General features: G+C 41.1%; 57 protein-coding genes, 1 pseudogene and 2 other annotated features (2 of these 60 cut by a window edge). Of the genes and pseudogenes, 2 read left to right on the top strand and 56 right to left on the bottom strand.

Going from position 1 to position 57,671, the window contains the following annotated elements; genetic code table 11:
- The 24 genes from P8P68_RS01655 to ybeY form a co-directional block, all read right to left on the bottom strand.
- Window positions 1-327, bottom strand: partial view of a metal-sulfur cluster assembly factor gene (locus P8P68_RS01655; RefSeq protein ID WP_000331922.1) — the 5' portion only. Its footprint begins 3 nt before the window's first position; the window shows 327 of its 330 coding nt (coding positions 1-327); it begins with the start codon at window positions 325-327; the stop codon falls past the left edge of the window.
- Between the two features lie 14 nt (window positions 328-341).
- Window positions 342-1,451: an RNA polymerase sigma factor RpoD gene (rpoD, locus tag P8P68_RS01650; protein WP_000201890.1), complete on the bottom strand. Its 1,110-nt coding sequence runs from the start codon at window positions 1,449-1,451 to the stop codon at window positions 342-344.
- A 2-nt stretch (window positions 1,452-1,453) separates the two neighbouring features.
- Complete coding sequence (dnaG, locus tag P8P68_RS01645) at window positions 1,454-3,214, bottom strand: DNA primase (RefSeq protein WP_278276041.1); 1,761 nt, start codon at window positions 3,212-3,214, stop codon at window positions 1,454-1,456.
- Window positions 3,215-3,410: 196 nt separating this feature from the next.
- Window positions 3,411-4,169 (bottom strand): ABC transporter ATP-binding protein, encoded by a 759-nt coding sequence (locus P8P68_RS01640; protein ID WP_000125424.1) that lies wholly within the window; start codon window positions 4,167-4,169, stop codon window positions 3,411-3,413.
- Window positions 4,166-5,032, bottom strand: a complete 867-nt coding sequence (locus tag P8P68_RS01635) for an ABC transporter permease (protein ID WP_000637254.1) — start codon at window positions 5,030-5,032, stop codon at window positions 4,166-4,168. Before P8P68_RS01635 ends, P8P68_RS01640 begins: the two co-directional genes overlap by 4 nt.
- 65 nt (window positions 5,033-5,097) lie before the next feature.
- On the bottom strand, window positions 5,098-6,093 hold the full coding sequence (trpX, locus tag P8P68_RS01630) for a tryptophan ABC transporter substrate-binding protein (RefSeq protein ID WP_278276040.1): 996 nt from the start codon (window positions 6,091-6,093) through the stop codon (window positions 5,098-5,100).
- Between the two features lie 117 nt (window positions 6,094-6,210).
- Window positions 6,211-6,426, bottom strand: a binding site (T-box leader).
- Window positions 6,427-6,522: 96 nt separating this feature from the next.
- The gene (gene ppc / locus P8P68_RS01625; RefSeq protein ID WP_278276039.1) at window positions 6,523-9,219 is read right to left on the bottom strand and encodes a phosphoenolpyruvate carboxylase; all 2,697 of its coding nucleotides are present in this window, start codon (window positions 9,217-9,219) and stop codon (window positions 6,523-6,525) included.
- A gap of 23 nt (window positions 9,220-9,242) precedes the next feature.
- Window positions 9,243-10,466: an FtsW/RodA/SpoVE family cell cycle protein gene (locus P8P68_RS01620; RefSeq protein WP_125825847.1), complete on the bottom strand. Its 1,224-nt coding sequence runs from the start codon at window positions 10,464-10,466 to the stop codon at window positions 9,243-9,245.
- A 188-nt stretch (window positions 10,467-10,654) separates the two neighbouring features.
- On the bottom strand, window positions 10,655-11,596 hold the full coding sequence (gene prsA / locus P8P68_RS01615) for a peptidylprolyl isomerase PrsA (protein ID WP_000728082.1): 942 nt from the start codon (window positions 11,594-11,596) through the stop codon (window positions 10,655-10,657).
- Window positions 11,597-11,663: 67 nt separating this feature from the next.
- The gene (locus tag P8P68_RS01610) at window positions 11,664-12,377 is read right to left on the bottom strand and encodes an O-methyltransferase (RefSeq protein ID WP_278276038.1); all 714 of its coding nucleotides are present in this window, start codon (window positions 12,375-12,377) and stop codon (window positions 11,664-11,666) included.
- Window position 12,378: 1 nt separating this feature from the next.
- Window positions 12,379-14,181, bottom strand: coding sequence for an oligoendopeptidase F (gene pepF, locus P8P68_RS01605; protein WP_278276036.1), 1,803 nt, complete (start codon window positions 14,179-14,181; stop codon window positions 12,379-12,381).
- Window positions 14,182-14,199: 18 nt separating this feature from the next.
- On the bottom strand, window positions 14,200-15,156 hold the full coding sequence (locus tag P8P68_RS01600) for a competence protein CoiA family protein (RefSeq protein WP_278276035.1): 957 nt from the start codon (window positions 15,154-15,156) through the stop codon (window positions 14,200-14,202).
- A 76-nt stretch (window positions 15,157-15,232) separates the two neighbouring features.
- Complete coding sequence (locus tag P8P68_RS01595) at window positions 15,233-16,381, bottom strand: hypothetical protein (protein WP_278276034.1); 1,149 nt, start codon at window positions 16,379-16,381, stop codon at window positions 15,233-15,235.
- A gap of 174 nt (window positions 16,382-16,555) precedes the next feature.
- Window positions 16,556-17,416 (bottom strand): SAM-dependent methyltransferase TehB, encoded by an 861-nt coding sequence (tehB, locus tag P8P68_RS01590; RefSeq protein WP_278276033.1) that lies wholly within the window; start codon window positions 17,414-17,416, stop codon window positions 16,556-16,558.
- A gap of 14 nt (window positions 17,417-17,430) precedes the next feature.
- Complete coding sequence (gene smpB / locus P8P68_RS01585; RefSeq protein WP_001051743.1) at window positions 17,431-17,898, bottom strand: SsrA-binding protein SmpB; 468 nt, start codon at window positions 17,896-17,898, stop codon at window positions 17,431-17,433.
- Complete coding sequence (rnr, locus tag P8P68_RS01580) at window positions 17,861-20,215, bottom strand: ribonuclease R (RefSeq protein ID WP_278276032.1); 2,355 nt, start codon at window positions 20,213-20,215, stop codon at window positions 17,861-17,863. The genes smpB and rnr overlap by 38 nt, the downstream gene beginning before the upstream one ends.
- Before the next feature lie 249 nt (window positions 20,216-20,464).
- Window positions 20,465-20,698, bottom strand: a complete 234-nt coding sequence (gene secG, locus P8P68_RS01575; protein WP_000282517.1) for a preprotein translocase subunit SecG — start codon at window positions 20,696-20,698, stop codon at window positions 20,465-20,467.
- A gap of 39 nt (window positions 20,699-20,737) precedes the next feature.
- Window positions 20,738-20,887, bottom strand: coding sequence for a 50S ribosomal protein L33 (gene rpmG, locus P8P68_RS01570; protein WP_001809104.1), 150 nt, complete (start codon window positions 20,885-20,887; stop codon window positions 20,738-20,740).
- Window positions 20,887-22,086 (bottom strand): multidrug efflux MFS transporter, encoded by a 1,200-nt coding sequence (locus P8P68_RS01565; protein ID WP_216728414.1) that lies wholly within the window; start codon window positions 22,084-22,086, stop codon window positions 20,887-20,889. Before P8P68_RS01565 ends, rpmG begins: the two co-directional genes overlap by 1 nt.
- Window positions 22,073-22,678, bottom strand: a complete 606-nt coding sequence (gene coaE, locus P8P68_RS01560) for a dephospho-CoA kinase (RefSeq protein WP_216728415.1) — start codon at window positions 22,676-22,678, stop codon at window positions 22,073-22,075. The genes P8P68_RS01565 and coaE overlap by 14 nt, the downstream gene beginning before the upstream one ends.
- Window positions 22,678-23,502: a DNA-formamidopyrimidine glycosylase gene (mutM, locus tag P8P68_RS01555; RefSeq protein WP_216728416.1), complete on the bottom strand. Its 825-nt coding sequence runs from the start codon at window positions 23,500-23,502 to the stop codon at window positions 22,678-22,680. Before mutM ends, coaE begins: the two co-directional genes overlap by 1 nt.
- A 48-nt stretch (window positions 23,503-23,550) precedes the next feature.
- Window positions 23,551-24,450: a GTPase Era gene (gene era / locus P8P68_RS01550; protein WP_000143275.1), complete on the bottom strand. Its 900-nt coding sequence runs from the start codon at window positions 24,448-24,450 to the stop codon at window positions 23,551-23,553.
- A 16-nt stretch (window positions 24,451-24,466) separates the two neighbouring features.
- Window positions 24,467-24,862 (bottom strand): diacylglycerol kinase, encoded by a 396-nt coding sequence (locus P8P68_RS01545; protein ID WP_000378181.1) that lies wholly within the window; start codon window positions 24,860-24,862, stop codon window positions 24,467-24,469.
- Window positions 24,843-25,340 (bottom strand): rRNA maturation RNase YbeY, encoded by a 498-nt coding sequence (gene ybeY, locus P8P68_RS01540; RefSeq protein ID WP_000275169.1) that lies wholly within the window; start codon window positions 25,338-25,340, stop codon window positions 24,843-24,845. The genes P8P68_RS01545 and ybeY overlap by 20 nt, the downstream gene beginning before the upstream one ends.
- A 104-nt stretch (window positions 25,341-25,444) precedes the next feature.
- Here ybeY and pavA point away from each other — a divergent pair, with 104 nt between their 5' ends.
- Window positions 25,445-27,100: an Rqc2 family fibronectin-binding protein PavA gene (pavA, locus tag P8P68_RS01535; protein WP_278276031.1), complete on the top strand. Its 1,656-nt coding sequence runs from the start codon at window positions 25,445-25,447 to the stop codon at window positions 27,098-27,100.
- Between the two features lie 32 nt (window positions 27,101-27,132).
- Here pavA and deoD read toward each other — a convergent pair whose 3' ends face one another.
- From deoD to P8P68_RS01495, 8 genes are all read right to left on the bottom strand, one after another.
- The gene (gene deoD / locus P8P68_RS01530) at window positions 27,133-27,843 is read right to left on the bottom strand and encodes a purine-nucleoside phosphorylase (protein WP_000022092.1); all 711 of its coding nucleotides are present in this window, start codon (window positions 27,841-27,843) and stop codon (window positions 27,133-27,135) included.
- Between the two features lie 353 nt (window positions 27,844-28,196).
- Window positions 28,197-29,006 carry a purine-nucleoside phosphorylase gene (locus P8P68_RS01525; RefSeq protein WP_049485269.1) on the bottom strand — a complete coding sequence of 270 codons (810 nt, stop codon included), beginning with the start codon at window positions 29,004-29,006 and terminating at the stop codon, window positions 28,197-28,199.
- Window positions 29,003-29,563, bottom strand: a complete 561-nt coding sequence (locus P8P68_RS01520; RefSeq protein WP_278276030.1) for a DUF1697 domain-containing protein — start codon at window positions 29,561-29,563, stop codon at window positions 29,003-29,005. Before P8P68_RS01520 ends, P8P68_RS01525 begins: the two co-directional genes overlap by 4 nt.
- A 1-nt stretch (window position 29,564) precedes the next feature.
- Entirely contained in the window at window positions 29,565-30,776 is a 1,212-nt protein-coding gene (locus tag P8P68_RS01515; RefSeq protein ID WP_169445971.1) for a phosphopentomutase, read from the bottom strand.
- 23 nt (window positions 30,777-30,799) lie between these two features.
- Window positions 30,800-31,483, bottom strand: coding sequence for a ribose-5-phosphate isomerase RpiA (gene rpiA / locus P8P68_RS01510; RefSeq protein WP_049505712.1), 684 nt, complete (start codon window positions 31,481-31,483; stop codon window positions 30,800-30,802).
- Window positions 31,484-31,588: 105 nt separating this feature from the next.
- Entirely contained in the window at window positions 31,589-32,518 is a 930-nt protein-coding gene (locus P8P68_RS01505) for a peptidase U32 family protein (RefSeq protein ID WP_125827729.1), read from the bottom strand.
- Window positions 32,519-32,645: 127 nt separating this feature from the next.
- The gene (locus P8P68_RS01500) at window positions 32,646-33,326 is read right to left on the bottom strand and encodes an ABC transporter ATP-binding protein (protein WP_278276029.1); all 681 of its coding nucleotides are present in this window, start codon (window positions 33,324-33,326) and stop codon (window positions 32,646-32,648) included.
- Window positions 33,327-33,339: 13 nt separating this feature from the next.
- Window positions 33,340-34,395, bottom strand: a complete 1,056-nt coding sequence (locus tag P8P68_RS01495) for an ABC transporter permease (RefSeq protein WP_000280281.1) — start codon at window positions 34,393-34,395, stop codon at window positions 33,340-33,342.
- A 384-nt stretch (window positions 34,396-34,779) separates the two neighbouring features.
- Between P8P68_RS01495 and P8P68_RS01490 the strand changes: the two genes are divergently transcribed.
- Entirely contained in the window at window positions 34,780-35,064 is a 285-nt protein-coding gene (locus P8P68_RS01490; RefSeq protein WP_001276161.1) for a DUF3270 domain-containing protein, read from the top strand.
- Window positions 35,065-35,128: 64 nt separating this feature from the next.
- On the opposite strand, the gene P8P68_RS01485 is transcribed toward P8P68_RS01490, so the two are convergent.
- From P8P68_RS01485 to P8P68_RS01370, 24 genes and pseudogenes are all read right to left on the bottom strand, one after another.
- Entirely contained in the window at window positions 35,129-36,466 is a 1,338-nt protein-coding gene (locus tag P8P68_RS01485; protein ID WP_000482350.1) for a HAMP domain-containing sensor histidine kinase, read from the bottom strand.
- Window positions 36,456-37,130: a two-component system response regulator CiaR gene (gene ciaR, locus P8P68_RS01480; RefSeq protein WP_000590635.1), complete on the bottom strand. Its 675-nt coding sequence runs from the start codon at window positions 37,128-37,130 to the stop codon at window positions 36,456-36,458. Before ciaR ends, P8P68_RS01485 begins: the two co-directional genes overlap by 11 nt.
- A gap of 130 nt (window positions 37,131-37,260) precedes the next feature.
- Window positions 37,261-37,715, bottom strand: a pseudogene (locus tag P8P68_RS01475) (hypothetical protein).
- A gap of 157 nt (window positions 37,716-37,872) precedes the next feature.
- Entirely contained in the window at window positions 37,873-38,676 is an 804-nt protein-coding gene (locus tag P8P68_RS01470; RefSeq protein WP_000502735.1) for an SDR family NAD(P)-dependent oxidoreductase, read from the bottom strand.
- A gap of 14 nt (window positions 38,677-38,690) precedes the next feature.
- A complete protein-coding gene (locus tag P8P68_RS01465; RefSeq protein ID WP_009013481.1) occupies window positions 38,691-39,017 on the bottom strand; it encodes a multidrug efflux SMR transporter in 327 nt (108 codons plus the stop codon).
- A gap of 50 nt (window positions 39,018-39,067) precedes the next feature.
- The gene (locus P8P68_RS01460) at window positions 39,068-39,352 is read right to left on the bottom strand and encodes a helix-turn-helix transcriptional regulator (RefSeq protein ID WP_008283941.1); all 285 of its coding nucleotides are present in this window, start codon (window positions 39,350-39,352) and stop codon (window positions 39,068-39,070) included.
- A gap of 181 nt (window positions 39,353-39,533) precedes the next feature.
- The gene (locus P8P68_RS01455; protein WP_001149142.1) at window positions 39,534-42,074 is read right to left on the bottom strand and encodes a M1 family metallopeptidase; all 2,541 of its coding nucleotides are present in this window, start codon (window positions 42,072-42,074) and stop codon (window positions 39,534-39,536) included.
- Between the two features lie 120 nt (window positions 42,075-42,194).
- Complete coding sequence (locus tag P8P68_RS01450; protein WP_000188825.1) at window positions 42,195-42,635, bottom strand: ASCH domain-containing protein; 441 nt, start codon at window positions 42,633-42,635, stop codon at window positions 42,195-42,197.
- Window positions 42,632-43,480, bottom strand: coding sequence for a putative PEP-binding protein (locus tag P8P68_RS01445; protein ID WP_008276044.1), 849 nt, complete (start codon window positions 43,478-43,480; stop codon window positions 42,632-42,634). The genes P8P68_RS01450 and P8P68_RS01445 overlap by 4 nt, the downstream gene beginning before the upstream one ends.
- A 41-nt stretch (window positions 43,481-43,521) precedes the next feature.
- On the bottom strand, window positions 43,522-44,250 hold the full coding sequence (locus P8P68_RS01440) for a GNAT family N-acetyltransferase (protein ID WP_000418697.1): 729 nt from the start codon (window positions 44,248-44,250) through the stop codon (window positions 43,522-43,524).
- 7 nt (window positions 44,251-44,257) lie between these two features.
- The gene (locus tag P8P68_RS01435; protein WP_000403326.1) at window positions 44,258-44,737 is read right to left on the bottom strand and encodes an NUDIX hydrolase; all 480 of its coding nucleotides are present in this window, start codon (window positions 44,735-44,737) and stop codon (window positions 44,258-44,260) included.
- A 10-nt stretch (window positions 44,738-44,747) separates the two neighbouring features.
- Entirely contained in the window at window positions 44,748-45,446 is a 699-nt protein-coding gene (locus P8P68_RS01430; protein WP_278276028.1) for a 3-oxoacyl-ACP reductase, read from the bottom strand.
- The gene (locus P8P68_RS01425) at window positions 45,439-45,675 is read right to left on the bottom strand and encodes a DUF2829 domain-containing protein (RefSeq protein WP_000141924.1); all 237 of its coding nucleotides are present in this window, start codon (window positions 45,673-45,675) and stop codon (window positions 45,439-45,441) included. Before P8P68_RS01425 ends, P8P68_RS01430 begins: the two co-directional genes overlap by 8 nt.
- 113 nt (window positions 45,676-45,788) lie before the next feature.
- On the bottom strand, window positions 45,789-46,604 hold the full coding sequence (locus P8P68_RS01420) for a hypothetical protein (protein WP_000749426.1): 816 nt from the start codon (window positions 46,602-46,604) through the stop codon (window positions 45,789-45,791).
- 149 nt (window positions 46,605-46,753) lie between these two features.
- Window positions 46,754-49,006: a glucosaminidase domain-containing protein gene (locus P8P68_RS01415; RefSeq protein ID WP_254765256.1), complete on the bottom strand. Its 2,253-nt coding sequence runs from the start codon at window positions 49,004-49,006 to the stop codon at window positions 46,754-46,756.
- Between the two features lie 110 nt (window positions 49,007-49,116).
- Window positions 49,117-50,103: a dihydroorotate dehydrogenase gene (locus P8P68_RS01410; protein ID WP_161800715.1), complete on the bottom strand. Its 987-nt coding sequence runs from the start codon at window positions 50,101-50,103 to the stop codon at window positions 49,117-49,119.
- Window positions 50,066-50,866: a dihydroorotate dehydrogenase electron transfer subunit gene (locus tag P8P68_RS01405; protein ID WP_001070074.1), complete on the bottom strand. Its 801-nt coding sequence runs from the start codon at window positions 50,864-50,866 to the stop codon at window positions 50,066-50,068. The genes P8P68_RS01410 and P8P68_RS01405 overlap by 38 nt, the downstream gene beginning before the upstream one ends.
- Window positions 50,867-51,113: 247 nt before the next feature.
- Window positions 51,114-51,494, bottom strand: coding sequence for a VOC family protein (locus P8P68_RS01400; RefSeq protein ID WP_000157150.1), 381 nt, complete (start codon window positions 51,492-51,494; stop codon window positions 51,114-51,116).
- 97 nt (window positions 51,495-51,591) lie between these two features.
- Entirely contained in the window at window positions 51,592-54,363 is a 2,772-nt protein-coding gene (locus P8P68_RS01395) for a J domain-containing protein (protein WP_278276027.1), read from the bottom strand.
- Window positions 54,364-54,376: 13 nt separating this feature from the next.
- Window positions 54,377-56,041, bottom strand: a complete 1,665-nt coding sequence (locus P8P68_RS01390; RefSeq protein WP_278276026.1) for a molecular chaperone HscC — start codon at window positions 56,039-56,041, stop codon at window positions 54,377-54,379.
- 175 nt (window positions 56,042-56,216) lie between these two features.
- Entirely contained in the window at window positions 56,217-56,576 is a 360-nt protein-coding gene (gene rplT, locus P8P68_RS01385) for a 50S ribosomal protein L20 (protein ID WP_000124830.1), read from the bottom strand.
- Between the two features lie 51 nt (window positions 56,577-56,627).
- Window positions 56,628-56,828: a 50S ribosomal protein L35 gene (gene rpmI, locus P8P68_RS01380; protein ID WP_001125942.1), complete on the bottom strand. Its 201-nt coding sequence runs from the start codon at window positions 56,826-56,828 to the stop codon at window positions 56,628-56,630.
- Between the two features lie 32 nt (window positions 56,829-56,860).
- Entirely contained in the window at window positions 56,861-57,391 is a 531-nt protein-coding gene (infC, locus tag P8P68_RS01375) for a translation initiation factor IF-3 (RefSeq protein ID WP_000848185.1), read from the bottom strand.
- A gap of 15 nt (window positions 57,392-57,406) precedes the next feature.
- Window positions 57,407-57,538 (bottom strand) — a sequence feature (ribosomal protein L20 leader region).
- A gap of 72 nt (window positions 57,539-57,610) precedes the next feature.
- On the bottom strand, window positions 57,611-57,671 hold the end of the coding sequence (locus P8P68_RS01370) for a DNA internalization-related competence protein ComEC/Rec2 (protein WP_000084755.1). Its footprint extends 2,180 nt past the window's final position; the window shows 61 of its 2,241 coding nt (coding positions 2,181-2,241); its start codon lies off the right edge, out of view; its stop codon occupies window positions 57,611-57,613.

Below are 57,671 nucleotides of genomic sequence, written 5' to 3'. Positions count from 1 at the left end.
TTTAATTCCTAGGGCGATACGTGCGTATCGGCTCATTTTCTCAACCGTCCAAGCTGGATACCAGACCAATTTAACTTCGGTATTAGTTACCTCAGGCACATCTGTCATCGCATCATGTATCTGGTCTGTCAAAAGGTCAGCCAGTGGGCAGCCCATAGTTGTCAAGGTCATATCAATTTCAGTGTGACCTGTTTCACCATCAAAACGAATTTCATAAATCAAACCTAGGTTGACAATATCAATCCCCAACTCAGGGTCGATGACTTCTTCCAAGGCATTTAAAATGCGTGTTTTGATCATTTCAATTTGCTCTTCTGTATAAGCCATGTTATTCCTCACTATTAGTCTTCAATAAAATCACGAAGCGGTTTGCTGCGACTTGGTTGACGCAATTTTCTCAAAGCCTTGGCCTCAATCTGACGGATACGCTCACGAGTCACGTTAAAGACTTTCCCAACATCTTCAAGAGTACGCATTTTCCCATCATCTAACCCGAAGCGCAAGCGCAAGACGTTTTCTTCACGGTCTGTAAGAGTATCCAAGACTTCATCCAACTGCTCACGCAAAACGATACGAGTTGTGTAGTCTACTGGATTTTCAATCACTTCGTCTTCGATAAAGTCCCCAAGATGGCTATCGTCCTCTTCACCAATCGGTGTTTCAAGTGATACTGGTTCTTGGGCGATTTTCAAGATTTCGCGGACCTTGTCAGGTGTCATATCCATACGCTCAGCGATTTGTTCAGGAGTTGGATCTTGTCCCAATTCTTGAAGGAGATTACGCTGTTCACGAACAAGCTTGTTAATGGTTTCAACCATGTGGACAGGGATACGAATAGTGCGGGCCTGGTCAGCAATGGCACGGGTAATCGCCTGACGAATCCACCAAGTTGCGTAAGTTGAAAACTTAAATCCTTTAGAGTAGTCAAACTTATCCACTGCCTTCATCAAGCCCATGTTGCCTTCTTGGATCAAGTCAAGAAATTGCATACCACGCCCTACGTAGCGCTTAGCAATCGAAACCACCAAACGAAGGTTGGCTTCTGCAAGACGCTGTTTGGCTTCGATATCACCAGCTTCAACAGCTAGAGCCAATTCTTTTTCTTCTTCGTTTGTCAAGAGAGGAACAACCCCAATTTCCTTCAAATACATACGGACTGGGTCATTAACCTTGGCAGAGGTTGAGCCAATCAAGTCCTCATCACTGAGTTCTGGCTCTTCTTCTGCACTAAGCACACGCGCGCTTGGATTTCCTTCGTTGTCTGTGATAGAAATTCCAGCATCCTGAATCCGTTGCAAAAGGTCTTCAATGCCATCTGCATCGAGGGCAAAAGGAATAACCAGACTTGAATTGATTTCGTCATCTGTTGCTGTTCCTGTTTTTTTGTGGTTACGGATAAAGTCTGCTACTTGCACATCAAATGTGGTTACTTCTTTTTGTTTTGTTGCCATTATTACTCCATTCTTCTCTTTTGGGAAATCAATCGTTGCAATTCTTCCAAGGCTGTGTCTGTATCTCCTACATGACTAGCTTCCTGCACTTTCTTTTTAATTCTTAAGTTGTCCTTGCTGAGGAGGGCACGGTTTCGAGTCGCTTCGACTTCCGCTAGCTCTTGAGGCGACATCTCAACTGGCAAATCCAAGCTAAGCACGTGGTACCAAGCATTTTCAACCTCAGGCGTCTGATGAGAAAGCTCCTCTGAGCCGATTTCTCCCTGCTCACTTAATAATTCGTAAAGAATTTGAAATTCTGGGGTATCAAAGAAAAAATCTTCTCTTAATCGGTAGTCATTTAACACAACTGGGTTCTCAGCCATCCTATAGAGGAGATGCGCCTCTGCTCTCATGACTGCTGTCAGTTGCCGCGTTACAGGTAAACTAATCGCTGCTGGAGGTTGCTCCTCTTTGACTCTTTCCTGCCTTTGAACAATGCGACTTTCATTTACAATCTGTTCCACCTGCTGGTAATCAAAGGAAGGGAGATTATCTGCTAGAATGTGGATATAAGAATTCTGGGCAGTGATAGACTTTTCTTTGGCGATTAGGGGTGCAATCTTTTCAATGAATTCAATTTGCGCCTGTAAGTTATCACTATTTTCAGGCTTTAGCTGGTGAATATAGAACTCAATAGGACTAATCCGGGTCTTGGTTAAAAGGTAAGCCAGATCTTCAGGAGAATTCTTTTGTAAATACTCATCTGGGTCCATGGCATCAGGTACTCGGACAACTTCCACTGAGAAATCTTTTAATTCTTCCAGAGCTTTGGCTGTTGCTGCCTGCCCTGCCTTGTCACCATCATAGCTGAGAACTATCTTTTTGGTAAAGCGTTTGAGGTGGTCAACATGCTCCTTGCTTAAGGCTGTTCCCATGGAAGCTACAGCATTTTCTATACCAGCACGATAGGCTGCGATCACATCCATGAATCCTTCCATCAGATAGAGCTCTGTAATCTTACCTGTTCCCTTTTTTGCCTTGTCCAAATGATACAATTCGTAACTCTTGTTAAAAATTGCAGTCGAGCGACTATTTTTATATTTGGCAGTCTGACTATCCGTTTCTTGCCAGATACGACCTGAAAATGCAATAACCTGCCCCTTGTCATTGGTCAAAGGAAAGATAATCCGTCCAAAAAAAGTATCATAAAACTGATTGCCATCTGACAGGTAAAACAGGCCAGAATCCAATAAATCCTTTTCCTCAAACTTGTCAGATAAACGTTGGTAGAGATAAGTTCTCTCTGCTGGAGCTAGTCCAATCTGGAAGTGCTTCAGAACATCATCTGTCAATCCGCGTTTGTAGAGATAAGCCCTTGCTTCTTCTCCCATCTTGGTCGTCATGAGGATGGCATGGTAAAAGCGTGCAGCTTCTTCATGTATATCATATAGAGCTTGATGAGGGGAAGCTTGTTGGGGACGAGACTGAACAGGCATAGCTAGTTGAATACCGACGCGCTCTCCTAAGAGCTGAACGGCTTCCATGAAGGACACGCCTTGGTATTCTTCGATAAACTTAAAGACATCTCCTGAACGCCCACATCCAAAACAGTGATAAAACTGCTTGTCTTCCACAACGTTGAAAGAGGGGGTCTTTTCACCATGAAAAGGACAGAGCCCTAAATAGTTCCGTCCAGCCTTCTGTAAAGAAATCACATCACCTATGACTTCCACAATGTTGGCATTGTTTTTGATTTCTTCAATGACTTGCTTGTCAACCATACACAATACCTCCATCTTATCATAGTTTCACGTAAACTAGTATAGCTTATTTCTGAAAAAAAGTAAACCATTTCATACGCTTTCCGTAATTCTCTTTGCCTTATTTTTCCAGATAGAAAGAGGAGATAAAAAACTCAGAAACACTTCCATGCTTCTAAGTTTCTCTTCTCTATTTTTTGATGATTATTTAACTCATCTATTCAAATAATTGATAGTAGTCTGAAATCTTCATCTTAGCTTTTTCTTCTTTATTGAGGTCTTGGATGATACGACCTTCCTTCATGACTATCAGACGATTGCCATACTTCAGCGCATCTTCCATATGGTGGGTAATCATCAAGGCTGTTAGATGACCCTTGCTGACAAAGTCATCTGTTAATTCCATCAAGGCAACACTGGTTTTTGGATCAAGGGCTGCTGTGTGTTCATCCAACAAGAGCAACTCTGGTCGCTTCAAGGTAGCCATCAAGAGACTCAAGGCCTGGCGTTGACCGCCTGATAGAAACTCAATCGGAGTATCTAGATGTTTTTCAAGCCCATTTCCCACTTTTTCAATGGTAGTCTGAAACTCTTCTCTATGGCTTGAAAGTCTCCTAGGAAGGAGTCCTCTCTTCTCACCACGAAACTTGGCAATCAAGAGATTTTCCGCTACCGTCATACGGGGAGCCGTCCCCATCTTAGGATCCTGAAAGACACGAGACAAGTACTTAGCCCGTTTTTCAGGTGAAAAATGCGTCACATCCTCGCCCATGATACGGATACTCCCACTTGTTAAAGGTAAGGTACCTGCAATAGTGTTAAAAAGCGTTGACTTCCCTGCTCCATTTCCCCCTAGGATGGTAATGAAATCATGTTCGAAAATTTCAAGAGAAACATCATTCAGAATGATTTTTTCCTCATCAAAGCCATTCGTAATGACTTTGGTAGCATTTTTTAATTCTACAATTGCTGTCATTTGCTAAACTTGACTCCTTTCAGGTATTTGTTTTTGAAGGTTGGAATCATGAGGCAAACCGCCAAAATCAAGGCGCTGTACAAACGAAGATAACTTGTATTAAACCCAAGAGCAATCACTCCCCAAACGAGGAACTGATAAGCAATAGACCCTACAACGATGGTCATGAGTCGCTCTGCCAGGGTCAAACTCTTGAACAAAACCTCACCAATAATCAAGCTAGCAAGCCCTACGACAATCACGCCGATTCCTCGAGAAACATCCGCGTATCCTTCTTGTTGAGCAATTAAAGCCCCTGCAAGCGCGATAATTCCATTTGAGAGAACCAAGCCCATGAGTTCCATACGACCCGTATTGATACCAAAGCTACGAGCCATATCGGGATTGTCACCTGTAGCGATGTAGGCTTGACCTAGTTTAGTATCTAGGAAAAAGAGCATAAGGCCAATAACAAGAGCTACAAAGATTAATCCAGTCAGGAGTTGATTGAGATCCGAATCAAAAGGCAAGACATCTTGAATTTGCTTGGTCCCAAGAAGCCCCAAGTTGGCACGTCCCATAATCATGAGCATGATGGAATGGCAGGAAGTCATGACTAAAATTCCTGATAAAAGAGTTGGAATTTTTCCTTTGGTATATAAGAGACCTGTCGCCATACCAGCTAGACAACCTGCTCCTACTGCAGCTAAGGTCGCTAAAAATGGATTTACTCCCTGTGTTATCAAGGTTACAGCTACTGCTCCCCCAAGAGGAAAAGAACCTTCAGTAGTCATATCAGGGAAATTCAAAATTCGAAAAGTCATAAAGATTCCCAAACCTAAAATCGCCCAGACCATCCCCTGAGAAATAATGGATACTATCATAATCTTTCACTCATTTCTTTCTTTAGTAAAAATGGGAGGAGATGTGTCCAGCTCCTCCTTTATCTTTATTCAATCACTTGTCCTGCTTCTTTTAGAACGGACTCAGGAACGGTGATACCAAGTTCCTGCGCTAGTTTTTTGTTAATCACTGACTTACCAGTTGAAAAGACATTAACTGGCGTATCAGCTGGTTTTTCACCTTTCAAAACTTTGGCAATCATTTTACCAGTAGCCACTCCAAGATCGTGTTGGTCAACTACTACAGATGCTAATCCACCTGCTTCTACCATGGCAGTGGCACTTGGGTAGATTGGCTTTTTAGCTGTTTGGTTACTTGAAACAACTGTTGAAAATGCGGATGCGATGGTGTTGTCAATTGGAACCCAAATCGCATCAACCTTGCTTGTCATGACATTAACTGTTGAAGCAATTTCGTTAGTTGATGGAATGGCAAATGTTTCGACTGTCAAACCTGCTTTTTCAGCATAAGCCTTGAATTCTTCTACCTGTGTTTTTGAGTTATCTTCGCTACTTGAGTAAAGAGCACCGATTGTTTTGACATTTGGTGTCAAAGTTTTAATCAATTCCACTTGTTGTTCTGCTGGGTTGTGGTCTGACACCCCTGTGATGTTGCCACCTGGTTTTTTCAAATCTTTGACCAAGTTAGCACCGATTGGGTCTGTAATAGCAGCCATGATAACTGGTAGATCTTTAGTAGCACTTGCAAGTCCTTGAGCTGCTGGTGTTGCAATCCCAACAACTACATCGTTTCCATTTGCTACCAATTGTTTACTCATGGTTGCAACCTTGCTCTGATCTCCTTCAGAGTTCATAAAGTCGATTTTTACTTGATCGTCCTTATAGCCTTCTTCAGCTAGTCCATCTTGAATCCCTTGGTAAATCAAGTCCAAGGATGGGTGACTAACAAATTGAAGGACACCAACCTTAGCAACCTTTTGCTCTTCCTTAGCTGCTGGCTTGTTCATTGATGAATAAATCAAGCTAGCCACTACCAATACTGCTAATCCAGCGACAATTCCAATCAAACGTTTATTTTTCATATTCTTTCTCCTTAATTCTTTTACCTTAACTTGTTAAATCACATCATCAAGCGATGCCATCGTTTAAATTTCAATATCTTTCCTCCCCATAGAAAAAGTCCTCACACAAAAAACTTGTGTGAGGACGTCGATGCGCGGTGCCACCTCAATTATAGGGAATATCCCTATCGCTCTTTCTCGCAATAACGAGTTGCACTGTAAGGTGTGCTCACCGAATTTTTATGATTTCAAATTCTTAAGTACATTCAGCCCAATTTCATCAATTTCATCTATCTGCTTTCACCAACCACAGACTCTCTAAAAAATGAGCAAGATTACTTTCTGAATGTTTAAATTATATCATTTTTCAACTACTTGTCAAGCTTATTTTTAGAATTTTTTAAACAATTCAAAAACTTCCCCTTGAAAAAAGAGGAAGTTTGTAGAATATCAGCCAGAATTACGTAAACCAGTTGCAATTCCGTTGATAGTTGTATGGATCAGTTTTTCTTCGTCTGCCGACAATTCGCCGCGACGTTGACGTTTGATTAACTCCAACTGGATGTAGTTCAGGATATTAAAGTAAGGCATACGATAGTTTAGACTGTCTTTTAGATAAGAGTTTTCTGCCAAGAGTTCGTCATAACCTTCGATAGCTAAAATAACGTCCTTAGTCAACTGCCATTCATCTAAAATAGTGTAGTAGATAGCTTGTACTTCTTCGTCTTCACAGAGCTTGGCATATTCAAAAGCAATATTCATATTAGACTTAGACAAGACCATGTCCACATTGGAAAGAAGAGATTGGAAGAAAGGCCAGTTTTGGTACATATCACGAAGGAATTCGATATTCTTTGGATCTTGATCAATAAACTCTTTAAAGCTTGATCCTACACCATACCATCCAGGGAACATGACACGGCTTTGAGACCATGAGAAGACCCAAGGAATGGCACGCAAACCGCCAATTTCAGTGATGGTCTTACGAGCTGCTGGACGCGAACCGATATTGAAGCTTGAAATAGCCTTGATTGGACTTGATTCAAAGAAATAGTCATAGAAATGTTCATTTCCAAAGACCAAATCACGATAGATATCGTAGCTACGGTCCACTACTTGATCCATAATAGCTTCGTAACGATTTGACGTATTGGTATCACTCTTCTTCTTGGTAATCATACGGTTAATGGCTGCAGAAACCAACATTTCAAGGTTATAATAGGCTGCATCTTTGTTACCGTATTTGTTTCCAATGACTTCTCCTTGCTCAGTCAGACGGATACGGTCCTTGATAGACTTAAGTGGTTGAGATGTGATGGCTTCATAAGTTGGTCCACCACCACGACCCACAGTACCACCACGACCATGGAAGAAAGTAACCTTAACGCCGAATTCATCCCCAATAGCCGTCAGTTGTTGTTGCGCTTTATAGAGGGTCCAACATGATGATAGGTAACCACCGTCCTTGTTACTATCAGAGTAGCCAAGCATGATTTCTTGGTAGTTGTCTTTTGAAGCAATCCATTTTTTAGCCAAAGGAAGAGAGAAATATCTTCTCATGGTTTCTTCTGAGTGATCCAAGTCCTCGATCGTTTCAAAGAGGGGAACAATCTGAACGCGGGCTTTTTGGGCATCCACCAAGCCGACTTCCTTAAGCATAATGGCTAGTTCGAGCATATCGGATACACTGGTTGCGTGAGAAATGATGGTTTGACGAATAACATTTTCACCCAGTTTATCCTTCAACTTGCGCGCAGCTTTAAAGATAGAGAGTTCTTTTTCAAGCAGTTCTGACTTTTCAGCATGAGTCGCTGAGAGAATACGAGGGTCTTCTTCCAACTCTTTTAAGAGGAGGGCGCATTTTTCATCTTCAGATAGATCACTATAGTGATCATTGATACCAGCAGATGCAAGCAATTCTGCCACACAGGCTTCGTGAACACTAGAATCCTGGCGCATGTCGATAGAAGCAAGGTAGAATCCAAAAATTTCGACAGCTTGCATCAACTCGACAAATTCTCCTGAAATCAGGTATTCTCCTTTGTTCTCAAGGAGAGAGTCGCGAATGGCCAACAAATCTTGATAAAATTCATCTGCAGTGGCATATCTAGGCTGAAGGTCCTTGTCTTCAATCAAATAAGCCTTGGTTGCCTGCATCTTAGCTTGGATGTCAAAGAGGGCACGGCGATAGAGTTCTTTTTCACGATAAATCGAGTTGTCTTGTGACTTCAGCGCCATCTCACGAACCTTGTCGCTGACATTCACGATGCTGGTTGAAAGTGAAAATTCACGGTAAAGATTATAAATCTTTTCATCATAGTAGTTCATAATGACTTCGCACTGAGTCAAGGCTGATTTATTGAGAGTTTCCGCTGTTACGAAAGGATTTCCATCACGGTCTCCTCCGATCCACATCCCCATAGTAATTGGTTTTGGATGTTGGAGCTCAATACCTTGTTCTTTGGCTAATTTTTTATACTCAGCTGTCAAACGGGGAACAGCATTCAGGAAAGAACTTTGGTAATACTCCATCACGTTGGTGATTTCGTTTGTTACTTTCAATTTTTTCTCACGAATCATGTCCGTTTGCATGATAATTTCAATGTAACGACGGAGATCTGTGTGCCATTTTTCTTTATTAATCAAGCCGAGTTTGACATCACGGTACTTGCGCAAAAGCGTATGGATATGGTTGGTCAAATCCAGCATACTCTTGCGTTGTACTTGCGTTGGATGGGCGGTCAAGACAGGAACGACATTTAACTTTTCTAAAATTTCGGCTGCATTTTCTTTTTCAGCTACCATCTTAATCGTTGTAGATAGTTTTCCTAAATAGTCTTGATCCACATTGTTTTGGTGATTGATTTCATAGGCCAAATCCACATCCTCAGAGATATTAATCAAAAGTGGAAGGATAGAGAAATAGCGTGAAATGTAAATCATTTCTTCATTTGAAAGACTGGTCACTAGGTTATTGAGCCCTTGATAATTCTCGCTAGTTGATAATTCCTTCAACTGGATAATCTTTTCAAAGGTTTCTGGCGCTAGCATATTTTTTGTGATATCTTCTAATAGCTCAGTCAGAATCAAGACTTCTTCTTGGACGACTGCTTTATTACTATAGTTTTCTAATTTTTGAAGAGACATATACTTTCCTTTCCATTCAATCCTTACAGATTTTCATCGATTTGATTCTCGTATTCTCTGATAAGTTTGGCACGTTTTTCGCTGGCATCAATGTTTAGTACAAGCGCGATGGCTACGGATAATACCAATAGACTGTTCCCACCTTGTGAAAGGAAGGGGAAGGTTACCCCTGTAGAAGGAATCAACCCTGAAATCCCACCGATATTGACAAAGACCTGAACAAGGATCATTCCTCCGACACCAATAGCAACCATAGAGTTAAAAGGGTCCTTTGCTCGAATACCAACCAAGATGATTCGTAAAATCAAGAAGAAGAGTAAAGCCAAAATCATACCGGCTCCTACGAATCCAAACTCCTCAATAACAATCGAAAAGACGAAATCCGTATGGGCTTCTGGCAGATAACCACGCTTCTCGATAGAATTCCCTAATCCCAGCCCGAACCAGCCACCATTTACCATTGCATAATAGGAATTTGCGAGCTGGTGTCCTGCACCCGCCAAGTCATTAAAAGGATTAAAGAAGGCACTAAAACGTTTAGCAACGTAACCAAATACAGGAATTTTAGAGAACTTTTCAACCCCAACAAAGCGAATGACAGACAAGACTAACATTGAGCTCCCTGCCAAGAGAGCCAGAATGGTTGAGAACCAACGATAGGCGATTCCACTTACGGTATACATGATGAGCGCCACCAAGACCAAGATGGTCGCATTTCCCAAGTCTGGGAAAATTCCCAGGCTACCAATCAGAACTAGCAGAACAAAACGCCAGTCGTTAAAAGCTCGAGGTAGCCACTGATTCTGTGTCAAAACCTGGAAGTCATAAACCGCAATCTCATCTTGCTGTTTTGAAAATCGATGCGCCAGGTACCAGATGATGATAATCTTAAGGTATTCCGCAGGCTGAATCGTTACAGGTCCTACAGAGATCCATCCGTATGCTCCATTAACAGGTGTTCCGACCAGTCGCGCCAGAGCTAAAAGAACCATCTCCACAATCATTACGATAAAAATAAGACGTCCGTTTCTTAGGAAACCTAATTTTAATTTATAGATTAAGGCAATCAGAATCAAACTAGCTATCCAGAAGATCCCCTGGTTACGCACCAATTGAAAGGCACTTTTTCCTTCTTCGATCAAGGTTGCACTCGTTGTCGAGTACACCACAATCAGTCCCAAAATCGATAAAAGGAAGTAAGGAATCAAAATGGAATAGTTTAGTAGGTGCCTTTTGCTAATTTTCATATTTCACCACTCTAATAGGAACAGACGCTTCTGTTCCCAATTCCGTTTTATTTTCTAGTTTTGATTGCTATTATACCACTTTTTCAGAAAGAAAAAAACTCTTATCCTTTAATCCTTCGAATTTTACTCATTTTCTCGTATCAGGTATAAAAAAAACAAATCTCTTTTGAGATTTGTTTTTTGCTTACTTAGTTAGATGAAGAACTGCTGCTTGAGCTTGAGTCACCACCACCGATGTATTGGGTGAAGATGTTTTGGAATGATTGGTCTTTAACCTTGATGTTTGCTGCTTGCAATTCTTTACCAATTACTCCTTGAACAAAGGCTGAATCATTTTGTTTTTGAGTCAAGATGATGGTCTTCAATTTTTCTTTATAATCCTCGATATTAGAAGATTTTTCTGTTTTCTTCGTTACTTTGATGATGTAGAACTGACTACTGTAGGCTTGTGTTCCAGTAGCTGTAATCACATCAGAAACCCCGTTCACATCCAAGGCAAAGGCTGCTTTCTTGACTTGTTCTGGAAGTTCTGTTGAAGCAGAGTCAAAAGTGATTTCTCCACCATTTTCTTTTGTTTTATCGTCGTTAGAGTTGTCTTTTGCCAACTGAGCAAAATCCGCACCTTCTGCTTTAGCTTTCTCAAGTACTTCTTTTGCCTTGTCTTCATTATCCAAACGGATGATTTGAGCTGTTACATCTGGTGTGTAAGACTCAAAAGCTTTTTGGTAGGCTTCGTCTGTCAACTCACTCTCAGCAGCCTTTTTAACCGCTAATTCAACCAATTTGCTGGTACGGATTTGAGCTTTACGAGTCTCAGGTGTCATACCTGCACGTTGAAGCACGCTGTTGTAGCTATCGCCGTATTTCTTTTGTTCCTCAGCAACGGCGTCATCCACATCTTTATCTGTTACCTCTGACCCATATTGTTGTTCAAATACTTTTTGGATGGTCATATTGAGCAAGACTTGTTGTGCAGTTGGATTGTTCTTTACTTCTTCAAAGAATTGATGCTCTGTAATCACATCGCCCTTCATGCTGATCAAATCTTTTCCTTCAGAACTGTTTGAACAAGCTGCAAGTGTTGCTACTGATAAAAGTGTGATGGCTCCTGCCATAAGTTTTTTCTTCATTTTTACTCCTTTTACGATAAGTGTTACCTTATCTATTTTACTATAATTTCTTAAATTTACCTGAAAATCATTCGCTCTCAGGAAGCTCTACTTCTGCTAGATTTTTTCTTAGCATGAGAATGCCGTCTCCAAGTGGAACTAGAGTCGCTGTTAGACCTGGATTGTTCAAAGTTGCGTCGAAAAGTCTTTGCAAACCACGGTAAATGGCTCGTTGACCACGACGGACTTCCATGATATCCTTGGCAACATCTCCTCCTTGGAAAATATCATCCAAGACCACTACTCCACCAACTTCCAAATGTTTAAGTATTTCAGGTAGAAAGACGATATACTTGGACTTGGCCGAATCCATAAAGACAAAATCATAAGTTTCTGTCAGACTAGATAAAACATCGACTGCATCTCCCTCTAGGAGGGTGATTTGCTTGCGGCTGTCAAACTGGGCAAAATTTTCCTTGGCAAAGCCAATCATCTCAGGATTACGGTCAATCGTTGTAATCTTGGCATTTGGCGCATGTTCCGCCATCAAGAGGGCTGAAAAGCCAATTGCCGTTCCGATCTCCAAAATATTCTTAGGTTGCATGGTTTCCATGAGAAATCGAAAGTAAGCGACCGTTTCATGAGGAATAATGGGAATGTTTTCCTTGCGAGCGAAGACTTCCAATTCTTTCAAGGAACCTGTCACCTGCTTTTGACGCTGGCGCATAAACTCTACGATTTCTTCCTTGACGACGGGGCGACGCATATTGTGATTGGCATTTTTACTATAAGACTCTACCATCTTAAGCTAGTCCCAATTTTTCAACAAGGGCTTCAAACTCGTTCAAGCGACGTTCAAAGACTGCAAAGGCATCGTTGAGATAGTCTTCCTTCTCCATATCCACTCCCGCTTTTCTCATGACATTGAGTGGATAGTCAGACTTACCTGCCTTGAGGTAGTCGATATAGCGGTCACGATCTTCTTGACTACCATGGACAATCTTCTCAGCCAAGGCTGAAGCAGCTGCAAAACCTGTTGAATACTGATAAACATAGTAGTTATAGTAGAAGTGTGGAATGCGTGCCCACTCGTATTGGATCTGAGGATTGTCTTCCTTGCTGAGTCCATAGTACTCTTGGTTCAAGTCCGCGTAGAGCTTATTGAGGAAATCACTGGTCAAGACTTCTCCATTTTGATCTGCTTGATGGATGGCATGTTCAAACTCAGCGAATTGAGTTTGACGGAAAACTGTTCCACGGAAACCGTCCAAGAAGTTATTGAGGATTGCAAAGCGAGTTGCATCGTCTTCCACTTCTTCCAATAATTTCTCTGTCAAGATATTTTCATTGGTCGTTGAGGCAATTTCTGCCAAGAAGATTGAGTAATCTCCGTACACATAAGGTTGGGTTTCACGAGTATAGCTGGAGTGCATACTGTGACCAGTTTCATGGACAAGGGTAAAGAGATTGTCTAAATTGTCCTGCCAGTTGAGAAGCATAAAGGCATTGGTATCATAAGAACCACCAGAGTAGGCACCAGAACGCTTGCCTTGGTTTTCATAGACATCAATCCAACGCTCGCTGAAGGCACGTTTGACACGGCTCAAGTAGTCGTCACCCAAGACTGCCAAGGCCTCTTCTGCCTTTTTCAAGGCTTCTTCGTAGGTAAAGCTGTATTCTACTGAAGATAGCGGTGTGTAGACATCGTACATCTTGAGATCTGAAATACCCAAGATTTTAGAACGCAGGTTAAGGTATCGATGCAAGAGTGGCAAATGCTTGCGAACTGCTGCTACTAGATTGTCATAGACACTTTCTGGAACAAAGTTTGCTGCGAGGGCTGCATGGCGAGCACTCTTATAGTTGCGGACTTTTGCACGGTAGTTTTGCACCTTGACATTTGTCTGCAAAGTCTTAGCATAAGTGTGTTGGAATTGCTCGTAAGTCGCATAAAGGGCTTCATAGGCCCCACGACGCACTTCACGGTTTTTAGACTCCATCAAGCGAATGTAAGTACCGTGTGAGAGTTGCACTTCATTGCCTTCATCATCAAAGACATATGGGAAGCTAATATCCGCATTGTCCAAAATAGCGAAGGTTTCACTAGCAGCGCCAAAGATTTCTCCTGCGCCAGCAAGCAATTCTTCCTCACGTTGCGAAAGAACATGGTCTTTTTTTTGCAAGAGCTTGTCAAAAAAGTGCTTGTAAACTTGGAGTTTTGGTTGAGCTTCTAGGAAGGCCGCATACTGCTCCTCACTAATCTCCATAAACTCAGGTTCATAGAATGAAAAGGCTTGTTCTAACTGACTGTATAGGGTCATTGCCTTAGCATAGTACTCTTGATACTTGGCTTCACGTGTGTCCTGGTCATTTTTCATATGCGCATAGACATAAAGCTTTTCAACTTGGCGTTCCAAGTCAAGTGAGAATTCTGTAATCTCAAGCAAACTGTCTGCGCTATCCAAGAGATGCCCCTCATATCGAGATGCTGTTTGTACTTTTTCAGTTAAATCTTTCAAGGCTTCTTCCCAAGCCTGGTCTGTTGGGTAGATTGTTGAAAGATCCCATGTATCTTTTTCATTTATTTCATGTCGTTGTAATACCATAAGATTCCTCCATCCTTTCTATTTTACCACATTTTTTGAGAAATATAAGTGATAAAAGGCTGGTGGATAGAGCTTTTGGCAATTATTTTTCGGTTTTTTTTGATAGTAAGCCTGAAAATTTCTATAATAGCTAGTCAAATCCGTTTCAATCTGCAAAAAATCTCCTGATTCTATTGGTCTGACTTGAGGATACCAGTCGTCTAGTTGACGGTTTAATAGATTGTCTCCTCGTTGATAAGCCTCCTCCTGCTTTTTCATCCAGTAGGGCGTTTGGTAGTACAACTGTTGGCGAATGTAGTGACAGATAGATGAATCTTGCTCAACTGCAAAACGAGGCAGTTTTTGTTTCTGATAAGGAAATCGTAGAATTTCCAAGAGATTTCCTTGACCATAGGGAAACTCCTTGACCCGAAAATGAAGCTTGCCACGTAGGTCCTGATGCAAAAGGTATTTGAGTCTCAAAACTTGCTTTTTGAAATCTAGTTCCCAAGCATAGAAACCCATATTTTGACTATAATAGAGAAATCCCCTTTGCAGTTGTGTAAGTCTCTCTTTTAACCAGAGTTTTTCTCCCAGTAGCCAGATAACTTGGTATCCCTGACTACGGTAGCCTTGACTTCTATGACCTAAAAGCTTTTGAGACAAGGGACTGCACTGGACCTCCAGAGCTAGTTTCTCATTGACGAGAACATCCGCTATTTGCTGAATCTTGGGCAGACTATATTCTAAAGCGACCTGATTGTCCTTCTTGGCCCAGTGATAAAGGATCTCTTTGTTGCCCAAGTGTTCTGGACTTTCATTTTCAAAAATAGCGATGCAATCTCTTAACCTTTCATGGGCAAAATGCGTTCGAATGCTCTGTCCTTGGCGTAATCGTAGTCCACCACCACAGGCTGGACAAGTATAATCTTGCCTAGTCACGTCTTTTTCGAGGGCATTCACCAAATTTCCCTTGGCATCTCTGGCTACAAACATGGTCTACCTCCTTTTCTCATTTATTCGAAAAAGAAGTAAAAAAGACTGGATTTCCAGCCTTTCATGATATTATTTCTTATCTTTTTTGTCTCTTAGAATATTTTTTTAGCATGGGAATGAGATTGGCGATCTGCTCACTTCTAATGACCAGCACGCCATATTCTTGGCAGCGATTGGCATAAGCTGGATTGATTTTTCCAGTACAAACAATCAACTTGAGGCAACTCTCCCCAGCAAAATGATTGGCGTAAACTTCTAGTTCATTGATGGCTTCGACTGATAAATCTGTCATCTTGCAGGAGATAAAGGTAATCGAGCGTCCCTTTCTCAGAATGACATCAATCTCATTTTGGACATTATCCGCCTCTGGAAAGATGCCATTCCAATCAATCTCACCGCCTATCATGCACTCATCAAACAGCTGAGATTCAAGTGCCAAGAGATAGAGATATACCTCTAAAATATGCCCCTTGTTGCGACAAAAGACCTGAGCTTCTTGACTTGGAAAACTGTAAGCTACTCGTTTTTTGTCCTCACTTTCAATACAAAGCATCCCTGCTTCCACAAGTAAAGGAATAAGGGATTTTGGATAGTGATAATATCTGCCATTGTTTTCCAGTATCTTTTCTGTCTCAGCATGCAGGTCATTGGTCTTAGCTAGAGAGAAAAATTGGGTCACTTGATACCAGTGGGCAGGGTTGGCAATGGCAGAGCTGGCTAGTTTTTTGATGGCTGCAATTTGCTGAGCTGAGTGGATAGGGCGTTTTGATTTGAGCATTTTTCCACCACGCAAGGATATCAACTGTTGGATGCTTAGGGTTGGAATGTCCAAGTCTTCTTTTTCCAACTGGCCATCTACCCACTTGTATTGTTTTCCTCGCTCGACATCCATGGCAACGATAGGAAGGTCCCGATCCAAGCCGTATTGATAGAGAGATAAGGCTAGTAGCGAATCCCCACCAAAAACATCAAGAAGAACCTGGTTATAGCCTGCTAGACAATAATCTAACTGGTCCGCTAGTTGTTCTAAGGATAACTGACGAAAGGTCACTCGTTGGATATGATGCACCTCTTCCATGATGAACTGACGGAGAGAGAGTCTCTCTTCATTGCTTATTTTTGTCAAAGATAAAAAAAGAATCTCGTCACAATCACTGATGAAGGCTTGGTAGACATTCTTTTCCAATACATGCCGATCATACAATTCCACCAAAAGACTCGTCATTCGACCACCTCCATCATAAAGACTTTCTTGCGCTGAGAGTATCAGCAACACAGTTCTACTGCTCAGATTTCCTACTTCTAGTATAGCATAAAATCCTGCTCGCCCCAATCAACCAACGCAAACAAAAACGAATAGAGACCTTGCAAAGTGGTTTCTATTCGCTGGTATAGGTTTTTACTTGACTTTTTTAGCTAGCATAGTCGCAAAGCGTAGTTGAATGCGATTGCCATTTTCATCACGACGGTGCAGATGTCCTGGATTTTCATTATATTTGACCAATTCCCAATCCTTGTAGTAGTCCGCCAACTCCCCTTCTTTAAAGGTGAATGGGAAGTTAACCGAGCAAGGATAATCCTCTGTATCCATGGCACAGACGATAAGATTATAGCCACCGACCGTGGTGTGCTCCTGCATATTTTGGATAATAGTTGGAATACGGTCCGCTTGTAGGAACATCAGAACAACTGTTGAAACGATGAAATCATAGTCTTGGCTAATGCTGGCTGAATTGATATCATAAAGTCCGACAGGCATGTCTAGATCCTCTTGCTCTACGATGCTTTGCAAGATTTCAAGGGATAATTCATTTTGATCCACAGCTGTCACATCAAAACCATTCTGTGCAAGAAAGAGAGAGTTACGGCCTTGACCACAACCCAAATCCAAGGCTCTTCCTGGTTTCACCGTCTGCATAGCTTCTAGGACCTCTGAATGGACTGGATTGATCTGGTATTTCTTAGGGAAATAATCCTCAGGTTTACAATAAAATTCCAAGTACCATTCTACATCGTCTGTTGCGGCCTCAACTCGGTGCCAAGCTTGTGGTTGTGCCATAGGGTTGTCTGCTCCTGCTTCAAAGAGGTGTTCAGCTAGAACCTCACCATCTTCAGTCAACTCAATAAACTTGAGTGCCCCCTTCAAGACAGTAATTTTTCCCCAAGTGCCAACTTTAGTATTATGCTTTTGCTGGACATCTTCAGGCATGGTCTGTTTATTCCACAAGGGCATCCGTTTATAGGCAATTAATTTTTCCATTTTACTTCCTCTTCTTAACGCTGGTTGACAGCTTTCATCACACGCGCGATGTCGCGGTTTTGTTCACGACGCTTGATTGACTCCCGTTTGTCATAGTCATGTTTCCCTTTGGCAAGTCCTAAAAGAAGCTTGGCATAGCCGTCTTTGAGATAGACTTTGAGGGGAACAAGGGTCATTCCTGTCCCTTTGGTCTCTTGTTCCAATTTTTGAATTTGTTTCTTATGGAGCAGGAGTTTGCGACGGCGTTCTGGTTCCTGATTCCAGATATTGCCCTCTTCGTAAGGGGCGATATGAACGTTGCTCAACCAGACTTCCCCATTTTTCACTTGGGCAAACCCATCCTTGAGATTGATTCGAGCTGCTCGAACACTCTTGATTTCCGTTCCTGTCAGGACCATTCCTGCTTCAAGCGTATCTACGATTGTATAGTCGTGGTGCGCCTTTTTATTTTGTGCGACGACCTTTCCCTCTCCCTTTGCCATGCTTGGCTCCTTTCTTAGCTACTTCCTTGTAAAAAGGTTTCTTGCCTTTTTTCTTTTTATCTTTTTGTGAATGCTTTTGCTTATCATTTGAGCGTCCTGATTTTCTCTTGTCTTCCTTCTTATCTGAACGACGACTTGAACTACGACCCCTGTCTCTTCGACCAGCTTGTTTCAAGCTTTTTTCAATGACATCAAACTCACTAGGTACGAAAGAGAAATCAATCTCTCCTGTCATCTTATCGGCTCTTTCAACTCGAATGCGAATCTGCTGTCCCACACGGAAAGTGATTCCTGATTTCTCTCCACGAAGAGTCAAATCACGCTCGTTGAAATGATAAAATTCAGGCAAATTGGTAATGTGAATCAAGCCTTCGACTGTATTTGGCAATTCGACAAAGAGACCGAATTTAACGATGCTAGACACAACCGCATCGTACTCTTCGCCCACGTATTCTTCCATGTACTCAGCCTTTTTCATGGCTTCGACTTCACGCTCCGCCTCGATGGCACGACGTTCACGGTTGGAAGACTGGGTTGCAATCTCTGGAATCACTTGTTCAAAATGCTCTGCTATTTCCTTAGAACGGCCGTAATCCCGAATCATTCGGTGAACAAGAAGGTCAGGATAACGACGAATGGGGCTGGTAAAGTGAGTGTAATAGTCGGCCGCTAGTCCATAGTGACCGTGATTATGCTCTGAATAACGAGCCTGTTGCATAGAACGGAGAAGCATCATTGACAATACATCCGCATAGGGTTCTCCCTCAACAGCACGCATGATGTCTTGAAGCGCCTCCTGGCTAATCTCACTGGCAGTCCCATAAATCCGCAAACCAAAGCTTGAAGCATAATCAATAAACTTCTGAACTTTTTCAGCCTTGGGCTCCTCGTGAATCCGATAAATGAAAGGTAGATCCAGCTTGCTAAAGTGCTCGGCAACCGTTTCATTAGCAATCAACATGAAGGACTCAATCATCCGCTCAGCAACACCACGCTGACGAAGAACGATATCAACTGGCTTGCCTTTTTTATCCACCAAGATCTTAGCTTCACTGGTATCAAAGTTAAGGGCACCACGTTTCTCACGCATGCTTTCTAGCCTTTCATGGAGCTTGGCCATGAGTTCGATACTTGGAACAATTTTCTTAAACTCTTGTCTCTTTTCCTCATCGCCAGCTAGGATGTCATTGACAGCGCTATAGGTCATACGGAAGCTAGTCTTGATAACTGTTTGGGTAATGGTGTAATTAACCACACGACCGTGTTTATCAATTTCCATAATAGCAGACTGGGTCAAGCGATCTACTTGAGGATTGAGAGAGCAGATGCCGTTTGACAAACGCTCTGGAAGCATTGGCACCACTCGGTCTGTCACGTAGACAGAAGTCGCGCGGTTAAGGGCTTCCTTGTCAAGGGCAGAACCCTCGGTCACATAGTAGGAAACATCTGCGATGTGAACTCCGAGTTCTAGATTTCCATTTTTCAAAGTCTTGATGTGTACTGCGTCGTCCAAGTCCTTGGCATCCGCACCGTCAATGGTAAAGGTAATCTCATCTCTCAGGTCCAGACGACCTTCCATATCCTTTTGAGACGGAGCTTCCGGTACACTTTCTGCCTCCTTGAGAACAGCTTCTGGAAATTCTGAAACAATATCCATGGATTCCAAGACTTCAAGAACATCAATCCCAGCATCAGTCGAGTGCCCCACCACGTCTAGCACACTAGCGACAAAGAAATCATGTTTCTTACTTGGGTATTTATCGATAAAGACCTTGAGAACCTCTGTCCCTTCCAACTTGATAGCCGGTTTCTTCACATAAATCGGTTGGCTGATTTTCTGATTCTTTGAACGAATGTAGCCCGCATACTTGGGCTTTTCCTGATCCAAAACGATTTGCCCGACAACTGTCGTCAGGCTATGCTCTAAGATATCGATAATTTTTGCTTCTGCAGCAGTTCCCTTGTTGCGGTCAGCGACTTTCTTGATGACCACCTCTACGGTATCACCATCAATGGCATAGTTGACATCGTTTTTTCCTACAAAAAGATCGTCCTCTTCGCCTTCTAGACTGACAAAGCCAAAGCCGTTTTTATGGGCATGAAAAATCCCTTTGAGGGTAATTTCATGTTTCTTCTTTTGGTCCAGACATAAACTACCATCATCTTCAAAACGAATCAGGTGCTTTCTTTCCATCAGAGACAGGGTTTTAATCAACTCACGGAAATCCTTGGACCCATCCTTTCCGAGAGCCTGAGCTAGATCATTTACCGTCACTCGCCCCTTCTCTTGCAAATATTCTTTAATTTTATCTTTCATGTTTTCTTTCTAGATTTTTTAATTTTCTTTAACTGTAAGACCTTCTCAAACATCATTTAATACTCAATAAAAATCAAAGAGCAAACTAGAAAGCTAGTCGCAGGTTGCTCAAAATACCGTTTTGAGGTTGTGGATAGAACTGACGAAGTCAGTAACACATATACGACAAGCCGACGCTGACGTGGTTTGAATTTGATTTTTGAAGAGTATAAAAATAAAAATAGGCAAAGACCTAGTCCTGCCCATTTCTTATCTACTTGATAATACCGTCAATGCTAAGGCAATGGCTAGCCAGAAAAAGACTAAAATACCTGTCAAACGTTGCATCACAGCTTCAAAACCACGCGCTTTACTACGTTCAAACAAATCACCTGAGCTGGCATCAAATACATTGCTGGATTGGTTCTTGGTTGGTTGCATGAAAATCGCAATCACAATCACAACAGATAATACTAATAAAATGGTTAATAATAGGTTATACATATCAAACTCCTTAAAATCCCTATTATTTTACCATAAATTCTACTTAGATTCAAGATGTAAAGTTACTTTTCTTTCCTTTGGACAATATTTTAACACCTCAATCTTGTCTGGATGAGTTTTGGAGTTCTTACTGGTTAGATAATTGATGCTACCACAAGAGGAGCACTTGAGATTGATTTTTACTCGCACTAGATTTCCTTTACTTTTAATAATGATCTAAATTGCACTATGTTACATAAACAACTGAAAGCTACACAGGCTGCTGTCGCATAAAAGACAGCATGATAGCCCAAATATCCTGCAACTGCAGATCCCGCCATAGGTCCAATCACTCCACCGAGATAAAAAAAGACTTGGTTGAAGGCGAAAATCCTTGAAATACCTGATTTTGGAGTCATTTTACTGAGAAGGGCATTGACTCCCGGTATGAGAGCTCCCGTTCCCAAACCAAAGAGAAAACGATACAAGCCAAGTTGAAGGGGGCTGGTCGCATGGGCACAAAGAAGGTAAATGATGACGGAATAAATCTGTGCCGTGACCAACAATCTATGATTCCCTACCTTATCGCCAAGTTTTCCTAGAATTCCAGCACTCATCATGCTAGAAAATCCCATGCTGGATACAATCAATCCTGATACAAAGAGGAGATTCTCAGTTTGCCCTAAGTCACGCACATAGAGAGCTAGAATGGGACCAATTGATTGAGCTGAAAATTGAATGACAAAGCTCGTCAAAAATAGGTTCGCTAAAAGCCTAGGATACTTGAAAGAAGAAAATACTTCTTTCGTTAGGATAGCCTTCTCCTTAGCCACTGGCTGAAAATCTTCCTTGATAAAGAAAATGGTTAGGATTGCAGCTAGAAATAAGAAAGCACCTACCAATAAAAAGACATTACGAATACCAAAAATTTCAGCAACCAAGCCTCCAACAAAGGGACCCGTCAGTGTTCCTGCAACAACACCTGTAGATAAAGTCCCCAGAGCCGCTCCAGACTTATCTTTAGGTACCTGACTAGCAATCAAGGCCGTTGCATTGGGGACAAAACCAGTAAATACACCATTAAGCAAGCGCAGAAAGAGTAGCCAATAGATATTTGGCACGAAGGCCAAACCTCCCATAGTGATGGTCATGGCAAGCCCAGCTCGAATCATCATGGGCTTTCGACCGTACTTGTCAGCAAGAATACCCCAGATAGGAGAAACTAGAGCTGCTGAAACAGCCGAAACTGAGATGGCTAATCCAGCATAAAAAGCAACTTGGTCCCCTTCAATTCCCAACTGCTCTACAAAGATAGGCATGAAAGGAACGACCAAGGAAATGCTGGCGCCCGTTAGAAAACTACCGAACCAGGCGACACGAAGATTCTCTTTCCAACTAATCTCTTGCACAGCTATCGCCTCCTTCAAGTAACTTCACTACTTGACTCACGAGCTGATCACGACTGCCATTGTTATCTAATATATGACTCGCCAATTTTTTCTTTTCTTCTAAAGACCACTGAGCTGCCAGACGAGACTCGGCGACTTCCTTAGAAAGATGATTCCTTTTCATGAAACGTTCTAACTGGACATCATAGTCCACATAGATCAGCCACGTTTCATCAAACCAGTTGGCATATCCCTGTTCAAAAAGCAGGGGAATATCCATGAAAAAAATTGCTTCTGTCTGGGCTAACTGGTCACGCAATGCTGCCAGTTCCTCAAGAATTATCTCTCCTTGTGTTTGCTTAGACCATTCCCGCTCCTCAGGATTTGAAAAGATGAGACTAGCTAGGAGAGGACGATTGAGTTCTCCATTTTCTAAGAGAATTTCCTGTCCAAAATGCTGGACTAAAACCTGATAAAGACGACCCCCAGGTTTTTGTAGATCATGGACGACTGCATCGGCATCCACCACTTGGAAGCCTTTTTCTCTTAGAAAATTTGTCACAGTTGACTTACCAGAGGCAATTCCTCCTGTAATTCCAATGATTTTTCCCATCAGTCCCTCCTTTGACACTGAGGACAAAAATGAGTTCCTCGTCCACCGAGCTGGAACTTCTCAATCACTGTCCCACAGCGCGAACATGCTTGTCCAGTCTTATCATAAACCTGATGGAAGTCCTGCATGGTTCCGTCTTCCCCAAAGGCATTGGTATAGGTTCGAATAGTTGAGCCCCCGTTTTCAACAGCCTGACCCAAAACAGCAATGGTCTGGTTATGTATAGCTGACGTTTCGTCTGCTGTCAAAGTCTGGGAAGATCTAGCTGGATGGACCTGAGCTCGCCAGAGAACCTCATCCACATAGATATTTCCAAGGCCAGCGACCAAGGTTTGGTCTAGAAGGTGAGATTTGATAGGCTTTTTAGATTTGGATAGGGCAGCTTGGAAGGACTGCAAATCAAAATCCTGCTCTATTGGCTCAGGCCCTAGTTTTTTAGAAACAAAGTAGGCATCCAAAAGTTCATGCACCAATAGTTCCATGGTACCAAACTTGCGTACATCCTCATAAACAAGCGTGCCTCCATCTTCAAACTCAATGAAAATATGGGCATGCTTGCGTTCAGGAACCTGGTCTGGATAGTAAAAATACTTGCCCTCCATCCGCAGATGGGAAATCAAGACCTTGTCTGTTAGGTAAAAAAGCAAATATTTTCCACGACGTCCCATTGACACAACAACTTGACCAGGCAATTCCTTTTGAAACTCGTCCAAATCTGTCTTGACCATCTTGGGATAACGAATCTCTACACTCGAAATCTTCTTTCCCAAAATCAATTTTTCTAAGCCACGACGAACCGTTTCAACCTCTGGTAATTCAGGCATAAATCCTCCTTCTGTAAAAACAAGAAGCAGGCATGAGCCCACCTCTACTTAGTATTCTTTTTCATTATAGCCAAAGTCAGCCAAATCTAGCTTTTTATCACGCCAGTTTTTCTTGACCTTGACCCAAGTTTCTAGGAAAACCTTGTCCCCTAGCATGAGTTCGATATCACGACGGGCCATGGTCCCAATTTTCTTGAGCATGGCGCCACCTTTACCGATGATAATACCTTTTTGACTATCACGCTCGACCATGATGGTTGCACGGATATGAACCTTGTCTGTCTCTTCGTCACGCTTCATGGAGTCAACTACCACTGCAACTGAGTGAGGAATCTCTTCTCGCGTTAGGTGCAAGACTTTCTCACGGATCATTTCAGAAACCAAGAAACGCTCAGGATGATCTGTGATTTGATCAGATGGGAAATACTGGAACCCTTCCTCCAGATTTTCACTCAAAATATCGATTAGACGAGAAACGTTATTTCCTTGAAGAGCTGAAATAGGAACGATTTCCTTGAAGTCCATCTGGTTACGGAAGTCATCAATTTGAGCCAAAAGCTGGTCTGGATGGACCTTGTCAATCTTATTCACCACCAGAATCACAGGCACTTTGGCAGCTTTCAGACGCTCGATAATCATGTCGTCGCCCTTACCACGTGGCTCATCAGCTGGCACCATGAATAGAACAGTATCTACTTCACGAAGGGTGCTATAAGCAGATTCCACCATGAAATCTCCAAGAGCTGTTTTTGGCTTGTGAATCCCAGGTGTATCGATAAAGACGATTTGCTCCTTATCTGTGGTGTAAATCCCCATGATTTTATTGCGCGTTGTCTGCGCCTTGTCACTCATAATGGCAATCTTTTGCCCCATGACGTGATTTAAAAATGTTGACTTCCCAACATTGGGACGTCCCAAAATAGCTACAAAGCCTGATTTAAATGTCATAATTTCCTCTTAGTGTTTAAAATAGTATATCCCAAATGCGTGGGAGAAAGATAAGTGCACCTGTCACTGCAGCAAAAAGAGAGACAACTAGCACGGCTCCTGCTGCCATGTCCTTGGCTTTCTTTGCCAACATAGAAAAGTGATAGTGACTGGCTAGATCCACCACATTTTCGATAGCGGAGTTAATAATCTCAAAAGCCACTACCAAGAAAATGCTCATTAGGAGAAAGAGCCATTCGATTCGTGACACCTGAAAAACAAAACCTGCAAGGATGACTACTAGAGCCGTCACTGCATGTTTTCGCATATTGCGTTCTTCCTTGAAAGCAGTCAGAATTCCTGTAAGGGCAAATTCTAAACTGGATACCAGGTCACGATTTTTCCATTTTCGTTTATTGTCTTGTGAGTCCATAGGCTGTCAAAATTTCTTCTTGTAAACCGAACATCTCCGCTTCTTCTTCCGGAGTGTAGTGATCGTAGCCGTTGATATGTAAAAAGCCGTGTACTGCCAAGAAGCCCATTTCACGCTCAAAGCTGTGGCCATATTCCTCAGCCTGCTCATGCGCTTTATCGATAGAGATGAACAGTTCCCCAATATAGGCATCAAACTCAGACATCATCTCTGCTAATTCAGGATTTTCAAGCAAATCTTCTTCATCAAAGGCAATGTCCAACTCTGGTTTATACTCAAGGCTGATGACATCTGTCGGACGATCCGTATCACGGTACTCGAGGTTGAGTTCGTGGCTACGCTCGTTGGTCACAAAAGTAACTGCCATCTCCTTGTCTTCTTTTCCTATTTTTTGGGCTGCAAATTCCAAAATTTCTTGGGTTTGTTGCAAGATTTCTTGTGAAACTTGACCAGTTTCATCTACCATTTCAATATACATGTACTTCTCGATTCTCTTTACTTGGCTTTATTATACCACATTTCCATGATTTTATTCTACCTTTTTGATATAATACTATGGAATACAATCACAAGGAGAGAACGATGTCATTTGACGGATTTTTTTTACACCATATGGTTGAGGAATTGCGAAGAGAGTTGGTCAATGGTCGCATCCAGAAAATCAATCAACCTTTTGAACAAGAGTTGGTCTTGCAAATCCGCAGCAATCGCCAAAGCCATCGCCTGCTCCTCTCTGCTCATCCCGTTTTTGGTCGCATCCAGCTGACCCAAACAACCTTTGAAAATCCAGCCCAACCTTCCACTTTTATCATGGTTTTGAGAAAGTATTTGCAGGGTGCCCTGATTGAGTCGATCGAGCAAATCGAAAATGACCGTATTGTGGAAATTACAGTTTCCAATAAAAATGAGATTGGGGACCATATTCAGGCTACCTTGATTATCGAAATCATGGGCAAACACAGTAATATTCTCCTCGTGGATAAAAGCAGCCATAGAATCCTCGAAGTTATTAAACACGTTGGCTTTTCACAAAATAGCTACCGCACCTTGCTCCCCGGATCGACCTATCTCGCTCCACCAAGCACCGAGTCTCTCAATCCTTTTACTGTCAAGGATGAAAAACTCTTTGAAATTCTGCAAACCCAAGAACTAACTGCAAAAAATCTTCAAAGTCTCTTTCAAGGTCTGGGACGTGATACGGCAAATGAATTGGAAAACATTCTTGTCAGTGATAAACTGTCTACTTTCCGAAACTTTTTCAGTCAAGAAACCAAGCCATGCTTAACAGAGACTTCCTTCAGCCCAGTTCCTTTTGTAAATCAGGTGGGAGAGCCTTTTGCCAGCCTTTCTGACTTGCTGGACACCTACTATAAGGACAAGGCTGAACGCGACCGTGTCAAACAGCAAGCCAGCGAACTGATTCGACGTGTTGAAAATGAACTTCAGAAAAATCGACATAAGCTGAAAAAACAAGAAAAAGAATTACTGGCAACAGACAATGCTGAGGAATTTCGCCAAAAAGGGGAATTGTTGACAACCTTCCTCCACCAAGTGCCTAATGACCAAGATCAGGTTACCTTGGACAACTACTACACCAATCAACCTATCACCATTGCGCTTGATAAGGCCTTGACTCCCAGTCAGAATGCCCAACGCTATTTTAAGCGTTACCAGAAACTCAAAGAAGCAGTCAAATACCTGACTGAACTGATCGAAGAAACCAAGGCTACCATTCTTTATTTAGAAAGTGTCGAGACTGTTCTCAATCAAGCTGGGCTGGAGGAAATCGCTGAAATCCGTGAAGAATTGATCCAAACTGGCTTTATTAGAAGACGCCAACGCGAGAAAATTCAGAAACGCAAAAAACCAGAACAGTATCTGGCGAGCGATGGCAAGACCATCATCTATGTCGGACGAAACAACCTGCAAAATGAGGAATTGACCTTTAAAATGGCCCGCAAGGAGGAACTTTGGTTCCATGCCAAGGACATTCCTGGAAGCCACGTCGTCATCTCAGGAAATCTTGCCCCATCTGATGAAGTTAAAACAGATGCGGCCGAACTAGCTGCCTACTTCTCCAAAGGGCGCTTGTCAAATCTCGTGCAGGTGGATATGATTGAAGTCAAGAAACTCAATAAACCAACTGGTGGCAAACCCGGTTTTGTAACCTACACAGGACAAAAGACCCTCCGCGTTACACCAGACCCAGAAAAAATCGCATCTATGAAAAAATCCTGATTTCAGGTGAAATCAGGATTTTCGTTTACAATTTACTCTGCAATCAAGGTTTCCAAACCAACCTTCATCATATCGGTGAAGGTATTTTGGCGTTCTTCTGCCGTAGTGTCTTCATCTGGATTGACCAAGCTATCAGAAATGGTCATGATAGCAAGTGCATCGACGTGGTGTTGGGCAGCAAGATAGTAAAGAGCTGCTGCTTCCATTTCCACAGCCTTGACTCCCCATTTACCAAGCTCGATGTTCTTTTTAAAGTAGTTTGAGTAAAAGACATCTGATGACAAAACGTTCCCAACGTGGGTGGTCATACCTAGTTCTTTGGCGATATGGTAGGCCTTGTCTAGCAAGTCAAAACTAGCGATTTGTGGGAAATCATACTGTGGCCAGTCGTTGCGGATGATGTTTGAGTTGGTTGCAGCTGCTTGCGCCAAAACCAATTCACGGACATGAACATCCTCGTTTAACGAACCCGCAGTTCCCACACGGATCAATTTCTTTACACCGTAGTCCACAATCAACTCACGCGCATAAATCGAAATGGATGGCATCCCCATCCCAGTTCCCATGACCGATACACGGTGACCCTTGTAAGTACCAGTGTAACCAAACATGTTACGCACTTCGTTAAAACAAACAGCATCTTCAAGGAAGTTTTCCGCAATAAATTTCGCACGAAGAGGATCCCCAGGAAGAAGAATTTTATCAGCAATTTCACCCTGCTGAGCAGCAATATGGATAGACATAGTTTATGATATAAAGAGCGAGAAGAAAACGACTGAAAATTAGGAATTTGACGAGAAATCCTGATTTCTCAGTCAGATTATCTATTTTCCGAGTTTTCCGCTAGTGTTCAAATTAGAACACTTCGCTCTACCTTTCTTTTTGTATATTTAGGATAGCTACAGAGAACAAAGGAAAAATAGGAAACTGACGACACATCGCAGATGTTAGACAGTTTATCTTTTTTACACAGTTCTCCGCCCGTATTCAGTTCAACAAATACGGTTTACCCATCCTTTCTTTTATTGTTATGAAAGATTTTCCGCTCGTGTTCAAATCAGAACACTTCACTCTACCTTTCTATGATAAGTATTCATTACAATTCAGCAAGAATCGCTTTAAGCAAGCCTTTGAAGTCACCTTTAACACGTTCAGTCACTTCTACAACTTCTTCGTGGTTGAGTTCTTCTTGGAAACCAGCAGCATGGTTAGTAATACATGAAATACCAAGAACTTTCAAACCTGAGTGAGCTGCAACAATAACTTCAGGAACAGTAGACATACCAACTGCATCTGCTCCCAATGTCTTATAGGCACGAATTTCTGCTGGGGTTTCATAAGTCGGACCTGTTACACCAATATAGACACCTTCATCAAGCTTGATACCAAGTTTCTTAGCCACTTCATGGGCAATAGCACGGTATTCTGGAGTGTAGGCTTTAGACATATCTGGGAAACGTGGACCAAAATCATCCAAGTTTTCACCCATCAATGGGTTTTGCCCCGTCATATTGATATGGTCTGAGATAGCCATCAAGGTACCAGGACCAAATCCAATACCTCCAGCTGCATTGGTTACAATGACACCTTCACATCCGAGGACTTTCATCACACGTACTGGGAAAGTCACGACTTCAAGAGGATTTCCCTCGTAGAAATGGAAACGACCTTGAAGAGCCAAGACTTTTCGACCTGCAAGTTCTCCATATACCAATTTACCAGCGTGACCGACTACTGTAGAGCGCCCCCAGTTTGGAATGTCTGCATAATCTACTACAACTGGATTTTCGATTTCTTCTGCCAATTCTCCAAGTCCTGATCCAAGGATTAGACCGAACTCAGGCGCTTGGATTCCCTTGTCTTTCAGGAAAGCAGCTGTTTCCTTGATTTTATCTAAAAATGTCATTGTGTGTCTCCTTTATTATTTTTTAACATTTGACCAATTTTGTCAAAGGTTTTTGCATTGCGAATGGTGATGTTGCGATAAAAAGGCATCTTGAGCAAGTACTTGTGATAGGCAGTTGCATAGTAAGATTCTTCAGAGATCTTCCCCCAGAAAATCCCAAGTCTTCCAAAATGAACCACTTCATCTTTCAGTTCCAAACTTTCAACTTTCTCAATGACTTGATCCACATCCAAGCCTTCTGTATAAAAGAGGACATCTTTTCGAGCCAGATCTTTGGTCCACCATTCAGGTAGATTTTCAATTTCCGCTTCAAAGTCCTCAAGACTCAGCAAGGAAAAGCTCTGAATAAATGGATAATGGATTTCAAAGAAAGCCTCTAACTTTTCAACCAATTGGGCTTTGGGAGCTGTCGAAGTAAAGAAAATGTTGCCACTGTTGATGTAGGTTTCAACCTTTTCCAGTCCCAACTCTGTCAATTCTTGACGAAGTTGCACCATAACAACCTTATTCTTCCCACCGACATTAATACCCCTTACCAGTAAAGCATAGCGTTTCATCTTATACCAATTTATCTAAGAAACTTTCCCCAATCATGGCAGTTTCCACACCAAAGTTATCCGCAACTGTCGCTGAGATATCTGCAAAATGTCCGACTGGAATGACACCATTTCCCTTAAAGGCAGGGCTGTAAGCTAAAAGTGGAATATATTCACGAGTGTGGTCTGTTCCTGCATAGGTTGGGTCATTTCCATGGTCAGCAGTAATCAAGAGAAGGTCATTCTCTCGCATAGCTGCAATAATTTCAGGCAAGCGTTCATCGAACTCATGCAAGCAATCACGGTAGCCATGAGCATTGCGACGGTGTCCATAAAGGGCATCAAAGTCAACTAAATTTGTGAAGGAGAATCCTTTTTCAAACTCAGCAAGTCCCATGGTCTTCAATAATGTATCAATTCCGTGGCTGTTTGACTTGTTGTGGCCCATGTCATGATTGATACCAGCTCCGTTAAAGATATCGTTGATTTTACCAACAGCGTAAGTATCGATACCAGCTTCATTCAATTTATCCAAAACAGTCGGTGCAAATGGAGATACTGCCAAGTCACGACGATTTGCTGTACGAGTGAAGTTACCTGGCTCACCCACATAAGGACGAGCAATGATACGACCTAGAAGAGCAGGGCGCTCAAGGGTAATCGAACGAGCGTATTCACAAATACGGTACAATTCATCTAAAGGAATAATGTCTTCGTGGGCAGCAATTTGCAAAACAGGATCAGCTGAAGTATAGATAATCAACTCCCCAGTTTCCATCTGACGTGGTCCAAAATCATCGATAACAGCTGTTCCTGAGTAAGGTTTATTGGCTTCACGAATGACCTTACGTCCTGAAAATTCTTCGATTTTTGTCAAGATTTCTTCTGGGAATCCGTTCCAGAAAGTATCAAAAGGCTCGGTAATGTTGAGTCCCATGATTTCCCAGTGACCAGTCATGGTATCCTTACCAAGAGATACTTCTTCCAATTTTGTCACATATCCTGTTGGATTGCTTTCAGCTGGTACAGTCTTGAGAGGAGTTTCACGAGGAATATTTCCTAGACCGATTTTAGCCATGTTTGGCACATTCAAACCAACTGTTTTAGAAATATGTCCCAGCGTGTCAGAAGCACCGTCTGGAACCCCTGCATTGACAAAGTTATTGGCATCTGGTGCAGCACCGATTCCCACAGAATCCAGTACCACCAAGTGAATCCGATTAAATTTTGACATAGTCTGTCTCCTTATTATGTTGATTAGTTTGCTTTTGTTGAAGTTAAAATCTGAACACCATCTCGTCCCGCTACGATGACCTTATCCACCATTTGGTTAAACAAGCCGTGCTCTACGACACCAACGACATGGTCCAATTCTTGCCCGAAAGCAATTGGATCTTCAATGACATCCAAGGCTAGGTCAATGATAAAGTTCTGCATATCGGTCACAAAACGTTGACCGTCTTTTTCACGGAAACTTGGTTTGTAGCCAGCTCGCTCAAACCGACGAAAGACCTGTTCTGCACCATACTGAACCACTTCCACAGGCAATTTAAAAGCACCTAGTTTCTCTACCAGTTTGCTTTCATCTACCACCCAAATGTATTCTTTTGAGGGCGTTGCCACAACCTTCTCCATCAGAAGGGCACCACCTCCGCCTTTGATCCCGTTGAACTGGCTATCTACTTCATCCGCCCCATCAACCGTCACATCGACAAAATCCACTTGATCAATCGACTTGAGTGGGATGTTTAGCCCTTCAGCCTGTTTACTAGTCACACTGGAAGTTGTCACAGCAGTAATCTGCAAACCTTCTTCCTTGATCCGACGACCGATTTCTTCTACGAAATAGTAGGCAGTAGAGCCCGTTCCAAGTCCGACTACCATGCCATCCTTGACAAACTCAGCAGCCTTGATACCTGCCATTTTCTTCAGATTTTCCACTCAAACACCTCCATTAAAGAGCTACTTTTATTATAACATGTATCCGTTTTTATTTCATGGATACACTGGAAAAACCCGAACATTTTTATTTCGGGTTTTGGTGTCCTATTTAACCATATCAGGATCGTAGTCATAAAATCCTGTATCAAGGAAACGGTTTTTAGGGTGAAGTTTACGAACTTCTTCATCCAGCAAGAAGGCTTGATCATGGCTGAATTTGCCCTCTTGGATCAAACTGCGAGCTTGGATAAAGAGTTTAGCAATCTCTACAAAGTTTTGACCTGGTGTGTAGAGTCCTTCTAGCTTCCAATGGGTAAAACCATGCTCCACCAATTCTGTCAATTTGGTCATCAAATCAAGGTCATTGTTGGCAAAGATATGAGTACCATGATTGTCTTCAAAGATGGAATAATGGCTCTCTGGGTCACTTGGTTCTGCTAAGAAAAGGTCACGTTTACGCGTCTTTTCATCGTCGATATGCGTAAAGTTATAGTAGTTTTGTAAGAGCGGGCGCTTAGAATGGTGAATGACACTAGCTCCGTAAACCAAGACTTCAGCAGGAATTTCCAAAATCTCTGGCATCTTGAAGAGTTCAGCAGATGGAATTTCACGCGCCAAAACAGCCTCAGAGGCGCCTGCCTTTTGACCCCAGAAGTTAATCTGACGACTGCTTGTCACCATGGTTGAAGCATCGTAGATAGTCTTAAAGGAATAGCCATCACGGTTGACCACATAAAAGACACCTGCATCCCCAACAGTAATATAGTCTGTCTTGATTTCTTCCAAGAAGTCTAGGAAAGGCTTGATACGGTCCATCATATCCTGGTGCATGAGGGCGTTGACTGCAACGATCAATTCCTTACCCGCATCATGAACGAGCTTAGCGATGGTGCGCAACTCTTCATAACTAAAGGTCGTTGGCAGACGAAGTCCAAAATCTTTCTCACCGACATAGATACGATCTACGCCAGCTTCGAGTAGTTGTTCAACTTGTTCAATACTTTCAGCAGTTGCTGTAATGATAATCTTTTCCATAAGGAAAATTATACCACAATTCTTAAAAATCAGCTATGAATACTAGGATTTTTATAAAAAGTCAAAGTCATTTTTTAAAGATTGCAATCAAAAAGTGAACAGTAACTAGTACCGTCCACTTTCTTTTTTATGTATGTGTTTTTTCAACTAGGTGACCATCATTCATCACATAAATACGGTCAACCTTATCAAGAAGGCGTGTATCATGTGTAATCATGACAACTCCTCTACCTTGTTCGTGGGCAATGGCAGCCAACATTTCCGTTACTTGGTAGGCACGCTGGGTATCCAGACTGGCCGTTGGCTCATCTGCAAGCACGATACTCGGATTATTATAAAGCGCTCTAGCGATTGCTGCACGTTGACGTTCACCACCTGATAAAGCCTTGGGATAATGATCTTGTACCTTTTCCAAATCCAACAAGTCAAGTAACTCTTTTCGATCACTTTTACTATTTTTTCCCTTATCCAGTCTGTCAATCAAATCCAGCTGTTCCTTGACCGTTAGAAAAGGAATTAAGTTTGAAGCTTGTAGAATAAAGCCAAACTCTCTAAAACGAAGGTCTGTTTTCTCCTTCTCCGTTAAACTGCCTGTTTCCTTCCCCTTGACTAGAATCTTCCCACTCGATGTTTCCTGAAGTTGTCCAAGAGTCGTTAGAAAGGTCGTCTTTCCAGAGCCAGAAGGCCCAACGATAGCAACGAACTCTCCCGCATTTAGCTGAAAATTCGTCTCATGCAGGGCTATGACTTTCATCTTTCCTTCCCCGTATGTTTTTGTCACTTGAGTCATTTCAATCAGTGCTGTCATACTATTCTCCTTATCATTCTGCAATCGCAGTAATCGGGTCCACCTTTAGCAAGCGTGGAAGTGAAATGACACCACCTAGAAGGGCCATCAAGGAAATTACCAAGCTTAGGACAGAGTAAGCTATCCAGCTTGGGTAGAAAAAGAAGGTAGCTGGTAAGACTAAAATCACTCCTCCGATTGCCAGCAAGGCTAAAGCAATCCCCATACCAGCTAGGAGGAAGATTTGACAGAATAGAGACCATACAATGGTTTTGATCTGTATCCCTTGAGCCCGCATTATTCCATAAAGTCCTAGTTTTTGGATGGTAATGATATAAACAAAAATACCCACAATCAAGCCTGTAATGACAATCATAGCAAGAATCATCCCTGAAAACACATTAACCTGAGGTGTGTAACCAGGAATTTTTGATATCATTTTTGGAATGGAAATCTGTTTCAGTCCATCACCAGCCACTTCTATGTCATTTTTCAATACCAAGGCAGAGATAGAACGATTGGCTTTCAAGGTTCCTTGTAAGGTCCAATAAGTTGTCAGACTCGTAAAGACAACAGGCTCTGTGAAAAATTTATTTCCTTGAGTCAGGCCTACAATCTTGTAACTTGAATCGCTTCCATTCAGCTGAATGACATCACCTAGCTTCATCCCATAGTTTTCAAAGGACTGATCCACGACAACCTCATCATCTCCTTCAGGATAACGACCCTCCGTCAAACTAGGAGAGATAAAAGAGTCCCAGTTTTGAGCAAAGATGGAAACATTGACCTTTTCACTACCATCGACTAGATTGGTTACAGCAAACATATAGCCCAATGGAGCAGCCTCTTCAGAACTCTTTTCCTTGTAGTCCTTTTCAGGAATAAAAGATGCCGTCAAATTATCATTTGCGTAGTCGGATAAAACGACACCCGTTGCTTGCCAGTTATCAATAGCGGCCCGGTTGTTTCGCACAAGACCGAGAGCTAGACTGGTCATAAAAAAGACCATAAAAGCGATAAGAAAAATGGTCGTTAAGATCAAACTATATCGAAGTTTGTTTCGTAATATCTCTTTGATAGCAAGATACATGCTTATCTCCTTTAACATTTCCCAGAGGTAGCAAAAAGCCACCCAGTCCAATAGACAGAATCTCTGTCCTTCCATCCATTCAAAACAACTCCTACCAATACTCTTCAAAAGTATCCAGGTAGCAACTCAACAAATCATCTTAGGAAAAAGCCTCAGCTTGCTATCAATTTATATAAGTTATCCTTTTCTTTCTCAGTATATTTATAATTAAGAAGGTCAGGTCATCTGTTTTAAGTGTAACATCCATGCTATCATTTTCCCCAGTGGGTGTCAAGAAGAGAGACTTAGAAGTTGATAAGAGACTTTAGTAGTTTTGTAACAATTCTGTAATAATTCTCTGCATAAAAAATGATAAAATAGTTATGTACTGTTAAGGAGAGAATCATGTCCGCAAGAAAACTAGAAGCTTATGAGTTTGAACAAGCTCCCGAATCGAAACAAACTCCGCTTTACCAAGATTACACACCAGAAGCCCCAGTCGGCCCTAACCTAAAAGAGATTTTATTTTTTGTAAATATCGCTTGTTTCTGTATTTTTATGGCACTTTTTAGTTTTATCTTTTTAGCCTTAAAATTAAATACAGCTTTATCATTTATCGCTGCTATGGCAACAAGCTTCGCCCTTTTACAACTTCAACGAAAGATAATGAAACGAAAATTTTCAAAATAAAGGTTGGTACTACTACCAACCTCTTTTCTAGTTATCAAAAAAGACAGTTATATAACTGTCTTTTTTATTTATTCTTACGTTTTGAAGGAGATTGAATAGCGATTTTAACTTCAAAAATTGTTCCTCTAGGTTTGTTATCTTTCACGCTAATCGTTCCTCGCAAAGCATCAACAATCTGCTTGGCTAAAGATAGTCCAAGACCAAAGCCACCTTTCTGACGGGTTCTCGCCTTGTCTACACGGTAAAATCGGTCAAAGATTTTCTTCTTGTCAACAGCTGAGATTCCAATTCCGTTATCCGTTACTGTTAGATAAAGGTGACGATCTGTAGCATGGACTACAAACTCAATTTTCCCATCTTCTTCGGTATACTTGATGGCATTGTCAAATAAGATGGTCATGAGTTGTTTTAAGAGCAACTGATCGGTCATAAAGGGACGATAAATCCGATTTTCATAGTTGAAAACACGATCATTTTCAGAAGCAATTAACTCATAGTTGGCAAAGGTTGTTTTAAAGAATTGTGGAGAAACTTCTGCTATATCTGGTTTGATTCCATCATCTCGACGTGCAAGGTTGAGAAGATTGGTCGTGAGGAAACGCATGTTGCGAACCTCTTCAAGACTGGAAGCGATACTTTCGCTGGATTCCATGATTGTTGCCTCTGGTTTTCGAAAGAGATTCTCTAAACGATTTTGTAAAACGGCCAAAGGTGTTCTCAGTTCGTGACTGGCATTTTCAACAAAAGACTTCTGCTTTTGCATACTTTCCAGCAAGGGTTTGACACTGACACGTGCTAGGTAAACACTGGCGATTAAAGACAGGAGCCAGAAACTAGCCATTACTACAACAATTAAATGCTCGTGGTTTTGGCTGATTTGTTCAAGCTGGCTGGTATTGATTAAAACCGCCGCATATTTGACATTGCTTGATGCGGAGAAAGAGTTAGTTTCCATCAAGATCATCCGATAGGTTTCTTCCTGACCGTAGCTATTGACAACTTGGATTTGGCGAATATGATTCAACTCTTTCTTGTCCAGCTTGATCTTATCCAATCCTAAAAAGCGATTGCCCAGTAAGAGTTGGTTAAAATCCTTGTCAAAGAGCAAGACTTCCGTATTGGAGCTGACATTGGGTTTGATTTCAGCCTTGCTGGCATCCGCAGTTGCTGGTTGAATATCCTTGACTTCCTCAGTTGCCCGATTCAGGGCTAACTGGATAACCGCTTGGGGACTACTACTAAGAGCTTGGAGTTTTTCATCTACAGAAGTGTAGAGACTCGAGTGCATGACCTGGAGGATAATCAAGGTCATCGCTGAGAAGATCAGGGTGAACACTCCAAAGTTTCGAATAAAATAACTGAAATCATCCGCATACCATGTTTTTTTTAGTTTATTGAACATCTTTTAAAATATACCCGACACTACGCAAGGTTTGAAGATTTTCAGCAAAGGCTGTACCCTTCAGTTTCTTACGAACTTTTGAAACATAGACTTCTACAACAGAAATCGTCGTATCGCTATCAAATCCCCATAGACGGTCAAAAATTTGTGTCTTGGGAAGAATGACATTTTGATTTTGAAGGAAGTAAACCAACAATTCAAACTCTTTTCCGAGTAGTTCCACAGGCGTGTCTTCCACCTTCACTTCATTCGTTGAAAGATTGACGACAACATCCCCATAGGTCAAGGTGTTTTCATTAAACTTGCCTGAACGTTTGAGAAGGGCTTGAATCCGCATTTTGAGTTCTTCTAGGTAGAAAGGTTTGGTGAGGTAGTCATCCGCTCCCAACTCAAAACCATGTCCCTTGTCATCCAAACTTTCCTTAGCGGTCATGATAAGGACTGGTGTCGTGATTCCTTTTTCACGCAATTCTTTCAAGACTTGGAAGCCATTTTTTTCAGGCAACATAAGGTCAAGCAAGATCAAATCATAGACGCCACTCTCAGCTTCATAGAGACCTTCTTCTCCATCAAAAACCTGCATAACATCTGCAAAATCATCTAAAAAGTCAAATACTGAGTTTGACAACCCTAAGTCGTCTTCTACTAGTAAAATCTTAATCATCTTGTTCTCCTCCTGCTATAAGATACTAATCAGCTTCATCTAAGGTTATTATAAAATAAAGAATTTTTGTATCATTTTTTGGATCTTAGTATAATTCTTTAATTATTATATCATGGCTTTAACAAATGGATTAAGATTTTGTAGTGTTTTCTTCATTATTTTGGTTAGAATTGCTATCCTTGTCCTTCGTACTTCCATCTGCATTGGCTGGTTTCTTCATAGAATTGCTACCGCTTTCTTGATTATTATTTCCTTGCGGCGGCTGTCCTCCTGGCCCTCCAGGACCACCGTTACCGCCAGGAGCACCTTGTCCATCTTGACCATTCATTTGAGGTGGCATACCATTGCCATTATTTTGACCCTGTCCTTGAGGCGGTTGTCCACCGTGACTTTGCATATTATTGCCATCTTGATTATCTTGCTGGGTTTTCGATGTTTGAACGGTCGACTGCTGATTTGTTGATTTTTGAGTCAAAGAACCGAATATATAACCACCAAGCAAGCCGACCACTAAAGAACCACTTGCTACTACTGATAGCCTCCACTTGGTGCTTTTTCTACAACAATCATTTTCTCTTTATTCATTCTGTATTTTTGTTTCTGCTTTAAGTTTCTGTGAAAAAATGAAGAAGTTCTACTTCATGAATTCACCACATCCTTTCTTTAGGCTACATACATCTTAATTATTTTTTCTTAAAGAATACTAAAATATGAGAAAATTCTTAGAAAAATAATAGAAAATTTATCCAAAATATTTTTTTAAAATACGACCGTATCGTCTCAGTAAAAGATAATCCGCTATTGCTGGGGATAGAAGGTTTAATGTTGTAAAAATCTTTGTACCTTGTCCCATCAAAATCACTCTTTTACGAGATTTTATACCTTTAAGTAAAACTTGGGTTACTTGATTTGTACTTGATATAGAGATCCCCATTTCTCTCCAAACTGGATGATAAGGCTTTTCTGATGGTGTGTCTGCTGCATTGGGGCAAAAATAAGTTATATGCATCTTTTTCTGCTCCTGTATTAATTCTCGGTTCATTGATTCGATAAAAGAAAAAAGTCCGGCGCGGCTCGCCACATCTACACTATAATAGGGGAAGGCCAGCCTACCATCTGCAAAACCTCCTGAATGCACAATGGTTGCTCCTTTTTGATTTTTTAACAAAGGTAAAAAATGTTTGCTGACAAGGATAGCCCCTATTAGGTTAATCGTCATAGTTTGATTGATCTCCTCCTCAGAGTGAGATAATAAAGATTTTCGTACATCAAATCCCGTTGCATTAATAACAATATCTATATTATCCGACCACTTTTGAACTTCAGACACTGCAACTTTAATAGAAGTTTCATTCGTTATATCTACTGAGCAAATCGGAATCTTGGAAGCAATATTCTCAGAAAAACTGGCTAATTTATTCATATTGCGACCTAAAAGAAATAAATGAGCACCTGCTTGAAAAAAAGCTTGTGTATAGGCTTGTCCCAAATTTCCACTGGCACCAATAATAACGACTCTTTTATTTTTAAAATAATTGTCACCCATAACATACTACCTCATTAGTGAACCTTTTGTGATAGGTTTAATATAACAAGCCCCACAATAACTAAAGCAATTCCCAAGAGACTTGCGAACGTTACTTTTTCATGAAAAAGCAAAATAGATAGCACAGTTGTTCCAACCAAACCAACACCAGACCAAATAGCATAGACTAGATTTAGTTGTATGCCTTTCAAAGACAAAGATAGAAAGAAAAAACACAAGCCATACAAAACTAAAGCAAGAATCCCAAAAAGCATTTTCGAAAAACCTTGCGACAGTTTTAACAGACTTGTAGCAGCTATTTCAGATACAATAGCTAGAGTTAAATAAACGTAAGACATCATTGTCCTCCTAGAATCAATAGAATTGAAAAGCTAGTCGGAAAACAATTGATTTAGCGATGAGTGGAAGCGAAGCAGGTCCAAAGTGTACAAGCATTAGCTAAAATCATAGACTTGATCTTTGAATTCTTGTAAACAGGAATCTTTTTTCGTCCACATAACTCATCTAAAGAGATCTGATAAAAATCAGCTAAGCGAATCAAACTATGACTATCTATAATTGTTTTATCATTTTCCCAATTTGAGATAGTTTGACGAGTCGTCCCCAGATATTCTGCTATTTGATTCTGACTGTAGCCATTTTGTTCTCTAAATAATTTTAATTGTTTTCCTAACATCTGCATTTCCTATTTATATTATTCTTTTCTTCACGAATTGTCTAGACGAAATTCTTTAACATCCTATACAATTCTAGGTAAAATTTCTTTGACATTGCTATTATAACACGATTTTCAGGATGGACACTTTATACTGACTTCCAAAAAACAGCAGATTGCAAGATCCGCTGTTTTTTCTCTATTACTTACTTGCTTTCAAAGCCTTTTCTACTGCTGCTTTTTCACGCTTAATCAAGTCAACACGCGCTGCGATATCCTTGATACCCATACGAATGTTACGGCTAAGCGCAAGGTCAGAGAGTTGAGGTTCAAAGAAATCCTTGTACTCTGCCAAGCGTTGCTCTGTTTTAAAGATATGCGATGGGAAGATGACAAAGCTATCAAAGCTCATATCTCCACCAAGGGCTGCCTTAATCCAATCCCAGTTTTCACGCGCCCAAACCCAAACAGTTTCTTGGGTAGCTTGGTGTCCGAGGAATTGGAGGTACCATGAAGAAAGGTCTTGTGGTTTCACTACAAATTTATCTTTCCATGAGCCAATCAGGGTTTGGATATTGTCAGCATCTATACTATATGCAAGAGCTCCTGCCAACTGGCGTTTAAAGACCGCATCCGTCGCATGAGTATATAGGTCCAGATAAGTTGCGACCAAGTCCTTGGTCTCATGGTCTTTCATTTCATTGATGAGAACTTGAGCACGGATTGCTGCTGGAAGTCCTGCAAGATTTTCCTTGTGAGCTGCAAAGATTTGACTAGCGACTTGACTAGCTTCTACATCATTGGAACGAATCATCATGGAAATGGTCAACTGACGAACCAATTCGTCTTCATCTGATTCACCATCTTTGGCTTCAAAGCCAAGACGGTCATAGTTATGACGAGCCAATTTAGCAACCAGACTGTTAAAGGCTTTCTCAGCTTCTGTACCTTCATCGATAAAGCGTTCAAGGGCAGAAATTACTTGAGAAACAGCTGAAACAACAAGGTAAGACTCTTCCTTAGAAAGTTTATCAAGGACTGGGAGCAAGTCAGCATAAGAAATGTGACCCGCTTCAGCAAGCAAACGGCGTTCTTGAACGATTTGTAATTTGCTTGTGTTATCAAGTGTCTCTAGCTCAGCAAGAACGGCATCTAACAAGTCTCCTTGATAGTCTGTAATGTAGTGGGCAGTATTTTCAGTGTTAAGACGAAGAGCTGTTTTATTTTCAGCAAGAAGAGCGGCATAGCCAGGGATTTCGATGCTTTCAGTTTCAAGTGTATCTGGTAGGCCTTTCCAGTTGCTGTTGAGTGGCACCACCCAGAGACGGTTCTTGTCTTCATGCTCACCGATGAAGAATTGTTTTTGCGAAATCTTCAAGACGTCATTTTCAACTTTGACAGTGAGAACTGGGTATCCAGGTTGTTCCAACCAAGAATCCATGAAGGCTGCAACATCACGTCCTGATGCTTGTCCGAGAGCATTCCAAAGGTCTCGACCAATGGTATTGCTGTATTGGTGTTTTTCAAAGTAAGCATGCAAGCCTTTAGCGAAATCCGCATCACCGAGCCAACGGCGAAGCATGTGCATGAGACGGCTTCCTTTGGCATAGACGATAGCGCCATCAAAGAGGGTATTGATTTCATCTGGGTGTTTAACTTCAACGTGAACAGACTGAACGCCATCCGTCGCATCGCGTTTAAGCGCAGCTGGAACACCACCTGTTTGGAAGTCTTCAAAGATATTCCAACTTGGCTCGATGGCATCCACACAGACGTATTCCATCATGTTAGCGAAGCTTTCATTAAGCCAAAGGTCATCCCACCATTTCATAGTCACGAGGTTTCCAAACCATTGGTGAGCCAACTCATGTGCTACAACTAGGGCAACTTGTTGACGGCTAGCAAAGGTTGAGTTCTCATCCACAACCAAGTAAACTTCACGGTAAGTCACAAGACCCCAGTTTTCCATGGCACCTGCTGAGAAGTCAGGAAGGGCGATGTGGAGCGATTGAGGAATTGGATACTTAACTCCGTAGTAATCTTCGTAAAACTCGATTGAGCGAACGGCGATGTCTAATGAGAAATCAAGGTTAGATAGTGGATGGGCTTTGGTTGAGTAAACACCTACGAGGGTACCGTTTTTAGTTTTAGCGGTCACCCCTTGCAAATCACCAGCGACAAAAGCCAACAAGTAAGAAGACATGCGAGGTGTCGTTTCAAACTTCCAGATGCCTGTTTCCTTGCGGTTTTCCACATCGATTTCAGGCATATTTGACAAGGCCACTTCACCTTCTGCTTGGTCAAAACGTAGAGCGAGGTCAAAAGTTGCTTTGGCTTCAGGCTCATCCACACATGGGAAGGCTTCACGCGCAAAATGGCTTTCAAACTGAGTAGACAAGACTTCCTTCTTGATACCATCAACTGTGTAGTAAGAAGGGTAAATCCCTGTCATGTTGTCTGTAATTTTTCCTGAAAAAGCAATGACCAATTCAACTTGACCAGCCTCAGCCAATTCGATATGAAGGGCTTCATTGTCATGGTCAACTGTAAATGGACGAGCTTGACCCGCAACTTCTACAGAAGCGATTTCCAAGTCTTTTTGGTGAAGGGAAATACGGTCACTCTGTGCTTGACCAGTGATGGTCACCTTCCCAGAAAAGGTCTTGGTCTCACGACTCAAGTCTAAAAATAAATCATAGTGTTCAGGAACAAATTGCGTAATAAAATGTTCTACTGCTTGCATAGTTTTCTCCTATTCTAAGTTTAAGAGTTTTACTCTTCTTCAAACAAACTTATTATATCATGTTTTGCTTAAGAAAAAAGGATTGGACGGTGATTTCCAAAACTTTCTTCCTTCTGCAGTCTAGAGTGGGTAGACTTTGCGAAATTCTTCTAAAACAACCTTGCTGTCAGGAGTAAAAGTCAGTCCGGTTTCCCTCATCCACTCGGTGAAAAAATCCTCATGAACCTGACGCCAATAGGCTAGGGATTTGTCACCTTCCCCTTCCTTATAGGCATGGTCGGCAGAAACTTGATGAAAAGGCTGAACGGAGACCTTGGTAATTTCGACAATGCAGACAGCCTGATCTTGACTGTCTAAAATGACATCGAAGGTCCCTTCTTGTGGAAGAGGTTCGTCTTCTAGTGCGTAGAGGTCGTAAGCTGAGGCGGTTGCAGTCTTTTCGCCTCTTAGAACCAAGTCGGCCAAGAGATCTGCTTCCACTCCAAAAGCCCAGGCATCTATCTCATCTCCAATCGTGGGGTTAATTTGCTTGTAAATATTCCACATTTCTTGCGGTGTCATAGTTTGCTCCTTTGTAATTTTTTACTTACTTCTTTTATACGTTTGAGATGGTCTGGATGATCAATCTCTAAATTAAAAATCTCTGGAATAGAACTGTAGTGGATAATACACTTGATACCCGTCTGATTCATTTTTTGTATGAAAGAAGCATTCAGATAGCCTGCTACAGCAAAGTCAATCTTTTTCATCCTTGCTTTATCCTGCATATCTCTCAGCATATCTAACATTATTGGACTTTCCATATCATGCCATTGACTATTTCTCACAGTCGCAAAAACAAAAGAAGTCAAATCATTCATTCCAACTACAATCTTTGAAATACCAGTTTCCAGTATCCTGTCCAAGTCAAAATAAGCTGACGGTAACTCAATCATTGTGCCGACTTTTCCAGTAAAACCATGCTCACGCAATACTCTAATAGCTTGTTTTAACTGCTCAGCATCATTGATAAAAGGAAAAATAACAGACAGATTGGGATTTGTTTGATAAACTTCTGTAACGACATGTGCTTCAGCCTGAAATTCTTCAGGACACGCCAGCAAGCGCCTAGTTCCTCTATAACCAAACAAGGGATGATTTTCATCAAAATGCTCTTTAGTCCCCTCTAAACAATTAGCTTCTGTATTTGTTAACTCTGAAAAACGATACCAAACCTCTTCATCTGAGTACAAGGAGCAAATGGTATCTAGATAATCTTTTACAAATTGCTGACAACTTGCTAATAGGATGTTTTGATTAAGCTCTCTCAACAAATATTCCCCACGAATCATACCAACATGATGCAATAATTGAGGGTAAACTTTTTCAACAATTTGTTCGCCACTAAGAGCAAGTTGGTTTTGCATAGCCATTCACCTCGTCTTAAAACATACAATATCAGATATCATTATATGATACCTTCCTCTAGTTCAAAAGCTTCATAAGGTTCAAATAACTCATATCCTAAAAATTCTGCTACTTTTTTGGAAGCCTCGTTATGAGCATCCCAAAGTGGAAACATATCTCTATTTAAACTCTCCAGAATCATTGTAGCACCAAGCTTTTTAGCAAATCCATTTCCTTGTTCGTTTGGTCTAGTTGCAACTTCCACTTCAACTGCTCCACGGTAAACTAACCCTGAGGAAATCCCAGCAATCAGTTCATTATTTTTAAGAATCACAAAGCCAAATCCACCCTTTAAAACAAAATCCTGATAGGACTCAAAATCCCCCTGTAAATCTTGTGACCATTCTTCCTCAGAAAAGCAGTTATAAATATGATTATCAATAGGCACAATATTGTAATCTTCCTCTAAGTGAGTAACTAGACCATTTAGAAATTCAACTTGAAAATTTGCCTTATCTTTAAAAGAATAGCGAGTAAAAGAATTTAGCTCCACTTTCCGATGTAGAAAATCTTGCCAATTAGTATCTTCTGAAATAATAATCTTATAATCTAAACCGTATTTCCTAACAAAATCTTCCCAAAATCTGGAATCCAACTCCCCTGCTAGGTATAGAAAATTTCCAACATCATAAAAGCTTGTTGTCCTATCACTGTTTCGGTAGACAGTTCCGATTTGAGATTTAAGACCATAAAGAACCATATTTTTCTTCCATGTTTTAAATAGTTCCATTATCCCCCTACTTCACCTTCCAATTCATATACAAGGTCTTGTCCAGCTCTGGAAATCCTAATAATTCAGACTTAACCTTCAAGACTAAGGGCGAAGCATTTTTTTCTGTGATCTCTTGAATATCCATCCAAACATATCCGAGCGAATCATTCGCACCATCAGAGACAACTTCCGAAATCGTAACTTGAGCTTCCTTCTCGTTGACCTCAATATCATAAAATGCCATGATATGGTGAACCATAAAATTTTTTAACTCTTCCCTGACGAAAACATCGTAGATTCGAGGATTGGAGTAGTTTCTAACAGTAAAGCCCGTCTCTTCCATAACTTCTCTAATCAGCGTTTCCGTCAATCCTTCATCAAGTTGCTGACTACCACCAGGTAGATCATAACGATGTTGATAAGGGCCTCTCGTTTTTTCAATGCAGAGTAACTTCCCATTTTCAAAGCAAACAGCATAGACTCCAAAGTGTTTTTTGATTTCCATTCAACTCCTCCTACTTCAAACTCCAACCACCATCAATGGTCAGGATTTGTCCTTGCATGGCGCTCGCTTTTCCACTTGCTAAGAAAAGGCTAATCTCTGCTACTTCCTCTGGCTCAATCCAGCGCTTGATTGGCGTTTCACTAGCTACCCAGTCAGCTAAGCCACCTGGTTCAAAGTCGGCAGCAGTCATGCTCGTCTTGACAGCACCTGGAGCAATCCCAAAGACCTGTATTCCAGCTTCCGCATAGTCTAGAGCCAACTGCTTGGTAAATCCAGCCAAGGCATGCTTAGAGGAAGTATAGGCGTGTCCACCACCTCCTGCTAGGTTTGAAGCAATAGAACACATATTGATAATGATTCCCTTTTTACTTTCCAGCATTTGCGTCAAATAATGTCGTGTCATCTCAACTGGAGTCACATAGTTGATTTCAAAAATCTCTTGAATTTCCTGTGCTGATTGTTCCAAAAGCGGTTTATAATCATCCAAAACTCCAGCAGTATTGCACAAAACATCCACCTGAGGGCACCAGTCAAAAACAGGTTTCAAGTCCAAGGTCAAATCTCTCTGTAAAAAGTAGAAATCACCCTCTAAGAGTGGATTTTCACCTTGGTCCACTCCATATACTTGATACCCCTTCTCTAAAAAGAGTCGGGCTTGAGCCAGACCAATCCCTGAACTCACTCCCGTAATCAATACACGTCTAGTCATGCACTTCTACCCAATCCGTCGCCAAAACATCACAAGGTGTCGGGCTCCACATGGAAAAACCTTCCCCTTCTCCAGACACGTTGATGAGGAAATAAGGCGTCACTTCAAGTGCAACCCCGTTTTGCTCGATAGTGTCAAAGAGTTGGACATAGTTTTCAGCCCCTCCCCAACCAGTTCGTACATATTTTTTCTTGTCCTTTAACCCAGGCAGGATTTCTTCAAAAGTCATGTTGTTCTCCTTTAATGCTACATTCTTCATTTAATTATAACAAAAAACCGTTTTCCAACGGCTTTTTGACTGTATCTTAGTTCAATAAAACAAATAGCTATCCAATTTTTTAATTATTTCAGTTCAATTAATTTATTGTAGATTTTCTCAGTCAGTTCTTTCTGTTGCGCTCCTGTTAAATGGTGCGAAGTGCGAATTAATATGGTTCCATAAACATAGTGGGATCCCGGATTTAAAGCAGTTCCATCAAAAGCACTAATATAAGTATTGCGCTTTTCTGCATCTTCTTTTGTCTTATAAACTTCTATATTTCCACCAGCATCATTACCTTTTTGAACAATATCTGAGCCTTCTACAGATTCATTCACTTGCTTGTCAACGAAATATACAGACGCTGTATATCCTCCTTGTTTATTTAATTTTTTATTAGGGTCATTATCCTCCGTAACAGATTGTACTCCAGTAATTGATTCAATTTCTTTGAGTCTTTCTTCAATAAAAGAACTAGAAGGATTTGTAATTTGTTTTAATTGAAGAATGCTATTTTGATAGTGAGTCAATTTTTCAGACAAATTCTTTTTTGTTTCACTATAATCTAATGGTTGACTTAATTCTTCAATTTGCTTCTCAATCTTAGCAGTCGCTTTCTCCATTTCTGGTTCTTTACGAAGTGAATCTTTGCTATCCTTTATAGTTGATTTCAATTCTTCCAATGTCTTAGAATCAAGAGGTTCTTCATTATTCTCAATAACCTTTTCAGCCTCAGCTATTTGATCTTCAACTTCTTTATTCTTTTCATTTAAATCCTTTACTACATCTTCAAACTTAGTTACAACAGCTTGATGAGGCACATAGGATAAGAAATAGTATCCTGTTGCCAAACCTAAAGCAATAAAAGTAATAAGCCCAACAATCATTGATTTCTTCATTTTAAACTCCTTAATTTATAAGCAATCTCTTCTATATTTTAATATATTGTTTTAAAAATTTCAAGTTTAAAAAGCTATAGAATCAACTTATTGCCAGATATACAAAAACGATAACCACTTTTTCAGTAGTTACCGTTGATTTCTTTTGATTAGTCTTTCCAACCAAGTTTGCTGTTGATAGTCATCATGATGCTGGCTATCTTCTCACCCCAGTATGGATCTGAAGCATAGCGAACATTCATTCCGGTTGCTTTATTTCCAAGGTGGTCTCTACCGTAGTCGATGTAATTCTCACGGATCCACTTGGCCGCTCCGAGAATTCCTTTGTCCACATTATCAAAGCTCTTGGCTGAGAGATATGGGCTAGTATCATAAGCAGCAATACCAAAGAAATTGTTCTTATCTCTGGCAATTTGACTGCGTCCCCAAGCACTTTCAAGGGCACTATGGGCCATCAAGTAAAGGGCATTTACACCGTAGCGTTCCTCAGCTTCTTTGAAAGTCGCTCCTTTACCTGCAAGAGGACTATCCTGCAAGTTCATCATTGAATACAGTTTATCCAACTCAGCTGCACTATAATTACTTGGTTCTCTCAAGTTTTTATAGAGGAAAGGATTTTTAATGGTAAAGCCATCAAAATGCTCTCCATCAGTTGAGTAGTACTTCTTGCCAATAACCATAGCAGAGGTGTGTGGAGCTACTTTGATACTCGTGTATGGAGAGAGTTCATGGTAAAGGAATTTCCCATCACTAGTATAATGAGGGATAAACTCGCTACCTTCATCTACTGCTGTCAAATCACTTTGATTCATATAGCCAGACAAGCCAGAAATCGAAACTGCAAGTCGGCCGCCTTTTCGCGTCGAGCTATCCAGTGAAACAATGCTTCCTTGGTTAATGTAACTCAAGATTTCTCCAGATGCACTATAGACATAGGCAGTGATTGGTTTAACTTTGTAATATTTGGTTTTATCCGCAACATGCCATCTACCAGAAGCATCCAAGGTATGACCATCCACAGTTTCATTTTTTGCCATATAACCGCCTGATTTAAGGTAATACCATGATTGGTCGGATGAATCGTAGATTAATTCTTTCTCAGCCATCTTTCCATTTGACTTGAGGTAGAACCAGTTGTTCTTGTACCATACCCACTCACTCGCAGCCATATAACCACCAGATTTGAGATAGTAGTAACCATTATCCCAGAGCCATTCTTTATTGGCATAATTTCCATCAGAGTTGATATAGAACCAAGAGTTATAATTCTTGTCAAAGAGCCACCCTTTGCCAGCTTTTGCTCCACTGCTCGTCACATAACTGCGGTCAATCCAAGTTTCCATAGAGAGGTAGCCGCCTGATTTGAAATGGTAATCCTTGCCTTTGATGGTTTGCCAACCTTTTTCAGCATAGGTTCCGTCAGCTTTCAAGTAAAACCAAGAGTTATAATTCTTGTCAAAGAGCCATTCCGATTTCAATTTAGCTCCACTCTTCGCAACATAGAAGCGATCTATCCAGCGCTCGGTAGAAAGATAACCGCCTGATTTGAAATGGTAATCTTTTTCTTTAATCGTTTCCCAGCCTTTTTCGGCATAGGTTCCGTCAGCTTTCAAGTAAAACCAAGCATCATAATTCTTATCAAAGAGCCATTCCGATTTCAATTTAGCTCCACTCTTCGCAACATAGAAGCGATCAATCCAACGTTCAGTAGAAAGATAACCGCCTGATTTAAAATGGTAGTCCTTCCCATCTATAGTTAACCACCTATTTTCAGCATAGGTACCATCTTGTTGAAGGTAGAACCAACTGCTATAGTTGTCATCATAAATCCAGGCTTGTTTAACCTTATTACCATTTTCTGATATATAGCTTTTACCAAGCCAAGCATTTTTCAGCATTTTACCTTGTGAATTGATGTAGTACTGGTTCTCACCTTGAGTGATCCACTCATCTTTGGCCATTTTCCCGTCTTCTTTAAGGTAATATTTTTCTTGACCTTGTTGAATCCATTCTTTTTGAGCTTTCTGACCATCAGACTTTAGATAATACCAGGATTCTTTTTCCTGATTAAATACCCACTGTTCCTTTGCTTTAGCACCACTTTCAGTCACATAGTACTGGCCAACCCACGTTTTCGTAGCTAATTTTCCAGCTTCGTTAAAATAGTAATCTTTACCACCAACTGTCAACCAGCCATTTTCTGCACGTTGACCATTATCTTTAAGATAAAACCAGTTCTGATGCGTTTGGTCAAAAAGCCATTGCTTGGTTGCTGGTTTCCCGTCTGCTTTGAGGTAGGTCTTTCCTTGCCAAGTCCCCTCTTCTGCTTTTGCTGTCTCCACTACAGTAAAAAAACACCCCAATAAGCCAGCACTTACTAGGGCCACTTTCCATCGTTTCATTTAAATGCTCCAATAACGTTTTCTAAACCCTATTGTAACATAGTTAATCGACGGAAATATTACAAATTGATGAAGATTCTATTTCTTGTTGACGATAAGGAAGACCTAGCTTATCTCAGATTGGCTTTGACTTCCTGACGGAGATTTTCTAGACTGCTAATGCCGTATTTATCCATGACTTTTGGTAAATTTTCAATAATATCAGGACAGGCATATGGATTGGTAAAATTGGCTGTTCCAACTCCGATAGCAGAGGCACCAGCCAGATACATTTCTAGCGCTGCTTCAGCAGAATCCACTCCTCCCATTCCAATGATGGGAAGGTCGGTTGTTTGGGCGACTTGGCGGATGAGTTTGAGGGCTACTGGAAAGACTGCTGGTCCAGACATTCCACCTGTTCCATTAGCTAGGATTGGTTTTCTGGTTTTAAGGTCAAAGCGCATACCGACAAGGGTATTGATCATGGTTAGGCCACTTGCCCCTGCATCTTCTGCGGCTTTGGCGATGGTGACAACATCCGTTACACTAGGGGTTAATTTAACATAAACTGGCACATCAGAGGCTTCCACAGCTGCCTTTACCACTTCATAAGCCAAGTCAGGATCTTGCCCAATCAAAAGTCCATGATTGCCGTGATCCACATTCGGACAAGAGATATTGAGCTCGATAGCTTTTACATTTGTAGCCTTGGAAATCCCCTGAGAAACGGCAGCGTACTCTTGTTTTGAAAAGCCTGCTACATTGGCGATGATGGGAAGCGAAGGATATTCTCTTTCCAGCCAAGGCAACTTTTCAGCTAAAACAGCTTCTAAACCTGGATTTTGTAAACCGATTGCATTGAGCATACCTGCAGGCGTTTCTGCCACCCTGGGAGTAGGATTCCCAAAACGGGGTTCAAGTGTCGTCGCCTTGATCATAATGGAGCCTAAAAGGTCTAAATCATAGTATTTGGCATACTCTTGGCCGAAACCAAAACAGCCTGATGCTGGAATGATGGGATTTTTCAAATCCAAGCCCGGTAGAGAAACTTGTAAACGTTTGTTAGTCATGACTTTCTCCTTATAATACAACTGTTCCTGTGCGAAAAACAGGGCCATCTTCACAGACGCGTTGGCTGACGGTCTCACTATCTGGCACTTTTAGAACGCAGGCATAGCAAGCTCCCATCCCACAAGCCATACGAGATTCTAGAGATAGATAGGCTCTTGGATGATCATAAAAGGTTTGATTGATATACTTCATCATTCCCGGAGCACCACATGAGTAAACCGCATCAAATTGACTGTCTAAATCATTGATAACAACAGAAACATTTCCCTTGATGCCATAAGAACCATCATCTGTCGTTACAAAGACCTGACCATATCGGGCCAATTCGGTTTCGAGAATAACAGCATCCTTAGTCGCAAAACCGAGGACTGTCACTACTGTCACCCCACGCGCATGCAATTCCTTGGCTACTTCTAGCAAGGGTGGAACACCAATCCCACCACCAACGAGGAGGACTTGACTCTGGTCGTCTAGGTCAGACAAGTCAAAACCATTTCCCTGAGGTCCCATCACATCAAGAGTATCTCCCTGACTTAAGGTTGAAAAAATAGCTGTCCCAGCCCCCTCAATCCGATAAATAAGGTGACACTGCTTGTTTGCTTTGTCAATAGACGAAATTGAAATAGGGCGGCGCAAGAGATGGGCGTCATCAGGCACACGCAGATGAAGAAATTGGCCGGCTCGCATGGCTTCAACCATCTCCCCTTCTAGGACTAATTCAAAGATTGCTGGCGCAATTTCCTCTTGTGCGACCACCTTCATGGTTTCCAAACGAATGGCACCCAAACGCTTCTTACATGTGGGATTCATGACTTTTCCTCCTTAAATTTAAGGGGACCAGATAAAGAAAAGGCCTTGCTAATGCAAGGCCTCAGTTGGGTTAGGCTAGAACTCATGCGCACACTTAAAAAGTCTCCACAGAGAGTCCCCTTATCCCTTTTATCTGACACCTTGTGAGTCTCTCTGGACTCCCCTTAAAGGTTAAATTTGTATTAGTATACTCTTTCAAAGAAAAAAAGTCAAGTAGAAAACGAACATTCTACTTGACTTCACTGGATTATTTTTCACGAATGACTTCGACCTTGTAACCGTCAGGATCCTTGACAAAGTAATAGTTTGGTTGAGTTCCTGGAAGTCCATTAGGAGCTGTCACCTCATAGCCTTTAGCGCTATGTTCTTGATGTAGGGCCTCAAGGTCAGGTGTACTGAGGGCGATATGGGCGAAGCCATCTCCTACCACGTAAGGACCGTGATCATAGTTATAGGTCAACTCCAACTCATAGTCATCCCCCTCAAGTCCTAGATAGACAATGGTGAAAGCATGATCTGGAAAATCTCTGCGACGCAATTCTTTAAATCCAAAAGCATCTTGATAAAAAGCGATTGATTTTTCAAGGTTTTCTACTCGCAAGCAAGTGTGTAGCATTTTTGAAGCCATTTTCATTACCTCTTTCGTTTTAATAGTTCTATTATACCTTTATTCAGGAAAATTTACTAGAAACTTGAACCAGAGTCCTCTTCTCTACGCTTTCATTCTAAGCAGCACTTTTACGATTTTCCTTGCGTATATTGCGAATAAGGAAAAGCATGATCAGGACAAAAAGTCCCTCGAGGAAGTAGAACGTAAATTCGCTGTTCATGATTAGTAAGTCTTTGTAATGATAGTTATTACCGAAAACTGAATTTGGTGCAAATAGGATTCGGAACAGTCTTCTTAGGAAAATAAAGATCTGCAATCCATAAATCATAAAGACCTTCTTCACACCAATCATGAAGCCTTGTTCCTTTGTAAAATAAGATAAGGCAATTCCATTTAACAAGAGGATAACAGTTATAGCCAGTGTTTCATTTCGTAGAATAGTTGGATCAAAGATATCTAAACGGCTGTGAATATATGGCAACGTTTGAAAGAGTAGGATTCCCAAGATTGCTGGTATGAAAATTTTCTTCAGAGATGGTGGAAATCCAGGACTGAATCTTGTAAAAGACAAGCAAATCACAAGGATTGCAAAAATATGGAAGTAGGCTGTTGCAACTCCTGAAATAGTCTGGCTTTGATTTACCAAAGCAGAAAGAAAACCAGCAGAAAGAAAGATACCGATAGGAATCAGCTTCTCCAAAGAATAATCCCACTTCAGCCCCTGACTCACTTGGAAACCATCGATGAAGCTGAAAAATGTAATGAACATAAGGGCACCAATGAGACCAAATGGTAAGGATGGAATGACGAGGATTAATAACAAGATTAATAGGAACCATGGATGAGGACTGTAGTAGAATTTCCGTTTTTCTCCTCTAGCAGTCACTCCCTCCTCAATCGGTGTTTTCCTTAATTTTAGCATATAGACGTAAAAGAGTGAAAACATGCCCGCATGAACCCATGAATTATAACCAGGTCGCTCTATAATACTAAGTAGCAAACATACAATCGTAAAGAGACCAGAGAAAAGCTGAAGGAACTTATTTTTAAAGACTTGTCTTTTTTTCCAATCCAAATAAGAGTGCTTAGCCTTTGGATGACAAAGTTCATAAGCATAAACTGTCATCTCTTCTAGTTTCTGGTCTGTCTCCTCCGTCATCATTTGGGGAGCCATTTTAGAAGTAGGAAAAGGAGATAAAACATATCTCAGGAGCTCGCCATCTGTAAACCGATGGTACTCCTTATAGATCTGTTGAAGCAAAATCGTTAGAATGCGTGGTCTTCCTTTAAAGTAGCTTCTCCACTTTTCCCAATCATTGATATCTTCATCGCTCTTAGTGAGCTTATCCACATAAAGATAACCTTCATTGTACCAGTAATCAAAATTTTCTTTTTTATCTAGTGCATACTCCTCTACCACTGAAGGATAGTAATGGATACTCTTCCAGAAATGGAGTTTTTTCAGGTAAGGATTTGATTCCTCATCACTGTAACGCTCCACAAATTGGAGAACGAGGGCTAACACTTTCGCATTGGTTAAAGGATAGACGTCCACCTTTTCTAACAAATCAAGTAGGAGCGTGTGATCTTTGACTGATTCAAAAAGGTATTGCCAATCACGTAACAGTTTATACTCATCTTCATACTGAGCATGGAGCAACTCATAGAAGGCTGCCTCAACTTCATCTGGATTATCTAGAAAGTAGTGACTAAAGTCAACGTTTTCTCCCAGCTCCCCTTTTACTTCGTCTAAGTAATCAGCCAAGTCATTCAAGAGTGGATAATCCTCTTCAAATATGACTTGTCGGTTTTTTTCAAGAATATAGGTTAAAACGGGCACACTCTTGATTATCTGACGATTTTGATTTACTTGATCTAAGACCATAAAGCTCAGATAGGGGTGCTTGAAAAACTCTATCCAAGAGCTCAATTGATTTGCTTGGTTAGAATCTTGAAGAATTTCTTGGCAAAGTTGATAAGAATAATAGAATTCTTCAGTGGCTTCATGTGCGCTTTCAAGCGAACTGCCTTCCTCTTCTGCTATAGCTCTTTTAACTTTCCAATACTTCAGCTTATAGTAATAGCCCCAGTACTTAAAGTCAGGTATATAATCTTCCAGCAAGGGGATGAGGATAGAGAATTGCTCCGGTTTGTTAAAAATATAAACATCCATTTCCTCTAAAACGGATTGAACAATGTCCATATCATACTGATACTGATGAAAGAACTGACGCCATAGATGCTCTTGTTCCTCTTGGTTATACCCGTCGTTTCCAACAATACTTTCAATCGCATTTTGGATCAGATAGGTTCCTTCATTATAACCACTAAAGTCAAGAGTAGACCTTGTTGTTCCTTCTTGCCCTTGGTTCTCTTCGTCACCAAACGTTTCAAAGTTGAGGGTATTCGTAGCTCTTTCTTCAGAATCTCCATTTAGCTGAACTTCCTCATCATAGTCACTAAAGTCAAGGGTGGACTTTTGCTTATCCTCTTCTGCTTTAAAGGTTTCAAAGTTAAAGGAATCGCTGAATTTATCAGTCGATTGCTGATAATCACTGAAATCAAGACTAGATCTTTCAGACTCTTCGTTCTCAGTATTCGTTTCTTCAGTCAAGTTTTCAAAGTGGAGACTAGAGTTAGGCTTTTCATTCGCCTCTTCTTCAAGTTCAGCAGCTTCTTGAGAGTCACTCGCTTTTCTTAGACTATTTTCTGGTTTTGTATTTCTAGATCTCACATAAGTCAAGGCTTTTTGATAAGCTTCAACAATTTCTTGGTAAATTTCTGGTTGGTCTTCTGGGTGATAGAGCCGAACCAGTTCAGCATAACGCCTTCTAATAAGCTTGACGTCAGTCGTTGGCTCTATCCCTAAAGTTTCCCATATATTCATAAGGTCTCCTCTTTTACAGTCCTCGCTCTAGGAAGTCTAAATAGTTTGAAAATGATTGATAAAGTTTTGGCAAATGATACACAGATGCTTGACTGACCTCTTCTTCAAATCGTCTAGTTTCAGCCATTAGCTCATCTCTTCTTCTCCCCAAGAGCATACTGTACACGCGATTCGCTTTTTCAATCAAGAAACGATAAACCTCTGTTTCTTGAGCATTAATCTTATAGCGAGTCAACTCTGCTTGCTTAGCCTTGATTTCCTTTTCTGTCAGAGTAACACTATCTTGGAGAATAACATGACTAAAGACTTCCTGTGTTGAATCAATTTTCACTTCGACATCCAAAATCCCATTTAAATCATAGGTAAAACGAACTGTGAAACTTTCATTTTCTCTAGTATTAACAGGGACGGGAACTTCTAATTCTCCTAGAAACAGGTTTTGTGATGCCTTCATCATCTCACCTTGATAGACCTTTATCTTGACTTGGCTCTGTCCCAATTCAGCCGTGTAGTACTGCTCAATGCGTGAAGCAGGTAGGGTAGAATTTCGCTCAATAATCGGTGAAAAACGGTCTCCAACTATCTCAATCCCCAGTGTAAAAGGACAAATATCAGACAGCAACAAATCTCGAATCTCACCCTGGCGTTCTTTGATTCCTGCTAGAAGGGCACAACCTCTCGCAATCATCCGATCAGGATCATCCGAAACCTGCACCACTTGATTGATACAGTAGGATAAAAAGTCCTGAACCAAGCGGAGTTTCGAAGTCCCCCCAACAAGAACAAAGTTATCTGATGATACATAGCTATAGCGTGCATCCATCAAGGCACGGTCCAAAACGGCCTTAACACGGGCTAGCAGAGGTTGACAAAGCTCATAAAAACGCTGGTAGCTCAAGTCTAAAGTGTATTCCTGTTCTTGGTCCAGAACTGTCATCTTCACTTCTTCTTTCTCATTGAGTTCTAGTTTAGTCTTTTCAGCCTGTACCAGAATTTTGCCATAAAATTCACGGGAAATCGTATCCTTGGTTAATTTATTGGAGACTAAAAATTCCTCAGCAATTGCTGCAGTAAAATCCTCTCCTCCCAAACGATTGTCCCCTGCAATCGACACGATTTCAACAATATTATCAAACAACTCAACAACTGAGATATCTAGCGTACCCCCACCAAAATCGACTACAATAAAAGATTGATCTTCTTGGTTTACCATAGATCTTTTAGCAAGAGCCGCTGCGGAAGGTTCATTGATAATCCGATCAATCTGAACGCCTGCAAATTTCCCTGCTAGTTTGGTCGCATAGCGTTGAGCATCATTGAAATAGGCTGGAACACTGACAATCACTTCCTCGACCTTTTCTCCAAGATAGGTCTCTGCATCGTCTACCAACTTTCGAATGATAAAAGAGCTCAATTCTTCAGCCTTATATGCTCGATTTCCTAGTGTCAACTCATGCTTGGTCCCCATAAAACGCTTGAACTGTGAAACCGTCTTGTCTGGATGGGTCACCAAACGTTCCTTGGCAATTTTTCCAACTATGATTTCATCATTGTCATCCAAAGCCACAACAGAAGGAGTCAAATATTCACCAAAAGCATTGGGAATCAGCTTGACCTGGCCATCCTGGTATACCCCTACTAAAGAATTAGTCGTTCCTAAATCAATACCTACTATCATTTTCTTGTAACTCCAAATCTTTTTTAGATATTCCTATTATACAGGAAATATCCTATTTTCTTTGAAAAAATCTGTCATTTACTCTTTAAAATCGAAAATCGTTTAAGGAAAATAAAAAAGTTTCACCCTACTCTTGCGGTAAAAACCACGAGAGTAAGAATGAAACAGTTTGTCATTATTTACCAAGTTTTGCTTTAGCTGCATCTGCAAGTGCTGTGAAAGCTGCTGCATCGTTAACAGCCAAGTCAGCAAGCATTTTACGGTTAACTTCGATTTCAGCCAATTTCAAACCATGCATCAATTGTGAGTATGAAAGTCCGTTCAAACGAGCTGCCGCATTGATACGAGTGATCCACAATTTACGGAAGTCACGTTTTTTCTGACGACGGTCACGGTATGCATAGTAGTAAGAGTTCATTACTTGTTCTTTTGCAGTACGGAACAAGATGTGTTTAGCTCCATAGTAACCTTTTGCTAATTTAAGAATACGTTTACGACGTTTGCGTGATACAACGCCACCTTTAACACGTGCCATGTTTTATTTCCTCCAAATATTTCCTAGAATTGTTTACTTACTGTTAGGCTATTATTTCAAGCGAGTAAGCATTGCTTTAATACGTTTGAAATCTCCTGAATGCACCATAGATGCTTTACGAAGATGACGACGTTGTTTCTTAGTTTTTCCGTGGAAACGGTGAGAAGTGTAAGCACGGAAACGTTTAAGTCCACCAGAACCTGTACGTTTGAAACGTTTAGCTGATGCGCGGTGTGTTTTTTGTTTTGGCATGATTTTTTCTCCTTTATTTAACTTTCTGACAATTATTTTTTGTCAGTTACTGGCGCCAACTGCATGAACATTTGGCGTCCATCCATCTTAGCTCGTTGTTCGATGATCGCAATATCTTGTGTTGCTTCAGCAAACTCGGCTAAAACTTTTGCACCAATCTCTTTATGGGTGATCATACGCCCTTTAAAGCGAATGGATACCTTAACTTTATTTCCTTTTTCAAGGAACTTGCGTGCATTGCGAAGTTTTGTGTCAAAGTCACCCTTGTCAATAGTTGGACTCAGACGAACTTCTTTCACAGTAACAACACTTTGTTTTTTACGTTGTTCTTTTTGCTTTTTCTGATACTCAAATTTGAACTTACCGTAGTCCATAATTTTAGCAACAGGTGGTTTTGCTTGGGGTTGAATCAATACTAAGTCAACATTTGCACTATCAGCTAATGCTTGCGCTTCGCTGAGTGGCTTGATGCCTAGCTGTTCTCCCTCAAGACCGATCAAGCGAACTTCACGTACACGAATTTCATCATTGATGAATAAGTCTTGCTTTGCTATGGTTTTCACCTCTTTTTTATTATTAGAGAAAAACAATAGCGGACTCGTAATGATACAAGCCCGCACGTTATGATAGCGTTTCTTAGAAACTTTTCATCCGTAGGGCCAGGCAACTTGATGTCACAAGGCGAGAAGCTCTCACTTCTGCTTTTCTCAACTTTTATATGATACCAAGTTTTCTATTCCTTGTCAAGATAAAAAGTCAATTTTTCGAAAAGTTTGTCTATTTTATCGAACCGTTTCAATTCTCCAACTATTCCATCCTTTAAAGCGGATAGCCCCTTGCTGG

Source organism: Streptococcus sp. D7B5 (genome assembly GCF_029691405.1).
Lineage (GTDB): Bacteria > Bacillota > Bacilli > Lactobacillales > Streptococcaceae > Streptococcus.
The sequence above is the reverse complement of the archived record's forward strand: the minus strand, read 5'-3'. Positions and strand labels throughout refer to the sequence as shown.

Coding starts and splice junctions, on each gene's coding strand:
- rplT (WP_000124830.1), bottom strand. CDS start 56,576: ATGGCACGTGTTAAAGGTGGCGTTGTATCACGCAAACGTCGTAAACGT.
- P8P68_RS01595 (WP_278276034.1), bottom strand. CDS start 16,381: ATGACGAGTCTTTTGGTGGAATTGTATGATCGGCATGTATTGGAAAAG.
- P8P68_RS01620 (WP_125825847.1), bottom strand. CDS start 10,466: ATGAAAATTAGCAAAAGGCACCTACTAAACTATTCCATTTTGATTCCT.
- P8P68_RS01445 (WP_008276044.1), bottom strand. CDS start 43,480: ATGCAAAACCAACTTGCTCTTAGTGGCGAACAAATTGTTGAAAAAGTT.
- P8P68_RS01465 (WP_009013481.1), bottom strand. CDS start 39,017: ATGATGTCTTACGTTTATTTAACTCTAGCTATTGTATCTGAAATAGCT.
- ppc (WP_278276039.1), bottom strand. CDS start 9,219: ATGTCTCTTCAAAAATTAGAAAACTATAGTAATAAAGCAGTCGTCCAA.
- secG (WP_000282517.1), bottom strand. CDS start 20,698: ATGTATAACCTATTATTAACCATTTTATTAGTATTATCTGTTGTGATT.
- P8P68_RS01435 (WP_000403326.1), bottom strand. CDS start 44,737: ATGGAAATCAAAAAACACTTTGGAGTCTATGCTGTTTGCTTTGAAAAT.
- ybeY (WP_000275169.1), bottom strand. CDS start 25,340: ATGTATATTGAAATGGTAGATGAAACTGGTCAAGTTTCACAAGAAATC.
- P8P68_RS01490 (WP_001276161.1), top strand. CDS start 34,780: ATGTCCGCAAGAAAACTAGAAGCTTATGAGTTTGAACAAGCTCCCGAA.
- P8P68_RS01500 (WP_278276029.1), bottom strand. CDS start 33,326: ATGACAGCACTGATTGAAATGACTCAAGTGACAAAAACATACGGGGAA.
- coaE (WP_216728415.1), bottom strand. CDS start 22,678: ATGGGAAAAATCATTGGAATTACAGGAGGAATTGCCTCTGGTAAGTCA.
- P8P68_RS01485 (WP_000482350.1), bottom strand. CDS start 36,466: ATGTTCAATAAACTAAAAAAAACATGGTATGCGGATGATTTCAGTTAT.
- P8P68_RS01425 (WP_000141924.1), bottom strand. CDS start 45,675: ATGACTTTTGAAGAAATCCTGCCTGGGTTAAAGGACAAGAAAAAATAT.
- P8P68_RS01455 (WP_001149142.1), bottom strand. CDS start 42,074: ATGCAAGCAGTAGAACATTTTATTACGCAATTTGTTCCTGAACACTAT.
- P8P68_RS01600 (WP_278276035.1), bottom strand. CDS start 15,156: ATGTTTGTAGCCAGAGATGCCAAGGGAAATTTGGTGAATGCCCTCGAA.
- pepF (WP_278276036.1), bottom strand. CDS start 14,181: ATGGTATTACAACGACATGAAATAAATGAAAAAGATACATGGGATCTT.
- P8P68_RS01420 (WP_000749426.1), bottom strand. CDS start 46,604: ATGAAGAAATCAATGATTGTTGGGCTTATTACTTTTATTGCTTTAGGT.
- prsA (WP_000728082.1), bottom strand. CDS start 11,596: ATGAAGAAAAAACTTATGGCAGGAGCCATCACACTTTTATCAGTAGCA.
- P8P68_RS01505 (WP_125827729.1), bottom strand. CDS start 32,518: ATGGAAAAGATTATCATTACAGCAACTGCTGAAAGTATTGAACAAGTT.
- pavA (WP_278276031.1), top strand. CDS start 25,445: ATGTCATTTGACGGATTTTTTTTACACCATATGGTTGAGGAATTGCGA.
- ciaR (WP_000590635.1), bottom strand. CDS start 37,130: ATGATTAAGATTTTACTAGTAGAAGACGACTTAGGGTTGTCAAACTCA.
- P8P68_RS01440 (WP_000418697.1), bottom strand. CDS start 44,250: ATGGAACTATTTAAAACATGGAAGAAAAATATGGTTCTTTATGGTCTT.
- dnaG (WP_278276041.1), bottom strand. CDS start 3,214: ATGGTTGACAAGCAAGTCATTGAAGAAATCAAAAACAATGCCAACATT.
- smpB (WP_001051743.1), bottom strand. CDS start 17,898: ATGGCAAAGGGAGAGGGAAAGGTCGTCGCACAAAATAAAAAGGCGCAC.
- P8P68_RS01470 (WP_000502735.1), bottom strand. CDS start 38,676: ATGGGTGACAATTATTTTAAAAATAAAAGAGTCGTTATTATTGGTGCC.
- P8P68_RS01520 (WP_278276030.1), bottom strand. CDS start 29,563: ATGAAACGCTATGCTTTACTGGTAAGGGGTATTAATGTCGGTGGGAAG.
- P8P68_RS01450 (WP_000188825.1), bottom strand. CDS start 42,635: ATGACACCGCAAGAAATGTGGAATATTTACAAGCAAATTAACCCCACG.
- P8P68_RS01545 (WP_000378181.1), bottom strand. CDS start 24,862: ATGGACTCACAAGACAATAAACGAAAATGGAAAAATCGTGACCTGGTA.
- P8P68_RS01495 (WP_000280281.1), bottom strand. CDS start 34,395: ATGTATCTTGCTATCAAAGAGATATTACGAAACAAACTTCGATATAGT.
- mutM (WP_216728416.1), bottom strand. CDS start 23,502: ATGCCTGAATTACCAGAGGTTGAAACGGTTCGTCGTGGCTTAGAAAAA.
- era (WP_000143275.1), bottom strand. CDS start 24,450: ATGACATTTAAATCAGGCTTTGTAGCTATTTTGGGACGTCCCAATGTT.
- P8P68_RS01390 (WP_278276026.1), bottom strand. CDS start 56,041: ATGATAGTAGGTATTGATTTAGGAACGACTAATTCTTTAGTAGGGGTA.
- trpX (WP_278276040.1), bottom strand. CDS start 6,093: ATGAAAAATAAACGTTTGATTGGAATTGTCGCTGGATTAGCAGTATTG.
- deoD (WP_000022092.1), bottom strand. CDS start 27,843: ATGTCTATCCATATTGCTGCTCAGCAGGGTGAAATTGCTGATAAAATT.
- P8P68_RS01415 (WP_254765256.1), bottom strand. CDS start 49,006: ATGAAACGATGGAAAGTGGCCCTAGTAAGTGCTGGCTTATTGGGGTGT.
- P8P68_RS01410 (WP_161800715.1), bottom strand. CDS start 50,103: ATGGCCCTGTTTTTCGCACAGGAACAGTTGTATTATAAGGAGAAAGTC.
- P8P68_RS01525 (WP_049485269.1), bottom strand. CDS start 29,006: ATGACATTTTTAGATAAAATCAAGGAAACAGCTGCTTTCCTGAAAGAC.
- P8P68_RS01515 (WP_169445971.1), bottom strand. CDS start 30,776: ATGTCAAAATTTAATCGGATTCACTTGGTGGTACTGGATTCTGTGGGA.
- P8P68_RS01400 (WP_000157150.1), bottom strand. CDS start 51,494: ATGGCTTCAAAAATGCTACACACTTGCTTGCGAGTAGAAAACCTTGAA.
- P8P68_RS01405 (WP_001070074.1), bottom strand. CDS start 50,866: ATGAATCCCACATGTAAGAAGCGTTTGGGTGCCATTCGTTTGGAAACC.
- tehB (WP_278276033.1), bottom strand. CDS start 17,416: ATGGAAAAATTAATTGCCTATAAACGGATGCCCTTGTGGAATAAACAG.
- P8P68_RS01395 (WP_278276027.1), bottom strand. CDS start 54,363: ATGAATATATGGGAAACTTTAGGGATAGAGCCAACGACTGACGTCAAG.
- rpmI (WP_001125942.1), bottom strand. CDS start 56,828: ATGCCAAAACAAAAAACACACCGCGCATCAGCTAAACGTTTCAAACGT.
- P8P68_RS01610 (WP_278276038.1), bottom strand. CDS start 12,377: ATGGTAGAGTCTTATAGTAAAAATGCCAATCACAATATGCGTCGCCCC.
- P8P68_RS01640 (WP_000125424.1), bottom strand. CDS start 4,169: ATGACAGCAATTGTAGAATTAAAAAATGCTACCAAAGTCATTACGAAT.
- P8P68_RS01635 (WP_000637254.1), bottom strand. CDS start 5,032: ATGATAGTATCCATTATTTCTCAGGGGATGGTCTGGGCGATTTTAGGT.
- rnr (WP_278276032.1), bottom strand. CDS start 20,215: ATGAAAGATAAAATTAAAGAATATTTGCAAGAGAAGGGGCGAGTGACG.
- rpoD (WP_000201890.1), bottom strand. CDS start 1,451: ATGGCAACAAAACAAAAAGAAGTAACCACATTTGATGTGCAAGTAGCA.
- P8P68_RS01460 (WP_008283941.1), bottom strand. CDS start 39,352: ATGTTAGGAAAACAATTAAAATTATTTAGAGAACAAAATGGCTACAGT.
- P8P68_RS01430 (WP_278276028.1), bottom strand. CDS start 45,446: ATGACTAGACGTGTATTGATTACGGGAGTGAGTTCAGGGATTGGTCTG.